Origin of the sequence: Ruegeria meonggei, assembly GCF_900172215.1 — a bacterium.
Classification (GTDB): domain Bacteria; phylum Pseudomonadota; class Alphaproteobacteria; order Rhodobacterales; family Rhodobacteraceae; genus Ruegeria; species Ruegeria meonggei.
Genome location: NZ_FWFP01000001.1, coordinates 281189 through 338385, shown reverse-complemented (window position 1 = coordinate 338385; position 57197 = coordinate 281189). Strand labels below are relative to the sequence as shown.

Genomic DNA, 57197 nt, shown 5'->3' with positions numbered 1-57197 from the left:
GTCAAATTTGCCCGGCGCGCCGTTTTGCGCGCCCCGAATCCTATGGGGACTACCATAATGCAGGTTACCGAGACGCTGAACGAAGGTTTGAAACGCGGCTACAATATCGTCGTATCCGCAGCTGAGCTGGACGACAAAGTTAACGAGAAACTGGTCGAAGCGCAGCCTGAAGTCGAGATGAAGGGTTTCCGCAAAGGTAAGGTGCCGATGGCCCTGCTGAAAAAGCAGTTTGGCCAACGCCTGATGGGCGAAGCGATGCAGGAGAGCATTGACGGCGCCATGAACCAGCATTTCGAGGACAGCGGTGAGCGTCCTGCGCTGCAGCCCGAGGTCAAAATGACCAACGAGGACTGGAAAGAAGGCGACGACGTTGAGGTCGCTATGTCCTACGAGGCCCTGCCGGAGATCCCGGAGGTTGACCTGAAATCGGTTGAGTTGGAAAAGCTGGTTGTCAAAGCAGACGACGCAGCCATCGAAGAGGCACTGACTAACCTGGCCGAAACCGCGCAAGACTTTAAGGCGCGCCGCAAGGGGTCTAAAGCCAAGGATGGCGATCAGGTTGTGATCGACTTCGTTGGTAAAGTGGACGGAGAAGAATTCGAAGGTGGCTCGGCCGAAGACTATCCGCTGGTGCTGGGCTCCAACAGCTTTATCCCTGGCTTTGAAGAGCAACTGGTTGGCGTGAAAGCCGAAGAAGAAAAAGACGTCAGCGTTGCCTTCCCTGAGGAATACGGCGCCGAGCATTTGGCTGGTAAAGATGCTGTGTTCACGTGCACAGTGAAAGAAGTAAAAGAGCCAGTTGCCGCTGAAATCAACGACGAGCTGGCCACCAAGTTTGGTGCCGAAGACCTGGCGGCTCTGAAAGGTCAAATTGCCGAGCGTCTGGAAGCAGAATACTCGGGTGCCTCGCGTGCCGTCATGAAGCGGGCCCTGCTGGACGCTCTGGACGAGAAAGTATCGTTCGACCTGCCGCCGTCGCTGGTTGAGGCCGAAGCCAAGCAAATCGCCCACCAGCTGTGGCACGAGGAAAACCCGGACGTGGAAGGTCACGACCACCCCGAGATCGAGCCTACTGATGAGCACAACAAACTGGCCGAGCGCCGCGTGCGTTTGGGCCTGCTGCTGGCTGAACTGGGCCAGAAGGCCGAGGTTGAAGTAACCGATGCCGAGATGACCCAGGCGATCATGAACCAGGCGCGTCAGTACCCGGGTCAGGAGCGTCAGTTCTTTGAATTTGTGCAGCAGAACGCTCAGATGCAGCAGCAGCTGCGTGCGCCGCTGTTCGAAGACAAGGTCATCGACTACGTGTTTGAGCTGGCTCAGGTTGCAGACAAAGACGTCAGCAAAGACGATCTGCAGAAAGCCGTTGAGGCACTGGAAGAGGAGTAATCCTCTTCCGCCCATCCCCATATGGGCACAAAAAGAACGGAGCCGTCTAAAACAGACGGCTCCGAGTGGGTGGCTTTGTACTTATGAGGTGAGGGGGTCAGGCCTCATTAGCAAAAGCGCGGGGGGTTCGTAGCAGAGCAGTCTTCTGCTCGGGCGTAAACCGGTCCGAAAGCGTTTCGATCAGTCTGAGAACCGCATCTACTTCGTCTTTCGTCGTTGCCGAATTCATCTGTTCGACAAAGTATTTCTCTAACCGGGTCAGCGGCTGGTGGTCGAAATTTGCCACGCCCGGTTTTTCCTGCACCTTGGTGCGGGCACAGAGTTCCAGCGCCTCTTCATCGCTGAGGAAGACATCATGTTCGATGCTCGCATAGTCACGGATGCCCGATATGCGTTCGTCTGAACAATCCATCAGCGCCGCCATTGCCACCACTTTACCCATTGGCTTGGCCGTGCCGAGATAGTCATAGGGGGCATTCCCTGACCGTTGCAGGACGCGGTTCATGACCGGGTCGATTACTGCAATAGAGTCGAGCACGCCGGCTGCTTTGGCGTATTCGAATGATCCGATCATGACCTCGCTGGTCACGTAGGACACCGAGTTTTCACCTCGTCCACGCCCCAGTTTCTTGGTGTCCACGCAAAAGCGCGTTGCTTCCCAAACCTGTGAACTGCGGATCGGCGCATCGCCGTCCAGAATTGAATGAAAGACGTCGGACAACATATGTGGCCCTGTGGTTTGCAGTAGTCTCATGCACCCAACGACGTCCCCCGAGTCGTTGATGCTGACTACATGTGCAGGATGCAGGTCGTCAAAGTGGTCGCGTTCGCGCCCATCCTTGATATTCACGTCCCAACCCAAGCGGTCGCCGAAAACGCGCGCGCGCAGTTTGAACATCTCATCCAGTACGTCTTTGAACTTATCTTGGTTGATACCATCAATTACGATGATCATTTCCATCCCCCTACAGTCTTGTTACCGTAAAGTTGAGGTTAACCAAGATATTGCCTTAGACTATTGGGGGTATCCCGTAGAAAACGGGTTTTTTTCATTAACCAGGGGCAATTAGGCCAAATCCTATGGCCCGTCCAATGGCTTGCGCTGTGGTCAAAGCGCCCAATTTTTCACGGCCCGACCGCATGTGCACTTCGACCGTGCGGTGGGATATCGACAAAATGTCACCAATATCTTGCTGTGATTTGCCCTCGGCTACCCATTGCAGGATCTCTTTTTCGCGTGTGGAAAGCGAGGGAAGATACAAAGCTTTGGCAAGAACGCCCGATTGCATAACAGTGTCATGCGCATGAACGGCCGCCATTTGCAAGTCGCCCATCACGTGCTTTTTCATCTTTTCCCACTCAGCGTCTGAACAATCGCGTGTAACGTTGAGCAGACCACATTCTCCGTACGGACCACGGACCGGAACGGTTAACCCACGAGGGGTAATGCCAAAATCATTGGCGTCGCGGAATACGGCGTTGAATTTCTCGTCGTGATTGAAGCGACCCCAATCGACCGGAGCAATGCTGAGAACAGATTGATAGATAGTTGGATCGAAGTGGTGGAAGCCGTGGCTGCCATAGTGAATTTTCCACTCGTCGGGATAATTTGCATATCCCTGCACGTCACCCTTCATAGGGTTCAATGTGGCATAAGACGCATAGTCGAAGCCAAGCTCGTCGCAGACAGAGTTTATTATGTCAGCCGTCGACCTTTCCTCGTGATCGAGCGCGGCCAAGTCTATGAGTTTCACTTGTCCAACCCTTGTCCGGCTATTCTTCTCCCCAAAGAAAAGCCAAATCTGTCCATGTATCCTATACGCTGCGTCATTTTCCGTGCTTTGTGCAAGCCATTTGTGCAAGGGACACATGCAAAATGCGTATTTCGTGCAACATGGTCGCCCAATGGTGCTTTTTCAATACATAGCTCAAGAAGATCCAATCTCGACCGTTTTCGCATCGGTGCTTAATTTGGCCTCAGCCCGGTCTCGACCAACATTCCGCGGGCTTTTGCTTCGGGGTAGTAGCCCTTGGCGTATAGGAATATCGCGCGTTGCTGATCACCGTCGGATAACAACCAGGCGCCACGAAGGTACTTTCCTGCAAACTCTAGATTCGTGTCTGCGTCTAGCAGGCCCTGCGAGTTGCCAGAGTATCCCATCGACCTGGCGGTGGCGGGCAGGATTTGCAACAGGCCGTAATATGGGCGGTTTACGGCCCAAGGGCGATGGGTACTTTCCCGAATTGCCAGTTTATGAACAAGTTCGCGCGGCAGTTCGTAATGATCCGCCCATGTGTTGATCGATGCGCGCAGCTCGGGCGTTTCGTTGGGGTATAGCGGGGGATCGAACGCGGCCTGGCTAGAAACATCAGGGCCACCGCACGCGGCGAGAGGGGCAACAAGCAACATGGCAAGAACGCCGCGGCGCAAGAGATTGGTCATCTTTGAACTCCGAATTTCAGATCGCGATGATATGGGTTGGTGATCTGGCCGCAAGCGTAGGAATGAATTTTGGCTGAATTTTGCCCGTTTAGCGTGTGCAAAAAAAAGGCCGCACAAAATGTGCGGCCTCTTGGATTTTACTTCAGCCGGATCAGGCTTTGGCTTCGTCTTCTTCAGCCGGAGCTTCTTCGGCAACCAGATCGTCGTCTTCCGAAGCAGCAGACCCGATGTCGTCGAACAGTTCGGCGATTTCGAATTCAGCAGCTGCCTCTTCTTCGGCGGCCAATTCCTGAATCGATTTACCCGACGCCTGCAGTTCCGCTTCTTCTTGCGAACGGGCGACGTTCATATTGATCTTTACCTCGACCTCGGGGTGCAGTTTGACTGCGACCGAGTGCAGACCCAGATCTTTGATCGGTGCGATCAGGATGACCTGTTTCTTGTCGACGGTAAAACCAGCCTCGGTTGCGGCGTCTGCGGCGTCACGCGGGGTGACCGAACCATACAGAGCGCCGGCATCCGATGCCGATCGAATCACGATGAACTGCTGTCCATCCAGCTTTTCAGCCAGCGCTTCAGCTTCTTGCTTGGTTTCCAGGTTGCGGGCCTCAAGCTGTGCTTTCTGGGCTTCGAACGAGGCGATATTGGCCTCGGACGCGCTCAGCGCTTTGCCTTGGGGCAGCAGGAAGTTGCGGGCAAATCCAGGCTTAACGTCAACGACGTCGCCCATTTGGCCCAGTTTCGCAACGCGTTCCAGAAGGATAACTTGCATATCAGTCTCTCCTTACTTCACAGCGTAGGGCAGCAGGGCGAGGAAGCGGGCGCGCTTGATAGCACGGGCCAGTTCACGCTGCTTTTTTGCCGAAACGGCGGTGATGCGCGAGGGAACGATCTTGCCACGCTCAGAGATGTAGCGCTGCAGCAGACGGGTGTCTTTATAGTCGATCTTCGGCGCGTTATCGCCCGAGAACGGGCAGACCTTGCGGCGGCGGAAAAATGGTTTTGCGGCCATGGTTTATGTCCTTTCGTCAGGCGTTGATCAGCGGCGCTCGCGGCGGCCTTCGCGCTCGTCGCGCTTCTGCATCTGGACCGAAGGGCCCTCGTTGTGCTCGTCGACCTTGATGGTCAGAACGCGCATAACATCGTCATGCAGGCGCATCAGGCGCTCCATTTCCTGAACGGCGCCAGCGGGGGCGTCGGTCTTCAGGTAGGAATAGTGACCCTTGCGGTTCTTGTTGATCTTGTAGGCCATCGTCTTGACGCCCCAATACTCGCTGTCGATGACGTTGCCGCCATTGTCAGCCAGAACGGTGCCGAAATGTTCGACGAGGCTTTCTGCCTGCGCGTTGGACAAATCCTGACGCGCGATCATTACATGCTCATACAGCGGCATGTGCACTCCTGTTTCTATCAAGGCGCATTTCATAGGCGGGGCCAGGTGTCCTTCGCGACCCTGCCACGAGAGGCTGCGCGATTCATACGATTAGCGAAGGATGGCCCCATATACACGTTTGCACAGCAGGGGCAAGGCCTGCCACAGATGCCCTTGTGAAGTCGTGCTATTTCCACTGCGTCGCCCAATTCCTGACTCTTTTCGGCTCAAAGTTGTTTTGCATACCGGGGACTAACCGGACTGACCGACCCCAGACGGCAACCTGAGAACAGGGTGAAAGAAATGACGGCGATTAACACGAATTCCTTCGAACGGTCCGCGGCCAACGCGAACTTTGAAAAGTCAGTACCAGTTTTGATCGCCTTTGCGCCGAACTGGAAGGTGAGAATGGTTCTGTCTCGCGTGGTTGGTGCGTTTCTGATCGTCATAGCCTTTTCAATGTGGATCATGCAGGGCTCCGCCATGTCAGCCGAAGTTTGGCCGATCAAACTGGCAGCATCTATGATGTTCCTGATGGTTGGGGTCAGCCTGTTGACTGTCCAACTGCTGGATGCCCGCCCAGACGCTTATTTCGATCCGATCCGCCGCGAAGTACGCGTTCTGCAAAAGAACGAAAACGGACGTCCTCAGACCGTTCTGCGCCGTAGCTATGACACTTTGGGTGGTGCTCGATTTGCGGACAACGAGGTCGAATTGTTTGACGTCGACGGCAGCCTGCTGATGAAGCTGCCACTACAATCGGCGGATGTCAGCCGAGCGCTCAAGGGTCAGTTGAGCGGAAGTGTAACAATCTTCGCCTGATTTTTATTCTGTTCATATAGGAACAGAAGTTGTTAGCGAATATAGGTTGTGTGCCGCCCTTGGGCGGCACATTTTCGTTACCGAGCAACCCAAACGGTTTGCATCCACAAAAATTGCGGAGATTGTCATGAAATCCACCCTTCTTGCAGCTGCTCTGGCCGTTTCGGCCACATCGGCATTCGCCAGTGCCGAGAAGTACGTTCTGGACCCCAGCCACAGCCAGGTCGTTTTCAACTATAACCACCTTGGTTTTTCAACTACCTACGGCATGTTCTCGGGCTTTGAGGGCGAGATCATGTTCGACCAGGAAAACCCTGCTGCCTCAAGCGTTAACGTTTCCATGCCTGTTGTTGAGATGTTTACTGGCTGGAAGCCGCGCGAAGATCACTTTATGACCGAGGATTTTTTCGGCGTGGCCGAAGGCGATATGATCACCTTTGCTTCGACCGGTATCGAAGTCACCGGTGAGAACACCGCAAACATCACCGGCGACCTGACCATGAACGGTGTCACCAAGTCGGTTGTTCTGGACGCGAAGCTGAACCAGGTGGGTGAACACCCGATGGCTGGCAAGCCTTGGGCCGGCTTCGACGCGACGACCACTGTGGTACGCAGCGAGTTTGATCTGGGTCAGTTCGCACCGTTCGTCGGGGACGAAGTCGAAATTCACATTTCGGTGGAAGCTCAGAAAGCTGAATAATTCGGTTTCAGTAGTTTGAAACATAACCGCCGGGGCATTGATCCCCCGGCGGTTCTTTTATTCTGCGCGTTTGGCAGTCAAGTCGATTGAGACAATGACCGTAAAGCCCAGTGACTCTTCGGTGGGTTGCGATGTGCCCACGTCGAAATCCATTCGGTTCAACTCCAACTGGCCCGACATGACAGCGGTGTCGTCCTGTAGGGCGAGCGTAAATGGCAGCACCATATCTACGGATTTGTCACGAATGGTCAGAGTGCCGCGCGCCTCGTAGCCTGCATCGGTCTTGAATAATTCGGCCTTGAACTGAGCGGTTGGGAACTGGGCACTGTTGAAGAAATCGGCGCCCATGGCCTGATCGGTGACTGTTCCCAGGCTTAGCGATGTGATGGCGATGGTGACATCCGCCGATCCGGCAAGTCCGGGCTCGGGCGGGTCTTCAAATGCGATTGCTGCGGTCCAGTCGGCAAAGCTGCCGGTCACGGGGCTGCCCAATTGCGAAATTGTGATCGACAGGGACCCTTCCTGCACCTGCCAGTCCGACTGCACTTCGGTCAGCTCAGTGGTATCGGTTGCGGGTGTGGAATGGTCGGAAAAGACACCAATTGACCAGCCGCCGACCAAAACGGCGCACCAAACCATCAGCGCGGCAAACGCGGGAACCAGCGAATGGTGCTGCTCAGGCGGCTGAGGCGCGTCAGACTGACCGGGCAGCATCCGGCGCAAGGTGCTGTCCTTGTCAATGACGTGGTGCTTGAGCGCTCCGGCGATATGCAGGGCAAGGGATCCGGCCAGAACCCAGATGAACAGCCAATGCAGACCCGCGGTTACCTCTGCCAGAAAGACGGATTTCGGAACAAAGGGCAGGTCTTGTCCAAAGGGCCACAGGATTGGCGCAAACCCTTCGGTGGCAGCGTGGTGTACCCAGCCTGTCAACGGCACCAGTACAAGCGCCGCATACAGCATCCAATGAACGGTTTCGGCAGCAAAGGCCTCGGGTTTGTTCTCAGCATTCAAAAGCCCGGGTTTTGTTTGACTCACCGCCCACAGAATACGCGCCAGGGCGACAAAGAACACGGTCACCCCCACGGTTTTGTGGATCGAGAACAGGAGGGCTGCGCGCGCGATATCCGCTTCGGTGGTGGGGATTGCAGGGTCGTAGATCGCATGGGCCAGATCATTGGCGATCCAGCCCAGTGGCAATGCGGTGAATATCAACAGCGCCGTCAGCCAGTGAAAGGTCTTGGTTACAGTGCCGTAGCTGGAGAAAGTGTTGGTCGTTGGCATCGAGCGCTCCGGGCTGGGTTGGGTGCGATCAACCTATAGCCATGGCGCAGGGACTCAATAGCGACATGTGCACAGCATAGGTGCCAGAGTGCAGAGGTCAGGCAACGCTTGTGCCGCGCCCGCACACGGTTTACACCCCGCTGCAACCTAACGTCATCCAAGAGGTTGCAATGACACGCGCATTTGTTTTCCCGGGGCAGGGCGCCCAGACCATCGGCATGGGCAAAGCTCTGGCTGAGGCATATCCCGCCGCACAGGCCGTTTTCGATGAGGTGGACGCCGCGCTGGGCGAAAAGCTGAGCAGCCTGATCTGGGACGGCGATATCGCGGAACTGACCCTGACTCAGAACGCACAGCCGGCCCTGATGGCAACGTCGATCGCTGCAATGCGTGCGCTTGAGGCTGAAGGGGTTTCAGTGACAGATGCGGCGTTTGTGGCTGGCCACTCTCTTGGAGAGTACTCGGCGCTGGCTGCGGCCGGGGCGTTGACGATTGCCGACACCGCCCACCTGTTGCGGACGCGTGGGGAAGCTATGCAAAGCGCGGTGCCTGTGGGCGAAGGTGCGATGGCAGCAATTCTGGGTCTGGATCTTGAAGCCGTGCGTTCCGTTGCCGAAGCAGCCGCGCAGGGCGAGGTCTGTCAGGCTGCAAATGACAACGATCCGACGCAGGTTGTGGTATCCGGTGCAAAGGCAGCAGTCGAGCGTGCCGCCGGGATCGCCAAGGAAAAAGGCGCGAAACGTGCGGTGATGCTGCCGGTCAGCGCCCCTTTCCATTGCGCGCTGATGCAGCCTGCTGCGGATGTGATGGCCGAAGCCCTGGCAAGCGTTGAAATCAAAGCTCCGGCTGTGCCTCTGATTGCCAATGTGCGGGCCGAAGCGGTCACGGACCCGGACCTGATCCGCCAACTGCTGGTCGAACAGGTTACCGGATCCGTGCGCTGGCGTGAAAGCGTGCAATACATCGCAGCGCAAGGCGTGACAGAAACGTGGGAGATCGGGGCCGGGAAGGCGCTGACCGGGATGATCCGCAAAATCGACCGTGCGATTGCAGGCAAAGCTGTTGGCACACCTGATGACGTGCAGAATGTGACACAGGCCGAATCGTAGAATACACGCGCGCCGCAAGAGACGCGCCAAGAGGGAAATCGAATGTTTGATTTGACAGGTAAGACCGCATTGATCACCGGCGCATCCGGTGGCATCGGCGGTGAGATCGCGCGTGTTCTGCACGGTGCGGGGGCAACGGTTGGGTTGTCGGGCACAAGGGTTGAGCCGCTGCAGACACTGGCCGCTGAACTGGGTGAACGGGCGCATGTCCTGCCGTGTAACCTCAGCGATGCCGAGTCCGTGGCTGCCCTGCCGAAACAGGCCGCCGAGGTGATGGGTTCGGTTGACATTCTGGTCAACAACGCGGGCATCACCCGCGATAACCTGTTCATGCGCATGTCGGATGAAGAATGGCAGAGCGTGATTGACGTCAATCTGACCTCGACCGCGATGCTGTGCAAAGGTGTGTTGCGCGGCATGATGAAGGCGCGCTGGGGGCGGATCATCAACATCTCGTCCGTTGTGGGTGCCACCGGCAATCCTGGTCAGGCCAACTATGCCGCGTCCAAGGCGGGTATGATCGGCATGACCAAATCGCTGGCCTATGAAGTCGCCAGTCGCGGCATCACGGCCAACGCGGTTGCGCCCGGATTCATCACCACGGCCATGACCGACAAGCTGACTGATGATCAGAAGTCCGGCATTTTGCAGCAAGTGCCCGCCGGACGTATGGGTGATGCAGCGGAAATTGCGTCGGCAGTTTTGTACCTTGCCAGTACCGAAGCCGGATATGTTACCGGAACCACCTTGCATGTGAACGGTGGTATGGCCATGTTGTGAGCGCGGATCGAGGCGGGCGCGAAAGCGTTTGCCTTGGGCGTTGTCTGTGCTATAGGCGGCGCATGAATGCAGGGGTCGACCAAAAAGGTCGGCCTTCTACTTTCCCGGTAATCGGGGACCTAAACCGCCCAGACCGGGCAAATCAAAGCCAGCCTGAGCGGGCAAGGGCTGAACCGGGCACTATGCCCTGAAATGGAATGAGGAATAGACATGAGCGACGTCGCAGATCGCGTTAAAAAGATCGTTGTTGAGCACCTGGGTGTTGAAGAAGACAAAGTGACGGAAAACGCGTCCTTCATCGACGATCTGGGCGCAGACAGCCTGGACACTGTTGAGCTGGTAATGGCCTTCGAAGAAGAGTTCGGCATCGAGATTCCGGATGACGCAGCCGAAACCATCCAGACCTTTGGCGACGCCGTCAAATTCATCTCTGAAGCGTCCTAAACGCTGAGAGATCGTCAAAAAGCGGCGCTTCCGGGCAACGGAGGCGCCGTTTTTTTATAATTGTTTACAATTCAGGCTTGTCAGGCCGCCCTTTCGTTCGCAACGTTTCGCCTGAGGCGCAATTTTTCAGAGCGGGCAGGGCATGATACGATCCACCCCAATGATAAACACGGCACGCTTGACGCTCTGCGCCATGCGACCCGAGGATTTCAACCGGTTCGCCGAGATTTGGCGGAACCCTTGCATCGTGCGGCATGTCGGTGGGCAACCACGGTCGCGGGGCGAAGCATGGGATTCTTTTCTGCGGAATGCAGGGCACTGGCAAATGGCCGGATTCGGGCAATGGGCAGTTGTCCAGCAATCGAATCGGCAAATGATCGGCCAGTCTGGATTTTTCTACGCAAACCGCGAAATGGGCGAAGACTTTGACAACTTCCCCGAGGCGGGCTGGATACTTGTTCCCGAAGCGCAAGGACAGGGGCTGGGTCTGGAAGCGGCTCAGGCTGCGCATGAGTGGTTTGACCGAATTATGCCTGGCCCTTTGGTCGCGATGATCGACGCCACTAACGTAACCTCGCAAAAACTGGCGGAAAAACTTGGTTATGTCTCGATGCGTGAATGCGACTACAGAGACACCCCAGTTCATCTGTTCAAAAGAAACGGGCCGCCGGCGCGCAACTGATACGCAGAATTGTGCCGATGCCGCAAAACGTCCGTAGTTTGCCGATACTGGTAAAAGCCAAGGACATCTTGGTGTGTATGTTATAGTGGATTTGAAAACGATTGAGCGGAGGAACAGGCTCATGAGGATTTACCCCACTATGGAACTGCAGAACGGCCGGTGCGTGACACTGGACAAGGGCCGTTTGGACGATGCCATGATTTGGCACGTGAATCCCGTTGAAACAGCGCGCAGCTGGGCCGCTGAAGGTGCGGAATGGATGCACCTGACCGACTTCGATGCGATCGAAGGGCGCGACACAAACGCTGAACTGGTCGAAGAGATCATTCGCTCGGCCGAGATCCCTGTCCAGCTGGCTGGTGGTATGCGCACGCGTGAACAGGTTGAACACTGGATCGGCAAGGGCGCAGGGCGGATTGTAATCGGCACTTTGGCGGCGTGGGATCCGAACCTGGTGAAAGAGCTGGCCAAGCTGTACCCGGATCAAATCGTTCTGGCAGTGGATGTTTGGCAAGGCCAGGTCATGACTGAAGGCTGGCGCAGTCAAAGTGCGTTTACGCCCGATGCGTTTATCGAAGCGTTTGCTGGCACTCCATTTGCAGCGATTCTTGTCACTGATATCGACAGCGATGTTGAAGATGTTGAGGCTCAGCTGGGGCTGATTTCCGGCCTGGCCGAGAAATCCCGCACACCAGTGATTGCCAGCGGCGTTGTGCGCACCGTCGATGATATCTCACGCTTGGCGTATATTCACAACATATCCGGGGCAATTGTCGGACGCGCGCTTTTCCGCAAGTCTCTGATGCTTGCCGATGTTCTTGAAGTGGCCAAAACGGCCCGGGAACCTGTGGCGCAGTTCCAGTAAACTATAGGGAAAGCAAAAAAGCCGCCTCTCGCCGGTTCGTGCAAGGGGCGGTTTTTCTTTTCTGTCGGCATCTCGTTGCGTTGGCCCGAAATTGCCATCACTGGCGGGTTGATGCCGGAACACTGTACACCGTTGCTCTTGCCCCCGGACCCCGGGCCGGGGTATGAGCGGTTCTCATAACAGGAAGCAGGCAAGAGGCACTTCATGCGCAGAGTCGTTGTAACTGGTCTGGGATTGGTCACTCCTTTAGCCAGCGGGGTCGAGGAATCTTGGTCGCGGCTGTTGGACGGGGAATCCGGTGCAGGTCCGATCACTCAGTTCGATGCAGAGGCAAGCGGGGTCACCACGACCTATGCCTGCGAAGTCCCGCGCGGAGACGGGACCAATGGGACATTTAATCCCGACGATTGGTTGCCGCCAAAAGAGCAGCGCAAGATCGAAGATTTTATTCTGTATTCCATCGCGGCGGCCGATATGGCCTGTCAGGATGCGGATTGGCTGCCCGAGGACGAAGAGGCGCGCCTGCGTACTGGTGTTCTGATTGGTTCCGGGATTGGTGGCCTTGGGTCCATTGCCGAAACGGCCAACCTGATCCGCGACAAAGGTCCACGCAGGGTGTCCCCGTTCTTTATTCCCGGGGCGCTGATCAATCTGGCGTCCGGTCAGGTTTCGATCCGTCACGGGTTCAAGGGGCCGAACCACTCGGTTGTAACTGCGTGTTCGACCGGGGCGCACGCCATTGGTGACGCCAGCCGGATTATCCGTGCGGGTGATGCGGATGTGATGGTTGCAGGCGGCGGCGAAGGCTGCATCTGTGAAATTGGCATTGCGGGCTTTAACGCCTGCAAGGCGCTGTCGACCAAGTATGCCGACAACCCCAAAGCGGCCAGCCGTCCCTATGATCAGGATCGCGACGGGTTTGTCATGGGCGAAGGCTCTGGCATTGTGGTTCTGGAAGAATACGAGCACGCCAAAGCACGGGGTGCGAAGATCTATGCCGAGGTTCTGGGCTATGGCATGTCCGGTGATGCCTATCACATCACCGCGCCGTCCGAGGATGGCGACGGTGCCGAACGCTCAATGCGGGCCGCGCTGCGCAGCGCCGGGCTGGAGCCTACGGATCTGGATTACATCAATGCTCACGGCACCTCGACCATGGCGGACACGATTGAGCTGGGTGCGGTAGAACGCCTGCTGGGTGACCATGCCAGCAGTGCCACCATGACCTCGACCAAATCGGCGACGGGTCACCTTTTGGGGGCTGCCGGTGCGATTGAGGCGATCTTCTCGATCCTCGCGATCCGTGATCAGGTTGCGCCACCGACTATCAATCTGGACAACCCAGCCGTTGAAACCCCAATTGACCTTGCCCCGAATGCTAAGCGCGAACGTGAGATCAACGTGGCGCTGTCGAACTCGTTCGGGTTTGGTGGCACCAACGCCAGCGTGATTTTCGGAAAGGTCAGCTAGATGTGGCGGGCTCTTGCGTCAAATGCGCTGACCGTTTTGGTGGTCGGTTTGTTTATGGTGGGTGGCCTTATCCTGTGGGGTCAGTCGCGTTACAAAGATGCGGGCCCGCTGGAAACTGCCATTTGTCTGCAGGTCATAGGCGGCTCAAACATGGGGGACGTCAGTCGCGAGCTTGAAGATCAGGGAGCTATCAGCAGCGCGATGATCTTCAGGATGGCGGCGGATTACACGGACAAAGCTGCGCAACTGAAAGCAGGCAGTTTTCTGGTCCGCGAGGGTGCCTCGATGGAACACATAATCGACGAGATCACCAGCAGCGGTGCCAGCACTTGCGGATCCGAGATTGAATACCGCATTGGCGTCACACGAATTCAGACCCGGGTGCGGGAACTGGACCCGGCGACACTGGATTTCGTTGAAATCGCCAGCTTCGATGCTGCCGAGGACGAAGCCCCTGCCACTTATACCGAAAAGCGGGAGGATGCAGATACACGGTACCGTGTCTCAGTGGCCGAAGGCGTGACCTCGTGGCAGGTGGCCGAAGCGTTGAAGGGCATTGATGCATTGACGGGTGAGGTGAGCGCAATCCCGACCGAAGGCATGTTGGCCCCCGACAGCTATGATCTGACAGCAGGCGATGATCGCAACGCAGTTCTGCAAAAGATGCAGGACAGACAGCAGCTGCGGATTAACGCGGTTTGGGAAAGCCGTCAGGACGGTCTGCCGATCAACAGCCCAGAAGAGATGTTGATCCTCGCCTCGATCATCGAAAAGGAAACCGGTGTCCCGCAAGAACGTGGCCAGGTTGCCAGCGTCTTTGTGAACCGGCTGGAGCAGGGCATGAAGCTGCAAACGGACCCGACGGTGATCTATGGTGTCACCAAAGGTCAGGGTACTTTGGGGCGTGGCCTGCGCCGGAGTGAGCTGCGCCGGGCAACGCCCTGGAATACCTATGTGATTGACGGTTTGCCGCCGACACCAATTGCCAACCCTGGTCTCGCCAGTCTTGAGGCAGCAGTTGCTCCGGAACAGACTGATTATGTCTTCTTTGTTGCTGATGGCACAGGAGGGCACGCATTTGCCGAAACGCTGCAAGAGCACAACCGCAACGTAGCCAAATGGCGCGAGATTGAGGCCGAGCGTCAGAGCTCGGGCAACTAAAGAAAAACGAGCTGCCTATTGGGCAGCTCGCTGAACTCACACCTTACGCAGCAGGACGCCGACGTGGGCGACGCCGCTTTGACGGTGCCGGCTTTGAACCTGTGTTGGCCCCATGTGGCTTGGAGCCGCGCCCCCGGAATCCGCCACGTTTGCTGGGCTTCTTCGCCTCGGCGAATTCCGGCATCTTGCCACTGGCGACCGGTATTTCGATCTTCATCACTTTCTGGATCTGGAGCAGTTGGTCCAGCTCATCAGGTGCGCAAAAGGCGATGGCTTCACCGTCACGACCGGCACGCGCCGTACGACCGATGCGGTGGACATAGTTGTCAGGCACATCGGGCAGATCGTAGTTGACCACATAGGCGACGCCGGGGATATCAATCCCTCGTGCGGCCACGTCCGTGGCAACCAGAACGTTGATTTCCCCAGCCCGGAACGCCTTGATGGCCCTGTCGCGCTGACCTTGGCTTTTGTTGCCGTGGATCGAGGCCGCGTTGAAGCCATCAGCCACAAGGCCTTTCATCAGCTTTTCGGCACCATGTTTCGTGCGTGCAAAGACTAGCGTGAGGGCGTCCAGATCCCGAGATAGAATTTCGCGCAGTTTCTTTGGCTTTTCAGGTTTGCTGACGAAGTGCACCGATTGCATGACTTTGTCAGCCGCTTTACCCGGAGGCGAGACCTGAACCCGCTGTGGGTTGGTCAGATAGGCTTGGCTTAGTTCTTCCATTTGTTTCGGCATCGTGGCTGAAAACAGCATAGTCTGACGCGGGGTGCCCAGTCGCGGTGCGATTTTGCGAAGGGCGTGAATAAAGCCCATATCCAGCATCTGATCCGCCTCATCCAGCACAAGATGCCGAACCGAGCTAAGGTCAACGGCGCGGCGCTCCATCAGGTCGATCAGGCGACCCGGAGTGGCGACGAGAATGTCGGTACCACGTGCCAGGAACGAGATTTGCCTGCTGATGGACTGCCCGCCGACAACGGTTGCGACGCGCAGTTTTGTGGTTTTCGTCAGGTTGCGCAGGCTGTCGGCGATCTGGTTAACCAGTTCGCGGGTCGGCGCCAGGATCAGTGCCTTGGCCATTTTCGGGGCCGGTTTGCCGGGCTGAGCCAAAAGGTGATCGATCAGCGGCAGGCCAAAAGCTAAAGTCTTGCCTGTGCCGGTTTGAGCCAGGCCAAGAATATCGTGGCCTTTCATGGCCAGCGGGATCGCTTGGTTCTGGATCGGGGTAGGTTGCGTAAACTTGGCGCTTTTCAGCGCGTCATTCAGAGCCGGGGCAAGGCCCAGCATGTCGAAGTCGAACAAATAACATTCCTTTGTAATCCGCGCTGACAGATCAGCGCGGACAAGAGAGACTGGCCACGCGAAGAGCGCGACCGGGCAGGGGCTTTGCAAGGCCTCGGGACGCACAGGCGAATCCTGCAGTGTCTGGCCATCGCATCAAGAACCCTGCGTGAATGGGAACCGGAGAAAAGTTTTGCGCTGTGGGGGCCGAACAGGGGCCACCGATGCTCACGCTTCAGCGCTGTCTTGTGGGGCACATGAAGGTTTGGGGAAGAAATGTCAAGTCGAGGGTCAGCTCAGCCCGCGCGTTAGTATCACAGCCCGCATCCGATCAATTGTTCTGCGCACCTCTGGAAGACTGCGGTCATCCTGATGTGTGACAAGCCACTGGTCGTGTGAGAGTTCGGGAATGATGTTGCCGACTTGGGTCAGCTCAGGGAATTTCTCACCAATAAATGTGGGTAGCAAAGCATGCCCTACGCCAGAAAGAGCTAAGTCCAGGCTGTCCCGCGGTGACTTGACTTCACACACCGCATCGGCGCCGGTTCTTTTGTCCAACCACCGTGCAGATGGCGTGTCCGCCAGCACTTTGATCCATTGCTCGGGGGCATTGGAAGTTCCGTACGGAGCGAACTGCACCTGATTCAGCTTTTGGCCAGCTAGCCCGTCTTCAGTGGGTCGTCGGTTTCGGAACCCAATCACGATCTGACGCTGAAGAATGCTCAAGTCCTGCTCGCTGGACAGGAACCTTAGACGGATGTCAGGTGGTTCACCGACAATTTCTCGAAGGTGAGAGAGCAACAAATGTGTTGTCCAGGTTCCAGCCGACACTTTGACCAGAGGTTTTTGCGTCTGGGAGGTCGATGCCAATACCCGTAATATCTGTGGTTCAATCGAAGAAAGGTCTGAAAGCAAACGCTCGCCGTCGCGCGTTAACTCATACCCTCTGTCGTGTCGATGAAAGAGATCACACCCTAAACTGCGCTCTATGGCAAACATGCGCCGACCCAATGTAGCAGCACTGCTACCTGTTGCGCGGGCCGCTGCCGACAGCCCACCCTCACGCGCTACAGCAAGGAAAAGGCGGAGGTCATCCCAATTTCCATTCTTTTCAATAATGAAATGAACCCTTCAATACGTCTCGTTTCATGATCGATTTTTGACTGTTAGACCGGTCGTAGTCAATTGGATTTGCGCTGTTCACCGTCAACAGGCAGCCACTTTTTGATAGGAAAAAAGATGGGTTCCAAGCCTTGCAGTTTTAACAACCCTGATACTCCGTTCCCCAAAGCAAAGAGGTCGAAGGCTCTTTGCGAAGAGGATGAATTTATGGAAGAGCATGGCGGGATCGGGGCGAGAATAACTTTCCTGATTGTGGAAGGTGTTGCCGAGATCGTTTCCTTTCCTTTGAGGGTTCTAAGGATGCGGAGGTTGCATATTCGTACAAGGCGCTTTTATTTGAGGAAGGATTTCGAGTAGTGCACGGCCCAAAGTGTAAAAAATAATCGACTTTACAGTGCGTTGGATGTTGCACTGCTGTTGCGCGAAATCTTGACTTTGCGCGCTTACTATCGTATAAGTTGTGTCATGCTAGAAGAGGTGGGCAACGGCCCCGGGGTAACTCGGTGGCCGTTTTTCGTTTCTCTCGTGCGGAAACACTCACGCATGAGGTCACAGGCAAACATGACTTTGATTACCCCGGAAGGGCGTATGTCCCAGACGGCGGAACTTTTGCAGTCGCTTGAGACATCCATTCGCGGTCTGCGCCAAGCAGCGGAAGAATTGCGCAGGCAGATCGGAACCGGGGAGGATGCAGATCTTGCTGGTACAGGCAAGCAACTTGGGCAGTTAGAGGGGCTGATCCGAAGTTGCCAGAAAGTGGAGACAAGCTTTGTCGAACAACATCACAGACAGGCCGGAATTGCCCAAGGTGGATACGCAATCGACCTTGAGCGCGCTCGATTTGAGGTCGGGTGCAGGTTGGCTCGCCTCCGCCGATGCTGCGGTTCGGGACAGATTTCTGAGTGAGATCGGGGAGGGGGGGCTGTGCGCCCTTCCTTTCCTGTTCGAGTTCTGGGCGCTGCCGCATCAGGTGCCGCCCGAAGGCGACTGGCGGTCCTGGGTCATTATGGGCGGGCGCGGTGCAGGCAAGACGCGGGCCGGGGCTGAATGGGTGCGACATGTGGTTGAAGGCCCGAAACCTCTTGATAAAGGGGTGGCCAGTCGGGTGGCGCTGCTGGGCGAGACCTTCGATCAGGTGCGCGATGTAATGATCTTTGGGGTCAGCGGGATATTGCAATGCTCTCCGCCGGATCATCTGACGTGGATTCGACGTACACGGCTGGATGGCGACGATTGGGCCGGTCTTGAGGTACCGCTTGCGGAAGAGAGCGAATCCTACATCGTACAAGTCTGGGCCAATGGGGCACAGGTTCGGGAACAGATCGTGACTGAGCCAATCTGGCTATATACAGCGGCAATGAAGACGACTGATGGTGTGAGCGGTACCTACGACGTTCAGGTGGCGCAGGTCTCGGCCAGCTATGGGCCTGGCTTGTTCGCCCACCTGACAGTCAGGTGACCCTCTAGCATGCGTCCGATCCTTCACGGCGATGTCACTGCGGCGGCGCGAGTCTTGTTGATCGCGCCGCGAGAGGATCGCGATCGCCTATGCGCCCGCATGATCTGCGAAGCTGAACTGGCCGACAAACATGTCGGTCAGACGGGGCGGTTGCATCCTTTGTTCGGCAATGGGTCCCTGATGGCTGCAGCCCGCAATCGGCAGTTGGCGGAGGAACCCAGTTTCGACAATCTGCAATATTGCCAGTGCTTTGAGTTGGTTCTGCGGCATTTGATCGAGCGTCAGCTTACCCGGACGCACAGCTGACACATTTGGTCGCAGCAAGATCCAGGTTTAACCGGCCAGCCGGTATCTCATCGCCGCAATCTTCGCAGTATCCAAACTCACCTTCTTGAATTCGGCTCAGCGCGATCTGCAACCGATGCGTTTCAAGGTCGCGATTGGCTTGTTGGGCCTTGGCCATGGCCTGGCTTTGAAGGGCGTCCATTCTGCTCAACCTGCCAACGGCTTGCTGGTCCAGTTCGACAACGGCCTGAGCCTTTTTTCCAGAAACGGATTGCTCGGCCAATGCTGACAATCGTGCCTTTATTCGCGCCTTGAATTCTGCCAACACAGTGTCATTCATTTTCGTTACCCTGCAGTTCACGGGTTTGCGTTTGGTGTTTTTGTAACTAAATGGCATTCTAGGCGCAGCAAAGGATCAAAAGCCATGTTGGAAAAGCGCAGTCAGGTTACCTCTGTCGACCCGGTCTGGAACCGCATAGCGACCGAAGCTCAGGCGGCCGTCGAAGACGAGCCACTGATGGGTGGGCTGGTCCATGCCTGTATTCTGCACCACCGCAGCCTTGAGAGGGCTTTGTCCTATCGGGTCGCAGCCAAGCTGTGCTCGAACGAAATGTCGATGATGGTGTTGCGTGAAATCGTCGATGAGGCTTATGCCGACGATCCGAAACTGCTAGAGGCGGCACGCGCCGATCTGATGGCAGTTTACGAGCGCGACCCAGCGTGCCACCGCCTGCTGCAGCCGATCCTGTACTTCAAGGGCTATCAGGCGATGCAGGCCTATCGCGTTGCCCACTGGCTGTGGAACAAGGGGCGACATGACCTTGCATATTTCTTCCAGATGCGCTCGTCCGAGATTTTTGGCATCGACATTCACCCGGCCGCCAAAATCGGCAAGGGCATCATGATCGACCACGCACATTCGATTGTGATCGGTGAAACAGCTATCGTTGGCGACAACGTTTCGATGCTGCATTCGGTCACTCTGGGTGGAACTGGCAAAGAAGAAGAGCAGCGTCATCCGACGATCGGTGATGGCGTGCTGATCGGGGCTGGTGCCAAGGTGTTGGGCAATATCGAAGTGGGGCCTTGCAGCCGCATCGCAGCTGGCTCTGTTGTGTTGCAAGAGGTTCCAGCCTGCAAAACCGTTGCCGGAATTCCCGCCAAGATTGTCGGTGAGGCCGGGTGCGACCAGCCCTCGATCTCGATGGATCATATGTTGGGCAAGGACCAGTAAGCCTGAACCAACAGACAAAAAAAGGCCGCCTCATTGTGTGAAGCGGCCTTTTGTATTGATCAGATTCCGTATCAGGCCAGCATGACCATCGGGTTTTCCAGATTGTCGACAATCGCCTGCAGCAACTGCGCACCAAGAGCACCGTCAATAACACGGTGATCGACCGACATGGTGACGGACATGACAGTTGCAACGGTCAGTTCTCCGTCATCGCCCACAACCGGCTTTTTCACACCTGTTCCGACGGCCAGAATGCCCGAATGGGGCGGGTTCACGATGGCGTCGAAATTGTCGATGCCGAACATGCCCAGGTTCGAAACAGCGAAGGTGCCGCCCTGGTATTCATGCGGTGCCAGTTTACGTTCGCGTGCACGCCCGGCGAGGTCCTTCATTTCGGTCGACAGCGCGGACAGAGATTTGGTGTCGGCATCCTGAAGCACTGGGGTGAACAGCCCGCCTTCGATGGCGACCGCAACGGCCACATCGGACGGTTTCAATTGCAGTACCCGGTCGCCCGCCCAGACAGCATTACAGGCGGGAACCTGTTGCAACGCGTTGGCGACGGCTTTGATGATGAAGTCGTTGACACTCAGCTTTACGCCGCGCGCTTCCAGCTGTTTGTTTAGCTGGCTGCGGAATTTCAGCAGGGCATCCAGCTTGATGTCGCGGCGCAGATAGAAATGCGGGATGGTCTGCTTGGCCTCGGACAGGCGCGCAGCAATGATCTTGCGCATACCGTCCAGCTTGATTTCTTCGTATTCACGCCCTTCATACATCCGCGCGACGGCATCCGCCGAAGGTCCAGCCGGAACTGGGGCAGCGGGCGCTGCGGCAGCAACGGCAGGTGCCGCAACCGGAGCCGTGGCAGTTGCACCTTCGACATCGACTTTCACAATACGCCCATGCGGGCCGGAACCGATGATCTGCCCCAGATCGAGACCTTTCTGTGCAGCAATCCTACGGGCCAGAGGTGACGCAAAAACACGTCCACCATCCGCCTTGATTGGAGAGGCCGGGGCTGGTGCAGGCGCCTCGGGGGCCGCTGGCGCGGCCGCCTCGTTGCCCGCGGCGGCAGGTGCCGCTTCGGGCGTCGTGGCGGGAGTTGTCGCGATATCACCAGCGCTTTCGCCATCTTCCAGCAGAACCGCAATGATGGTGTTAACCTTGACCCCTTCGGTTCCCTCAGCGATCAGGATCTTGCCAATGGTGCCTTCGTCCACGGCCTCGAACTCCATCGTGGCCTTGTCGGTTTCGATCTCGGCCAGCAGGTCGCCAGAGGAGACGGTGTCGCCTTCCTTAACCAGCCATTTGGCAAGCGTGCCTTCCTCCATCGTCGGTGAAAGGGCGGGCATCAGAATTTCTGTGGGCATCTGTGTCGCTCCTTACCGGTAAGTCACTTGCTTGACGGCGGCGATCACCTCATCGGTGGTCACCAGCGCCAGTTTTTCGAGGTTCGCGGCATAGGGCATGGGCACGTCCTTGCCGGTGCAGTTGATGACGGGCGCGTCGAGGTAGTCGAACGCTTCCTGCATCACCACGGATGAGATGTAGCTGCCGACCGAGCCCTGCGGCCAACCTTCTTCGACGGTCACCAAACGGTTGGTTTTCATCACCGAATTGATGATCGCACCGGTGTCCATCGGGCGGATGGTGCGCAAGTCGATCACCTCGGCACTGATGCCGTCTTCGGCTAGCTTGTCCGCGGCTTCCAGCGCGAACTGCATGCCGATGCCAAAGCTGACGATTGTCACGTCCGAGCCTTCGCGCCAAATGCGGGCCTTGCCCAGCGGGATGGTCAGGTCATCCACCTTTGGCATGTCGAAGGATCGACCGTAGAGGATTTCGTTTTCCAGAAAGACCACCGGGTTGGGATCGCGAATGGCGGATTTCAGCAGGCCTTTGGCATCTGCTGCCGAATAGGGTGCGACCACTTTCAGCCCAGGCACCTGCATGTACCATGCCGTGTAATCCTGAGAGTGCTGGGCTGCGACGCGCGCTGCAGCACCGTTAGGACCCCGGAACACGATTGGACATCCCATCTGACCGCCGGACATGTAAAGTGTCTTGGCAGCCGAGTTGATGATCTGGTCCATCGCTTGCATCGCGAAGTTGAAGGTCATGAACTCGACAATTGGCTTCAATCCAGCCATGGCGGACCCAACCGCAATACCGGTGAACCCGTGTTCAGTGATTGGCGTGTCGATCACGCGTTTGCCGCCGAATTCGTCCAGCAGCCCTTGCGAGATTTTGTACGCGCCCTGATATTCGGCGACTTCTTCGCCCATCAGGAAAACATCTTCGTCGTCGCGCATTTCCTCGGCCATTGCATCACGCAAAGCCTCGCGCACGGTCACTTGCGTCATCTCGGCATCTGCGGGCCAGTCGGGCGAGTGGTCCACCACCGGTGCGGCGGGGGCCGACGCAGAAGCAGCGGCCTCAACCGTCGCAGGGGCGGCCTCGGTCACGACGGCTGCGGGCGCAGCCACGGGCAGGGCGGAGGCGTCTTCGCCTTCTTCGATCAAAACCGCGATGGGGGTGTTTACCTTGACCCCCTCGGTGCCTTCAGCGATCAGGATCTTACCAACGATGCCTTCATCGACGGCTTCGAACTCCATCGTCGCCTTGTCGGTTTCAATCTCGGCCATGATGTCACCGCTTGATACGGTGTCGCCTTCTTTGACCAGCCATTTGGCCAATGTGCCTTCTTCCATCGTTGGTGAAAGGGCGGGCATGAGAATTTCGGTTGCCATGTCTTATTCGTCCTCTCAGGCGTAAATATCTGTCCAGAGCTCGTCCAGCGACGGCTCGGGGCTTTCTTTCGAGAATTCTGCGGCCTGATTGACGATCTCTTTGATCTCTTTGTCGATCGCCTTCAGGTCATCCTCGCTTGCGTGTTTGCCGGACAGCAGCAGCTCGCGCACATGTTCGATGGGGTCGCTTTGTTCGCGGACTTTCTGAACCTCTTCGCGGGTACGGTACTTGGCCGGGTCGGACATCGAATGGCCGCGATAGCGGTAGGTTTTGATTTCTAGAATGTAGGGGCCCTTACCAGCACGGCAGTGGGCCACAGCCTTTTCACCGGCTTCTTTGACCGCCAGAACATCCATGCCGTTGACGATCTCACCCGGGATGCCAAAGGCCTCGCCGCGATGGTAGATGTCCTTGGTCGAGGTCGAGCGCGCCTGAGAGGTGCCCATAGCGTATTGGTTGTTCTCGATCACAAACACAACGGGCAGGTCCCAAAGTGCAGCCATGTTAAAGGTTTCATAAACCTGACCCTGGTTCGCCGCACCGTCGCCGAAATAGGCAAAGGTCACACGTCCATTACCCTTGTACTTATCGGCAAAGGCAAGACCAGCACCCAGAGGTACCTGGGCAGCAACGATGCCATGACCACCGTAGAAGTTCTTCTCTTTCGAGAACATGTGCATAGAGCCGCCTTTGCCCTTGGACAATCCACCCTCGCGTCCGGTCAGTTCGGCCATCACGCCGCCGGGTTCCATTCCGCAGGCCAGCATGTGGCCGTGATCGCGGTAAGAGGTGATCCGCTTGTCACCTTCTTCGGCCGCAGCCTCCAGGCCGACAACAACGGCTTCTTGCCCGATATAAAGGTGACAGAAGCCGCCAATCAGACCCATGCCATACAGCTGGCCTGCCTTTTCCTCGAATCGGCGGATCAGCAGCATCTCGCGATAAAAGGTGGTCAGTTCTTCCGCAGAAACATTTGGTTTCTTTGTGGTTTTTCGCGCAGCCATAGTGGCGATCTCCCCCTCTCGGCAAGATAGTTTAGCGTTAAACTATTTCATAAAGCATTTCGGGCATTCTGGCGAGGGGAAATGTGACGCAGCGACAGCGCCCGCGCAGCCTATCTGTTGCAGTATGTGAGGATCAGCGGATTACGATCTCATCCGAGCGGATCATGCCCAGAACCGAGCGCGCCTGTTGATCCAGAAGGTCCAGATCCAGATAGGTGTCAGACAGGCGGCGCGTCAGGTTTTCCATCTCGGTGATCTCGCCGTCAAGCTTGGCAAGATCGCGCGACAGAGCGTCCCGTTCCGCTGCAATCTCGACCCGTCGGAACAGGCCATAGTCGCCCTGCACGGCAGCAAAGGTGAAATACACACCCAGCATAAACGCTACCATGAAGAAAACGACTGCGCCCAAACCGGGCCGATGGGAACGGGACACTCTGTTTACCGCCGTATGAAGTCTGCCTCAAAAACGTGCCCTTTGCGGGCATCTGTTTGCACTATGTCACAGGTGATTCGGCTTGTGAATCCCCTGATTCGACAAAATGTGGTGTGGCGGTCTTTTTCAGCCTTCCAGTGCCGCAACCCCGGGCAATGCCTTGCCTTCCATCCATTCAAGGAACGCACCACCCGCGGTTGAAATATAAGAGAAATCCTTGGCCGCACCCGATGCGTTCAGCGCCGCGACCGTGTCCCCGCCACCAGCAACCGCAATCAGCTGCCCAGATCGCGTAAGTGCTGCGGCTTTCAGGGCGGCTGCGTTGGTGGCGGCATCAAAAGGTTCAATCTCGAACGCGCCAAGCGGGCCATTCCAGATCAGGGTCTGGCTTTTGGCGAAAATCTCGGTGATGGCGGCAACGCTTTCCGGCCCGGCATCCAGGATCATGCCGTCATCGGTACATTGATCAGCGGGCAGAACCTGATGCGGTGCGTTGGCTTCGAACTTTTCAGCGACCACAATGTCGACAGGCAGGACTATCGTGCACCCAGAGCTTTTGGCCTTGGCCAAAATCTCGACAGCCATGTCTTTCATTGCGGTTTCGGCCAGAGACTTGCCGACGTTCAGGCCCTTGGCGACCAGAAAGGTGTTGGCCATGCCACCGCCAATCACCAGATAGTCTACTTTGTCGACAAGATTGCCCAGAAGTTCCAGCTTGGTCGAAACCTTCGCCCCCCCAACAACTGCAGTAACGGGCCGTTTGGGTGCTCCAAGAGCACCTTCAAGTGCTTCCAGCTCGGCCTGCATCAAGCGTCCGGCGCAGGCCGGCAGCAGGCGCGCAATGGCTTCGGTCGAGCTGTGCGCGCGGTGCGCGGCCGAGAACGCGTCGTTGCAGTAGGCCTCGCCCAGTTTGGCCATTCCCGCCGCAAGATCAGAGTTGTTTTTGGTTTCTGCGGCGTGAAAGCGGGTGTTTTCCAACAGCAGGACCTGACCGGGTTGCAGTTGTTCAGCGGCCAGTTCAGCCTCGGTGCCGACGCAATCGGCGGCAAACAGAACCTCGACGCCGAAAGCTGCTTCAAGCGTCGGGACCAGCTGTTTCAGCGACAGGTTCTCGCGCCGTTCACCGCCCGGACGTCCGAAATGAGCAAGCAGGATCGGTTTGCCGCCAGCCGAAAGGATGTCTTTGACCGATGGCACGATACGTTGAATGCGCGTAGCATCGGTTACAACCCCGTCCACAACCGGAACATTGATATCAACGCGCACCAGCACGCGTTTGCCGTTCAGGTCCATATCGTCCAGTGTCTTCCAGCTCATGGTGCAATCCTCGGAAATGTGAATAGGGTTTAGGCGGTTCTTTTCCTGCATTTTGCCTTCAGGTCAATGCGTCACTTGGCTTTCACGCGCCCGGGGAATAGGTATTTGCCCAAGACTAATGACAGGAGGGCCACATGGCCGAGATCAAGGATCCCGAAAACACAATCATCGTCGAACTGACGGGCGGCAACGTCGTCATCGAGCTGCTGCCGGATGTTGCTCCGCAGCACAGCGCCCGGATGAAAGAACTGGCACGCGGTGGTGAATATGACAACGTGGCTTTTCACCGTGTGATCGACGGCTTCATGGCCCAGACCGGTGATGTGCAGCACGGCGATATGGAAGATGGGTTCAACCTGCGCATGGCAGGCACGGGCGGTTCTTCGCTGCCGAATGTACCGGCTGAGTTCTCGAAGCTGCCGCATGATCGTGGCACCCTGGGCGCGGCACGGTCGCAGAACCCGGATTCGGCAAACTCGCAGTTCTTCATCAATTTCAAGGACAATCACTTCCTGAACGGTCAGTACACAGTTTATGGCCGCGTGATTGATGGGATGGAGCATGTGGACGCCATCACCAAAGGTGAACCGCCTGCGAACCCGGATCGCATGATCAGCGTCAAGGTCGCGGCAGATGTATAAACTGGCTGCCGTATTTGCCCTGATGGCCAGCCCCGCGCTGGCCACAGGCCTTGAGATCGAGATCGAGGGCGAAGGGGCCAACGGCACCATCACCGTCGATCTGTTCGAGGACATAGCCCCCAAACATGTCGAGCAGATTTCGACACTGGCTGGCGAAGGCAAGTATGACGGGGTCGTCTTTCATCGGGTCATCGACGGTTTTATGGCCCAGACCGGCGATGTCGAGCACGGCAAGCTGGGTGGTGACATGCGCCGTGCGGGGACCGGAGGGTCCGACCGGCCCGATCTGCCGGCCGAGTTTTCGGATATCACCTTTGATCGCGGTGTGATCGGCATGGCACGGGCTCAGGATCCCAACAGCGCCAATTCACAATTCTTCATCATGTTTGCTCCGGGCCCGTTTCTGGATGGTCAATACACCGTTGTGGGTGAGGTGACTGGCGGAATGGAGGTTGTGGATGCGATCAAGCGGGGCGATGGCCCAAATGGCGCGGTCATCGGTCAGCCTGATGTGATGAAAAGCGTGAAGCCAATCGAATAAAAAAAGGCCCCGAAACATATATCACTTCGGGGCCTTTTTTCTGACGTGGACGGTTAATCTTCGCCCATAGCCTTCCAGATCAGCGCACCGATTGCGCCGCCGATCAGGGGAGCCACCCAGAACAGCCACAGTTGCGCAAGCGCTGGGCCATCGGCGAACAGGGCAACCCCTGTGGACCGTGCCGGGTTCACGGACGTGTTTGTCACCGGGATCGAGATCAGGTGGATCAGCGTCAGGCCCAACCCGATGGCAATCGGGGCAAAGCCTGCGGGTGCTCTTTCAGATGTGGCGCCTAGAATGATCATGATGAAGAACGCGGTCAGGACGATCTCGATCACAAGCGCGGACATCAACGAATAGCCCTCGGGTGACGCGGCCCCATACCCGTTCGAGGCAAATCCGCCGACACCTTCGAACCCGGGCGCGCCGCTGACGATCACATACAGCACTGTTGCCGCCAAGATTGCTCCGATCACCTGCGCGATCCAATAGGGCAGCAGGTCTTTGGCCGGGAACCTGCCTCCGATCATCAAGCCCAGACTGACCGCCGGGTTGAAATGCCCGCCAGAGATGTGACCGACCGCATAGGCCATGGTCAGGACGGTCAGGCCAAAGGCAAAGGAAACACCCAGCCAGCCGATACCGACATCCGCAACGCCTGCCGCCAGTACAGCGCTTCCGCAACCACCCAGCACCAGCCAGAACGTACCGAAGAATTCGGCCATGAGTTTTGATGACATGAAAAGCCCTCCTGAAAACAATAGGTTTCAGGGTAACTCAAAAAGTTGTTTTCGCGAAATTGCCTGCAATCAAGGCTGTGTGGCAGGGGCTCAGCGCCAGGTGACGGGGTCCAGCCGGAACAGTTTGGACAGCTGCTCGTACACTTCTGGGACGGCCCTTTTCAGTTGCTGGGGCTGTTCAAAGAACACCTCGACCGAGACGGCAAAGAACTCTTCGTGGCCCGTCGCACCATAGGGGTCGATGACTGTCGGCTGGCCATGCTCGACGGCGCGGACATGGGCGTCATAGGCAGTCAGGAACACGCTTTCCCATTCGGCAAAGCTCTGCCCGTTGCTCAGGATCGGGACACCGTTGGTGCCGCCGGACAGGTCATCAATCTGATGGGCAAACTCGTGCAGCACGACATTCTGGCCGTCCCGGTCATCCAACGCCCCTTGCGCGCTATGAGACCAAGACAGGATCACCGGCCCACGGTCCCAGCTTTCGCCGGTACGCACGATCTCTTTTTCGCTGACGACATAGCCGTCCTGCCTGCGCTGTCGGGACTTAAAGGCGCTGGGATAGATCAGGATGGTGGTCAGATGGTCGTACCACAGGTCGCTGTTGACGATCAGCAGGCAGGCCTGCGCGGCAATGGCTAGCTGCATCTCTTCGGTAACGTCCAGCCCGTCACAGCCAAAAAAGCTGACCTGGTCCAGAAACAGGTTGACCTTGCCATCCAGATTGGCCCGCAAATCGGTTGGAAGTCGCCGAACAAGCGGCACCTGCAGGTCGATGATGGCGCGTTGATGGTCTGTCAGGGGGGTGGCCAAAAGCTGATGGCGGGCCTGGGATTTGGACCAATGGCGATACAAAAAAAAGCCTGCGACCATCAGCAGAAGGGCAAAAAAGATCAACATGTCAGAACTCTATACGGACCATTCTGGGCTTGGAACCGGAATTTATGATCAAGTCAGCCCGTTAAATGAAAAACGCCGCAGGCTAGGCTGCGGCGCTTTGCTCGTCTGATATCGCTTGGCGTTACTGCTTGACTTCAGCCGCCGGGTTGGCACCCGATTTGCCGCTGCGGCCCGGGTTCAGCGGGTCGTCCTGACGTTGTACGGAGCCTTCGAAATGCGCGCCGCTTTCGATTGCGATGGTCTTGTGGATGATGTCGCCTTCGACCCGTGCGGTCGAGGTCAGGCGCACCTTCAGGCCACGGACGCGGCCTACGATGCGGCCATTTATGACTACGTCATCGGCAGTGACTTCGCCTTTGATCGTCGCGGTTTCGCCGATGGTCAGCAGATGTGCGCGGATATCGCCTTCGACCGTGCCTTCGACCTGAATGTCACCCGACGTCTTCAGGTTGCCGGTGATGTGCAGGTCAGAGGACAAAACCGACGCCGGAGGCTTGGGCTTGGGCGCGGTGCTGGCCTTGGTTTCCGCCGGTGCGGGGGTTGCCGGTGTGGCCGGAGCGGCAGGCTTGGCTGCCTCGGGGGCGTTGGTTCCGGGCTCGTTGATTTTGCTCTTAGAAAACATTTCTCGCAGCCTTGATGTAAGTCATTGGGTTAACTGGTTTTCCGTTTGCACGCACCTCATAGTGCAGATGCGTGCCGGTAGACCGTCCGGTGCTACCCATATCAGCAATATGATCCCCGCGCGAGACCCTTTGACCAACCTTGACCCGTATCTTGGTGTTATGGGCGTAAAGTGTCTCAATTCCAAACGCGTGCCTGATTTTTACCAGACGTCCGAAACCGGACTGCCAGCCCGCGTGCGTCACCACTCCATCGGCGGTTGCAAAGATGTCCGTTCCTGTTGCTCCGGCGAAGTCCACACCGTTATGCATGCGGCGGCCACCGGTTTTGGGATCACGCCGGGTGCCAAAACCGCTGGTGAACCGCACGACGGAATTCACGGGGCTGGCAAAAGGCGCTTTTTCGGCTGCAATACGGTACAGGTTCAGCTGATCCATCTGTTGCAGCAGAGTGTTTGCGCGGATCTCGTCGGGGGTCAGGTCCTCACCGCGCGTGCTGAAGGATAAAGGGGTCAGCGGGCCGCCCATACCGCTGTATCCGCGCCGCACTTCTTCGATGATGCGGTCGGTGGGCATACCGGCCTGGCGGAACATCTTGTCCAGCGGTTCGACCGAGATCACCATGGCCTCTTCCAGCTGGCGGAAAATCTCATCGCTGCGTTCCTGCATCAGCTGGATTTCCAGCTCAAGCTCGTCTCGCTGGTCCAGCGCGTTCTGGGCATTGGCGGCGATCTGATCGCGTTCTTCGGCAGTACGGACCAAAGCCTCGGTCATGAAACCCATCTGCTGGGGGGCTGCGGCCGAAGCCATATACATGTCGCTGTCACCGCCATCCTGCTGCATTTTGGCCAGCTCGGTCCGGGCATCTTCGCGCTGTTTCATGGTGGCGCGCAGGGTCGTCTGGATGACTTCGATTCCGGTTTCCAACTCGCGGCGGCGATTTTCCGATGCCAACAGTTCCGATTGCATCGCCGAGATCTGCTCCAGCGCCGCATTAAAGCGGTCTTGTGCTGCCAGAGCTTCATGGGCGCGCGAGTCGCGCTCTGTCGATAGGATATTCAGGCGGTCTTGATAGGTCGCCTGATCGCGTTTTGCCTGTTCCCGGAAATTGCCTGATCCGATGCTATCCATCAGCAGGATTGCCGTTGCAACCGTGGTCCAGCCAACGATCACTGCAACCCCGGCGACAGCAAATAACTGAGTTTCCGAACTGAGTCGGATGAACCGTGTGTCATTGTCAGATTTCAGAAAGACCCGGCGTTCCGGGAAATGCCGCTCGAGCAGCGAGTGTAATTTGATTGCAAGACGGGTTCGCACGCGTCCTTACCTCTCATCCCCAAGATCGGGACCGGTCGTGAGCGATAGCCGTCCCTTGGGCGAAGTGCATAGAGGTCCCGTTTGATTTGGGCAAGTTTGTTAACCAGTTCACACAACAAAGGGTGTTATTCCAGCCAATTCTCGGCGGGAAATTGCCGATAACGTCAACTTGAGCGTGTTTATTACGCTTGGCCGGGCGGCGGCAGGTCTTCGGTCAGGGGCCAGTAGAAATCAGGCGGTAGCCCGGCCTCCGCGCGTTTTTCCTCGTTGAAAGGTGGTTTCAGCACCCCGTGGAAATAGCGCCGGACCAGTTTGTGGAATACTTCTTTGGGGTCGGCATTCTCGCGTCCGCACAGAAAGTGGAACCATTTTGAACCATAGGCGACATGGGCGACCTCTTCGGCATAAATCACTTCTAGCGCGGCAATAGCTTGATCGGCCTTTGCCTTGCGAAAGATGTCGATCATGCCGGGCGTTACGTCCAGCCCGCGCGCTTCCAGCACCATGGGCACAACCGCCAGCCGACCCATCAGGTCTTGGGTGGTGTCTTCGGCGGCCCGCCACATACCGGCATGGGCGGGCAGGGCGCCGTAATGGCTGTCCATCTGTTCCAAACAGTCGCAGACCATCTCGAAATGGCGTGATTCTTCTTCGGCGCATTTGACCCAGTCATCGTAGAAACCAATGGGCATCGGGACGTGACCGAACCGAGCGATGATGTCCCAATGCAGGTCAACGGCGTTCAATTCGATATGAGCAACCGCGTGCAGCAGGGCGACGCGGCCAGCAGGAGTGCCGGGTTTGCGTTTTGGAACTTCGCGGGGGGACAGCAGCTCGGGCTGATCCGGACGGGCGGGTTGCAGTGGAGGGGTGGCTGTTCCGACCTCAATTGCGGGGGCCTCACCCTTTCGGGACGCAAACCACGCGGCGGCATGGCGTTTGGACAGGGCGGTTTTTTCCCGCCCGTTCGCCGTGTTCAGAACTTCGGTCGCCATCTGGGTCAGGGTTTTGGGCACCAGCACTCTCCGATTACTTGGATGCGCGGGTCATAAACCGGATGGCGACCGTGGTCGAGAGGGTCACAGGGCGCGCACGGCCTCCAGAACCTCATCAACATGGCCGGGCACTTTCACCTTGCGCCAGGCATGGGCGATCTTACCGTCGCTGCCAATCACAAAGGTCGACCGCTCGATCCCCATCGACTTGCGACCATACATGTTCTTTTCGACCCACACGCCATAGTCCTCACAGACCGAAGACCCCTCGTCCGACAGAAGCGGCGTGGTCAGGCTGTGTTTGGCGACAAACTTGTCATGCTTGGCGACACTATCGCGCGAGATGCCGAAAACTTGAGCGCCCACATCCGCAAAGGCTTGAAGTTGTTCCGAGAAACCGATGGATTCCTTGGTGCAGCCCGGCGTATCATCGCGGGGATAGAAGAACAGAACGACGGTGCCGCCGCGCAGGTCTGACAGCGTCACCTCGCCGCCTCCGTCGCGGGGTAATGTGAAATCAGGGGCGATGTCTGTAACGTCGGGCATTGGAAACTCCGCTAAAGTTTTTTATGGGCTGCCCGACATCATAGGGCGGTGTCGGCGGGTTGAAAGGCGTGGATAGAAAATTGGTGCAGCACAAAGACAGCAGTGCGACGCAGCCGGAGAAACCTCCGCGCCGCCGGTCGCGCCGTCGAAAGGCTGCGCATTGGTCGCTTGGGACCACTCTGTCCGTTGGTCTATTGGTCCTCGCAGGTTGGTTCTTTCTGTTTGGACAGAACTTGCACGCGCCGGAATGGGTCAAGAAAAAGGTCGAGCAACGGCTCGAGCACAGCCTCGGCGGGCTGCAGTTTCGTTTTGGCGACGCCAGTTTCATCGTGAACGAAGATTGGCGCCCCCGGATCAGGCTGACCGATGTGACAATCAGCGATGCCGCGGGTCAGCAGATTGCCCAGGTGGCGGATATGCGCACACGCCTGTCCATGCGCGGGTTGCTGAGGGGGCAGATCCGACCACGGCGCATCATCCTGAGGGATGCGCAGATCGCACTGACGCGCGGGGTGGATGGGGCGCTGTCGCTGACGGTTGGATCGGGCAGTGCCCCGGTGCAGCAGGCACCTGACCTGGCGCAGCTTATCGAGGCCTCGGATGACGTTTTCCTGTCTCCCATCCTGTCGGGTCTTAGATCGGTTGAGCTGGAATCGTTGACGCTGGACTATCAGGACCTGCGGCTGGGGCGGGCCTGGGTTTTTGACGGCGGCCACATCACGATGACCCGCAGCGGAGATGAAATGCGGCTCGCCACCGGGTTTTCCATTTTGACCGGCCGTGACTATGCCAGTTCGATCGAGGCCAACTATACCAGCGTTCTGGGTACGCCGCAGGCACAGTTCGGGTTTACCATCACCGACCTGCCGGCCGAGGACCTTGCCAGCCAAAGCCTTGCGCTGTCCTGGCTGCAGGTTCTCAAAGCGCCAATTTCCGGGGCCCTGCGCGGTAGTATCGACGGCAACGCCGCGCTTGGGCCGTTGTTCGCAACACTTAACCTTGGGTCGGGTGCGGTGCAGCCGACACAGGAAACACGGCCCATACCATTCGATTCAGCCCGGACCTACTTTACCTATAATCCCGTTCAGCAAGAGCTGGATTTTAACGAAGTGTCTGTGGTCTCTGCCTGGGGATCAATAAAAGCAGAGGGCAAAGCGTTCCTGCAGGGCATAGAAAACGGTGCGTTGGACAGCCTGACGTCGCAACTGCGGCTCAGCAGCATTAACATCAACCCCGCTGGCCTGTTCCCGGAACCGCTGAAACTGGCGCGCGCGGATCTGGATATCCAGATGAAGCTGAACCCGTTCGAGATGCGGCTCGGGCAGATGACGGTTGAAGATGCCGATCACAGATTGTTTGCCACAGGGCAATTGATTGGCAAGCCAGAGGGCTGGGCGGCCAAACTTGACGCTCATCTCGACAATATGGATTCGGATCAGTTAATGAATTACTGGCCCGAGCTGTTGGCGCCAAAGCCAAGGCTTTGGGTGACCGAGAACGTGTATAAAGGGCAATTATCGGACGTTGATTTTGCGTTGCGTCTGCAACCGGGTAACAAGCCAGACATCTATCTGGACTTTGGTTTCGATGAGGCGACGATCCGCTTTGCCAAAACCTTGCCGCCGATTCAGAACGCACAAGGTCAGGCCAGTCTGATCAACCGCCGGTTTACCGCCACTGCCGAATCTGGCGAAGTCATCGCTGATGAAGGCGGTGCCATCGATGCCTCCGGCACGTCGTTCATAATCCCGGATACCGGTATCAAGAAGCTGTCGCCATCAATCACACGGATCAGTGCTGTTGGCAGCACGACGGCTGCATTGTCGCTGCTGGACCGGCCCCCGCTGGAACTGCTGAGCAAGGCCGGCCTGCCGGTAGATCTGGCATCGGGTCAAGTCAGCCTGACCGGCACCCTGTCATTGCCGATGAAAAAGGGACTGAAATTCGAAGAGACCGAGTTTCACTTTCTGGGCGAAATCGGTGACGTGCAAAGTGACCGTCTGGTGCCGGGCTTTTCGGTCAGCGCGGACCGGCTGAAGCTGACTGGCGATCAAACCGCAGTGGAAGTTGCCGGGCAGGGGCTGTTTGGCGACGTACCTATGCAAGCTACCTGGCGGCAACCGATCGGAGGCACCGAACCTCAGCGCAGCGAACTGACCGGTCAGATCGAACTGTCCCCTCGGCTGATGACCGAGATCAAGGCTGGCCTGCCGCGGGGTATGCTGACCGGCAGGGGCAGCGCCGAGCTTACGCTGGGCATCGGCGCGGGCGAGCCGCCGAAACTGACGGCCACATCCGACCTGTCAGGTGTCGCACTGGCCATTCCTGAACTGGGCTGGCGCAAAGGGCCAGGCACAAAAGGAACCATGACAGTTGCGGCGACCTTGGGCGATGCGTTGCGTGTGGACGAACTGAAACTTGACGCCGCGGGACTGCGTACAACAGCATCGATTTCCTTTGCAGCCGGAAACTTCGAGCGCGTTGAGTTCAGCTCGTTCGAGGTGGGAAACTGGCTGGCGGTCCCGGCTGAACTGGTCGGCCGTGGCACTGCCGTTCCCGATATCCGCGTTCTGGGCGGCGTCATTAACTTGGGGCTGGCAACGTTTGGCGATGGTGGCGGTGGCGGCGGAGGAGGCTCGGGTAACGGGCCTAAGCTGGACGTTGTACTGGATCGCTTGCAGGTAACTGAATCCGTGGCGCTGACCGGCTTTACCGGCGCGTTTCAAACCACTGGAGGAATTACGGGTGCTTTTTCCGCCAGCGTCAACGGCGGTGCCCCCGTGCGCGGGCAGGTTACCCCGCGTGCAGGCCGCAGCGCTGTTAACCTGACCTCGGGCGATGCGGGCGCCGTGTTGCGATCAGCCGGTTTGATCACCCAGGCGCGCGGCGGGTCTCTGGACCTGCAACTGGAACCAGTGGCAGGCCCGGGAACCTATGACGTCATCCTGAAAATTACCAACACGCGGATCACGGACGCCCCGGCCATGGCTGCACTGCTGAACGCCATCAGCCTTGTTGGGTTGATAGATGAAATGGCGGGGCAAGGTATCTTTTTCTCAACCATCGAAAGCCGTATGCGGATCACCCCGACCGAGATCAAAGTCCTCAGCGGCAGCGCTGTAGGCCCATCGATGGGGCTGTCCTTTGACGGCACGATCGATACGGTGGCCGGACTGCTGAACCTGCGCGGCGCGATTTCTCCGATCTATCTGGTGAACGCGATCGGCAGCGTCTTTACCAAAAAGGGCGAGGGTGTGATTGGCTTTAACTACACCCTGACAGGCCCGCTGACCCAGCCGAAAGTTGCAGTGAATCCGCTATCCGGTCTGGCCCCGCTGTTCCTGCGCAATCTGCTGAGGAAACCGGCGCCCACGGTCACTGACGGGCCAAATGCTCAACGCCCGAAACCGGACAAGCCGAAACGGACGTATGGGGCCCCTGAATCGGAGCGCTGAACGGGGATGTGGCCGAATCTCATAAGTCCCTGTATGGCGCGCCCATGAAACTCAGCGATTTCGATTTCCACCTGCCCGAAGACCTGATTGCCACGCGGCCCGCCAGCCCGCGCTCCTCAGCGCGTCTGCTGGCCGCCAAAGGGGACGCGATTGCGGATGCGCATGTCTATGACTTGCCCGATTGGCTGCGTTCGGGGGATCGGCTGGTCCTGAACGACACCCGCGTGATCCCGGCACGTCTGAACGGGCGGCGTCACCGCAACAGCGCACAGGGCCCGGTGTCCGCCGCGATTGAGGTCACGTTACTGGACCCCCAAGCTGATGGCACCTGGGCGGCACTGATCAAGCCGCTAAAAAAGGTAAAGCTCGGCGAAGAGATCCGGTTCTCGGACGATCTGAGCGCTACGCTGGATCGGGTCGAGGACGTCCAGGCCCATTTGCGTTTCAACCTGACGGGCGAGGATTTCGACGCGGCGCTGGAACAGGCCGGTGCAATGCCTTTGCCGCCTTATATTGCGGCCAAACGCCCGGCGGATGAACAGGACAAGTTCGACTACCAGACAATATGGGCGCGCTATTCCGGAGCGGTTGCCGCGCCCACGGCCTCTCTACACTTCGACGCTGCATTGATGCAGGCACTGTCGGCGCGCGGGATCACGTTCAGCCATGTCACCCTACATGTCGGCGCAGGCACCTTTCTGCCGGTCAAGGTCGAGGACGTGACCACTCACAAGATGCACGCCGAATGGGGTAGGGTCAGCGCCACCGCAGCAGAGGAAATCCGCGCCACCAAGGCCGCTGGAGGGCGCGTGATACCCGTCGGCACCACCGCGCTGCGCCTGATCGAAAGCGCTGCGCGCTCGGGTCAGATCGAACCGTGGGAAGGTGAGACCGACATTTTCATCTATCCTGGGTTTCAGTTCCATGTCACCGATGCGCTGATGACCAATTTTCATTTACCGAAATCTACGTTGTTGATGCTGGTTTCTGCCCTGATGGGGCAAGACCGAATGCGTGATGTCTATGCGCACGCAATCGCGCAGAAATACCGTTTCTTTTCTTATGGCGATGCGTCGCTTTTGATCCCGTAAGGGGCGTGTTGTCGGGATCGGATCGTGGCAATGTCGTAGACAAGCGGGCTCAGAGCCGTTTTTCATATCAAAACGAATCCAGAGTTTAGTCGGCATTTCACGGAGGCCCCAATGATTCAGGTCCTGTCCAGCGCGTGGGCGCTTCTTCTTGGTATGGGTCTGCTGATGGTCGGCAATGGCCTGCAGGGCACTATCCTCGGCGTCCGGGGTGAGATCGAGGGGTTTTCGACCCTGCAGATGTCTTTTGTGATGTCGGCCTATTTCCTGGGCTTTCTGGGCGGCTCGCGCCTGGCCCCCGAGATGATCCGGCGCGTAGGGCATGTGCGCGTGTTTGCAGCGCTGGCCTCGTTTATCTCAGCGGTGATGATCATGTACCCGCTGCTGACCGATCAGATCGCGTGGATTCTGGGCCGTGTGATCATCGGGTTCTGCTTTTCCGGCGTGTATGTCACGGCTGAAAGCTGGCTGAACAATGCTGCCAGCAATGAAAATCGCGGGCAGGCGCTTTCGCTTTACATGATCGTGCAGATGACGGGAATCATCAGCGCCCAAGGTTTGATGCTCATTGGCGATCCAAATGGGTACGAGACATTCGTAATTGCATCCATTCTGGTTTCAGTGTCATTCGCGCCGATTTTGTTGTCCATTTCACCTACGCCCGCGTTCGACACAACCAAACCAATGACATTGCGTGAGTTGATGGGAAAATCACCGCTGGGCTGTGTTGGGATGTTCCTTCTGGGCGGTGTATTCTCGGCACAATTCGGTATGGCTTCGGTTTACGGCGCGCGTGCTGGTCTGTCGCTGGTCGAAATCTCGACCTTCATTGCGACGTTTTACATTGGGGCGGTGGTGCTGCAATACCCGCTGGGATGGTTCTCGGATCGGATGGATCGGCGTTTCCTGATCATGTTGGCGGCCATCACCGGCGCCTGCGGATCTGTTGCGGGCATGATGTTCGGGGTGAATTTCCCGATCCTGCTTGTCGCGTCTTTTGTGATCGGCGGTATGTCAAACCCGCTTTATTCCTTGCTTATTGCGCATGCCAACGACTTTCTCGAACACGAGGATATGGCCGCGGCGTCGGGTGGGTTGATCTTTATCAACGGCACGGGGGCCATCGCGGGGCCGCTGATCACCGGTTGGCTTATGGGAGATGCGGTGTTCGGGCCAGCAGGGTTCTTCCTGTTCATTGCAACGCTACTCGTCTTGATAGCGTGTTATGCGTTGTATCGCATGACACAGCGCGCGGCGATCCCGGTTGACGAAACCGGAACGATGTCTCCGCTATACCCCACGGCCTCTCCTGTTGCGTTGGAAGTGGCACAGGAAGTCGCCATCGAGGCCGCCGAAGCCGAGCAGGAATCGCAAGATGTTGCCTAGCACACAGAAATATGTCGCAAGTGTTGCAATTTTTTACTGTCACAAATCTGTAAAACGGCATTAAATGACGTTACGTCCCTGGGGAGGGCAACACGACGGAGTTAGGGCAATGGTAGGTCCTGAAGAAGTATTGAGTTTTTGGTTAGATGAGGTCGGTCCCAAGGGTTGGTATCTACAGGACGACGCTTTGGATGCTGAAATTCGCGAACGGTTTTTGACCACCTGGCAAGCCGCGAGTGAAGGCAGGTTTTCTCTCTGGTTAACCTATCCAAGCGGATCATTGGCGTACGTCATTCTGATGGATCAATTCCCACGTAACATGTTCCGTGACAGCGCCAAGGCGTTTTCGTCGGATCGTGCTGCCTTGTCGGCTGCGAAATGCGCTGTGGACAAGGGCTGGGATCTGAAGATCGACGAACCGGCGCGGCAGTTCTTTTATCTGCCGATGATGCACTCGGAAAACCTGTGTGATCAGGAACGCTGTGTGCGCCTGATGTGTCAGAACATTAACGACAGTGATTCAAGCAACCTGTTGCATGCGCGCGCGCATCGAGAAGTGATCCGCCAATTTGGTCGTTTCCCTTATCGCAACGAAGCGCTGTCTCGTCCCATGACCGAGCATGAGGCGGCGTATGTTGACATGGGTGGGTACGGTGTAACGGTGCGAGAACTTCAAGCTGCCGGCTAGGACGCCGGCACACATCCACGAACCGCAGTGATCCGGTCGGCGACCACGTCGGCTGCATTTTCTATGGCTGTGTTAATAAGCAGGCCAGGAGTGTCCATGAGCTCAGCAACCCGCTGCTGCGAGGTCTGCATCTGTTGCTCCAACGCGTCAAGCTTGGTCAGGGTATCGGAAATCCGTTGCGCCGCGGCGCTGTTTTCCGTGATATCCGATACCTGAAGCGCGGCAAGGTCACTGCGCAGCGCTGTAAGTTCTCCGCGTACGCCCTGAATTTCTGTTCGCAGCGGGGCAACGATTTGGACCTTCTCCGCGAAAACTGTGGTCACATCTTCAACGGTCGAGGCAAGTTTCCATCCCAAAAACAAGCACAGTGCTAATAGAATGAGCGTGGCGTTCAGCAGGGCAAGCAGCAAATTCTTAAGCGTTCTGGCCATGGTAAGACTTTCAAATAACTTGGTTTCCACAAATGCCAGGGATGCCCAGCCCCTATCTTCTAGCCATTGAAACCTGCCCGGTATAGGCTGAAAACTGCATGACACTCATGTGTTGACCCGGCGTCCGTTTTGTCGCGGCGGGATAGTATTGATGCGTTTTGCAATTTAGTTTAATGGTAAACTAAATCTTCAACCGACCTGTGCCGAGAGGGAAGCATGGCTGCAAATTCTTTTGATCTGATCGTAATCGGCTCGGGTCCGGGTGGGTACGTTGCCGCCATCCGCGCGGCGCAGTTGGGCCTGAAAACAGTTGTTGTCGAACGAGAGCATCTGGGAGGCATCTGCTTGAACTGGGGTTGTATCCCGACCAAAGCTCTGCTGCGCTCGTCCGAGGTGTTCCACCTGATGGAGCGCGCCAAGGATTTTGGCCTGAAAGCGGACAAGATCGGCTATGATCTCGACGCCGTTGTCAAACGCTCGCGCGGGGTTGCTGCGCAGCTTTCGGGTGGAATTGGACATCTGCTGAAGAAAAACAAAGTCGCCGTTGTGATGGGAGAGGCCACGATTCCCGCCAAGGGCAAGGTTTCTGTCAAAACCGACAAAGGGACCGAGGAACTGACGGCTAAGTCCATTATTCTGGCCACTGGCGCACGCGCCCGTGAATTGCCGGGGTTAGAAGCCGATGGAGATCTGGTCTGGACCTACAAACACGCGCTGCAGCCGCCGCGGATGCCGAAAAAGCTGTTGGTTATCGGCTCGGGCGCGATCGGGATCGAATTCGCCAGTTTCTATAATACACTGGGTGCTGACACGACCGTGGTCGAGGTCATGGACCGTGTGCTGCCGGTCGAGGACGCGGAGATCAGCGCCTTTGCTAAGAAAGCGTTCGCCAAACAAGGCATGACCATCATGGAAAAGGCGATGGTCAAGCAGTTGGATCGTGCCAAGGGCAAGGTTACTGCGCATATCGAAGTTAAAGGGAAGGTCGAGAAACACGAGTTCGACACCGTGATTTCCGCTGTTGGAATTGTCGGCAATGTCGAGAATCTGGGGCTGGAAGCTCTGGGCGTCAAAATCGACCGAACGCATGTGGTGACTGATGAGTACTGTCGCACTGGTGTCGATGGGCTCTATGCCATTGGCGACATCGCGGGCGCACCGTGGCTGGCACATAAGGCAAGCCATGAGGGCGTGATGGTGGCCGAGTTGATCGCGGGCAAGCACGCACATCCGGTAAAGCCCGAGAGCATCGCCGGTTGTACATACTGCCAGCCGCAAGTGGCGTCGGTCGGATACACCGAGGCAAAAGCCAAAGAGCTGGGCTATGACATTAAGGTCGGCCGCTTTCCGTTTATCGGCAACGGCAAGGCCATCGCCTTGGGTGAGCCCGAAGGCATGATCAAGACCATCTTTGACGCCAAAACCGGAGAGCTTTTGGGCGCCCATATGATCGGCGCTGAAGTGACGGAACTGATCCAGGGTTATGTGGTCGGGCGCCAATTGGAGACAACGGAGGAAGATCTGATGAACACAGTCTTCCCGCACCCGACATTGTCGGAAATGATGCATGAAAGCGTGCTGGATGCCTATGGCCGCGTAATTCACATGTGATCAATGCAGGGACGGGGGCTCTGCCCCCGCCGCGCTGCGCGCGACTCCCCCGGGATACTTGAGGCCAGATGAAGCGGCGGATCCGAACTTCATCTGGCGATAAATATCACGGAGCGCGAGGCAGAGCCTCGCAAATGATGCTTAGGTGGTCAGTGCGTCCAGAATACGGGCCCAGGACCGAATGCCTTTGTGAAAGCTCTTCACGTCGTACTTTTCATTCGGTGAGTGAATGGCGTCGTCGTCATTGGCGAAGCCGACCAGCATCGAATCCAACCCAAGTTCCGTGTTGAAATATCCAACAACGGGAATTGAGCCGCCCATCCCAGTGAATACAGCCTCGCGGCCCCATTCGTCAGACAGCGCGCCGCGCGCGGCCTCGAATTCGGGGCGATCCAGATTCATTCCCGACGCAGGGGCGCCCTCAAGATCATTGTCCCATTCAACTTTCGCATCGGGTGAGAGGTTCTGTTGCACATGCGCTCGGATTTTGTCGCGCAGCGCGTCCGGGTCCATATCGCCCACCAGGCGGCAGGTAATCTTGCAATGCGCCTGCGACGGGATCACCGTTTTGGATCCTGCTCCGTTATAGCCGCCCCACAGGCCGTTCACTTCCAGCGTTGGACGGGCCCATTGTTGCTCGAGGGTCGAGTACTCTTTTTCACCATGAGGCTGCGTGTATCCAACCGAGCTAAGGTAGTCGGCCTCATCAAACCCGCAGCCTTGCCATTGACGCAGTTGTTCTGCCGGGACCTCGTGGACACCGTCATAGAAGCCTTCGACAGCGACGCGGCCTGTTTCGTCGTCGTAGAATGAGGCCACGATTTTGGACAGTTCCCTCAGGGGGTTCAGGCCTGGACCGCCGTAATGGCCGGAATGAAGATCAATACGCGGGCCGATGATAGTGAACTCGTCCTTTAGCATGCCGCGCAGCTGTGATGCGATCGACGGAACGCCGCGCGATACCATCGACGTATCGCAAACCAATGCCAGATCGGCCTTCAGCTCGGCCGCGTTTTCGCGCAAGAACGGAACCAGAGAAGGAGACCCCGATTCCTCTTCGCCTTCGAAGAAAAAAGTGATGCGGCAGGGCAGAGCGCCGTGAACGACCTTCCAGGCGCGGCAGGCCTCGACAAAGGTCATCAGCTGCCCCTTGTCGTCTGACGATCCGCGCCCACGGATCACGGGGCCGTTTTCGGTGTCTTCAATGGCAGGGTCGAACGGATCGCGATTCCACTGGTCCAGCGGGTCGACCGGCTGCACGTCGTAATGTCCGTAAAACAGGATATGAGGGGTATCGTTGTCCTCTCCGACATGGCCAACCACCATGGGATGGCCCGTCGTTTCACGCTTTTCTGCTGCGATTCCAATACTTTTCAGATCAGCCACCAGCCAGTCAGCGGCCTGGCTGACCTGAGTGTCATAGGCCGGATCAGTCGAAATAGAGGGAATGCGCAACAGCTCCATCAGGCGGTCGATCGAGGTTTGAAGATCAGCATCAATGCGGTTCAAAACAGCGTCCAGAGACATTGGGGGCTCCTGCTTGGGTATGGTTTGGCCGAACCCTATCAGCGCCACCGGCGTCGTCCAGTGCGCTTTACCGCAAATATGGTATAATATCGGAAACATAGTGCAGGTGCCTGCGTCGTTTCCTCACGTCGCAAAGCCGTAACTATACTTGTCGACTAGGTTCCAAACCGGTATTTGATGCAAATCAATAATGTGGTTTGCTTGTCGTCTATAAGTTGGCGGTACAAGGAAGCGCGTTGGTGTCAGGATGGATTCGTCCGTGCTGTTACTGCGGGAGACGCCTGGTCGGTGCGAATAGGGCTGGGCACGTAAGGAGACATCGGTGGACTATACTGCTCAGCTCGATACTGCGATTGCCAGGCTGCATGACGAAGGTCGCTACCGGACCTTCATCGACATCGAACGCCGGAATGGTCACTTTCCGCATGCCGTTCGAACACGGTCGGACGGGTCACAGCAGAATATCACCGTTTGGTGTGGCAATGATTATCTGGGCATGGGCCAAAACCCTGTTGTTCTGAACGCCATGCACGAGGCCGTTGATGCCGCCGGTGCCGGGTCGGGCGGCACGCGCAACATCTCGGGCACCACGGTCTATCACAAACAGCTTGAGGCCGAACTGGCTGATCTGCACGGCAAAGAGGCCGCACTGCTTTTCACCTCTGCCTACATTGCCAATGACGCCACGCTGAGCACATTGTCGAAACTGTTTCCCGGCCTGATCATCTATTCCGATGCACTGAACCACGCGTCGATGATCGAAGGCGTGCGTCGCAATGGCGGGTCCAAACGTATCTTCCGCCACAATGACGTCGCCCATCTGCGGGAACTGCTTGAGGCAGACGATCCGGCGGCACCCAAACTGATCGCGTTTGAATCGGTCTACTCGATGGATGGCGACTTTGGCCCTGTCGAAGCACTGTGTGATCTGGCGGACGAATTTGGCGCGCTGACCTATATCGACGAAGTCCACGCGGTTGGTATGTACGGCCCCCGCGGGGGCGGCGTGACCGAACGTGATCGGCTGGCGCATCGCATCGACATCATCAACGGCACGCTGGCCAAGGCGTTTGGCGTCATGGGCGGCTATATTGCAGCCAGCGCCAAGATGTGTGACGCCGTGCGGTCGTACGCGCCGGGCTTTATCTTTACGACTTCGCTGCCGCCGGCGGTTGCGGCGGGCGCGGCGGCTTCGGTTGCGTATCTTAAACATGCGCCCGAGCTGCGCGAGCAACATCAGACCCAGGCCAAGATCCTCAAGCTGCGACTAAAGGGGTTGGGGATGCCACTGATCGATCATGGCAGCCACATTGTGCCGGTTATGGTCGGCAACCCAGTGCACACCAAAAAGCTGAGCGATATGCTGCTGGATGATCACGGCATTTACGTTCAGCCGATCAATTTTCCCACCGTGCCCCGCGGGACTGAACGCCTGCGATTCACCCCGTCACCGGTGCACGGACCCGACGAAATGAACCGTTTGGTGCACGCGATGGACGAACTTTGGTCACATTGTGCGCTAAATCGCGCCGAACTTGCCGGATAACCTCACGCCAAAGTGTGCAACGAGAATGTCGCGTGTTAAGCTTACGCTAACAAAAGTATCGGGCGAATCGTTAAAAGGATGATTCGCCGTTAGCGTGAAACACGCACAGGCAGAATGGGGCAGCAGGGATGATTGGGCGCAGATCTCAGCGCGATTCCGAAGACGACACCGAAGTCAGGCCAAAGGGCTTTGACGATTATGAGGTGCGTCTGGGCGACAGGATGCGCGGCGAACGCGCGACCATGGGCAAATCGCTGCTGGATGTTCAGCGAGAGTTGAGGATCAAAGCCAACTACATCGCAGCCATCGAAGATGCCGATCCTGACGCATTCGATACACCCGGCTTCATCGCCGGGTATGTGCGTTCTTATGCGCGTTATCTTGGCATGAATCCCGACGACACATTTGCAACATTCTGCAAGGAAAGCGGGTTCGAGGTTGCGCATGGCATGTCCGCCGAAGCTTCGGTTGTTCGTAAATCGGCCGGTGGCCTGCCAGCGCGCGGACCGATGGGGCGGGATCCGTTTATCTCTCCCAACACGCCCTACATTCCGGGCAGGGAATCTTTGGTTAGCCAGATAGAACCACGTGCGATCGGTTCGTCGTTGGTTCTGATGGCCGTGATCTGTGGCATCGGCTACGGTGGCTGGGCAGTGCTGAACAAAATTCAGCAGGTTCAGGTCAGCCCGGTCGAACAGGCACCTGTGGTTCTGTCGGACCTCGATCCGCTGGACGCCGTACGCAATACGGACAACAGCGATGTTGCCGCCGTCGAAACCCCAAGTGCCGAGGCATTGGATCGGTTGTACCGCCCTCAGGCTCTGGACGTTCCGGTTCTGGTGGCCCGCGATGCACCAATTTCAACTCTGGACCCGCGTACGGTAGGGACATTCCAGCCGCAGGAACTGCCTCAGGTTCAGATCGCTGAAATTCACACTGTTGAACGTCCGGCGCTGCCCCAGGTGGTTGAACAAGTCGATACAACGCTGAAAATTGTTGCCGTTGATCCCGCCTGGATGCGCGTCACCGCAGCGGATGGCAGCATTATTTTCGAAGGCACTTTGGGCACCGTCGAACAGGGCAGCGTGTTTGAGGTTCCTCTGACAGAAGAACCGCCACTGCTGCGCGCTGGTGCGTCAGGGTCGGTCTATTTCTCGATGAACGGCAATCACTTTGGCCCGGCAGGCGCGCCAGGCACAGTGGCCAAAGGCGTTGTTCTGTCCAAGGATGCTGTCTCTGACATTTATGCGGTTGCGGATCTTGAGGCAGACCAAAACAGTGCGCTCAAGCAACTGGTGGCTGAACTTCAGGCGCAGGTCGAAGAAACCCCGGCCGAGTGATCTAGCCATTGCGATGCCCCGGTAGGCGGACTATCTAAAGACGCAACTCAGCCTGTCTTGGACCTGTTCCCATGTCGCTCAATCACGTTCGTCCGTGGCGCAATATCTATCGCCGCAAATCCCGTCAGATCATGGTCGGAGACGTTCCCGTCGGGGGGGACGCACCCATTGCCGTTCAGACAATGACCAATACTCTGACCACGGATGTGGCGGCGACAGTTGCGCAGGTGCAGGTCGCTGCCGAAGCGGGCGCAGACATCGTGCGGGTTTCTGTCCCGGATGAGGCGTCTTCGAAGGCCCTGAAGGACATCGTGCGCGAAAGCCCGGTGCCGATTGTCGCCGATATCCATTTTCATTACCGCCGCGGGATCGAGGCAGCCGAAGCCGGAGCGGCTTGTTTGCGTATCAACCCGGGCAATATCGGTGATGAAAAACGCGTCAAAGAGGTTATCAACGCCGCAAAGGACCACAATTGCTCGATCCGGATCGGAGTGAATGCTGGCAGCCTGGAAAAGCACCTGCTTGAGAAATATGGCGAACCTTGCCCCGATGCGATGGTCGAAAGCGGGCTGGAACATATCCGCATTCTACAAGATAACGACTTTCACAACTTCAAGATCAGCGTGAAGGCCAGCGATGTCTTTTTGTCTGCGGCTGCCTATCAGGGCATTGCCGAGGCCACGGATGCGCCAATCCATCTAGGTATCACCGAGGCCGGCGGGCTCGTGTCCGGCACGATCAAGTCAGCCATCGGATTGGGCAATCTGTTGTGGATGGGCATCGGCGATACGATCCGCGTCAGCCTGTCAGCCGACCCGGTCGAAGAGGTCAAGGTCGGCTTTGAAATCCTGAAATCCCTGGGCCTGCGCCATCGCGGCGTGAACATCATCTCATGCCCATCCTGCGCGCGTCAGGGGTTCGACGTGATCAAGACCGTCGAGGCGTTGGAGCACCGGTTGGAGCACATCAAAACACCGATGAGCCTGTCTATCATCGGCTGCGTCGTAAATGGCCCCGGTGAGGCGCTGATGACCGATGTGGGCTTTACCGGCGGTGGGGCGGGATCGGGTATGGTGTATCTGGCAGGCAAAGCCAGCCATAAGATGTCCAACGATCAGATGATCGACCATATCGTCGAAGAGGTCGAGAAAAAGGCAGCAGAGCTGGATGCCGTGCAAGAGGCGGCGGAGTAGGTCTTAACCCGGGGTTCTGCTTCACAGAGAGCTGCGCCATGATGCGGCCTGAATTGCGGCTACAAGTGGCAGCAACGAACCCAATTCCCGGAGCAGTGAACGTTGAAACTCAATACAATTTGCGCGGGGCTGCTGGTCGCCGCGTTGGCTGCCTGCAGCAGCCCGTCAAATGACTATGACAAGCGTCCAAGCTTTATTCATGTCCCGGTGCCTCCGACGCAGGGAACGCAGCTTGGATATTTGTCCGTCAACGTCACGGGGTGGAGCCAGAATGGGACCACAACACGAACCGATGTGCGGATCAGCCCGGGTGGCAAAGGTAAACCAAAAGGTAGTCTGACGCCGGTTATGACAGTTGATCCACAACTGACTTCTCGGGTTGCATTGTCATTGCGCGACGGTAAAGACGCGAATGCAGCTTTTGCTTTCGCGCAACAGATTGCGCGCGCGACCTATTGTCCGTCGGGTCCGATCACCGAAAATACCGGGATCCGTAAATACTCCGACCCCCAGGATTTGCAGGTGATTCTAGCTGAAAGTCAGCGGCAGGGCCGTGATGTCATTCCAGCTGGGATCAAGGGTGAAACAATTCCCGCGACCCACTTCAGAACGGATGGCTCTCCGACGTGGGTCGTGTCGATGAAATGTGACGCGCCTTACCCTTACGATTAAAGTGTGAAGGGGGCGGTCGTCGGTCCGCCCCCTTCATTTAGCCTTGTTCGGCGCGGACGCCGTCGACGATTTGCAGCATTTGGTCGGCGGGCAAGAAGCCGCGCAGCATCTCGGTGCCCAGTACAAAGGACGGTGTCCCTGAGATGTTCATCCGCTGCGCCAGCTCGCGGGTCTGGGTGATCTCATCCGTCACCTGATCGCTGTCCATCGCCGCCAGTATGGCATCGCTGTCCAGCCCCAGCCCGTCCGAGATACGGCGTAGGGTCACCTCAGAAGGCTCTCCGCTGAACTCCAACAGCGCGTCATGCACCTGTTTATAGGCGTCATCGCCCGCCACGTGCTTGGTGGCAACAGCGAACCGAGAGGACAGGACCGACGCATCCCCCAGAATGGGCAGTTCTTTGATTACCAGACGGATATTGCCGTCCTCTGACAACAGGTTGGCCACTTCGGGGACCGCGCGGCGGCAATAGCCACAACGATAGTCCATGAACTCTACCAGGGTGATATCACCGTCCGGATTGCCACCAACCCAGCTATAGCCGTCGTTGAACAGGGCATCCGCGTGGGCCGCGACCAGCTCCTTGTCGGCAACCGCCTCGGCCTCGGCGTTGCGTTGCTCGAGGATGTTGATCGCCTCGATAATCACCTCGGGGTTTTCCAGCAGGTAATCGCGAACCTGTTCGCCAAACTCTGCACGTTCCGCATCGCTCATGGCATTCAGGTCCAGGGCCTGCACAGGGCCCGTGATCAAGGAAAGCCCCAGAAGGGCCGGCACAGCGTGTCTGAGGATCATTTCCGTTTCCTTTTCTTTTTCTTGGCGTTTTCAGAGGCAATGAACACATCCTGCGCCCTTTGCCAACCAGGTGAGCCTTCGGGCAACTGCCCCATGGCGCGTTTTGCGTGGATACCTGCATCTTCTAGCCGGCCTTGCAAGGCATACCGTTCTGCGGTGACAGCTGACGCCATACCGGTGTTCCCGACCTTGGCGTAGGCCATACCCAGGTCCTGCATTAGGCGCACGTCTCGGTAGTCTCGAGCACGGGCTTTTTCAAGCACTTGCAGGGCGTTCTTTGTGTTTCCCTGCGCCAGCAGCGCCCGGCCATATCCCGCCAGGATCAGGGCATCGTTTGGCGCCATGTCCACGGCCTGGCCATAGGCTGTAACTGCGTCTTGTACATGCCTGTTTTCCAGCAGTATTTGACCTTTGAGTTCGTAATAGAACGGATCATCCGGGCGAATGGCCAACGCCTGGTCAATTGCCGCGCGGGCTTTTGCAAGGTTGCGGTTCTGGTGGTGGGCCGCGGCCTCGCGCATCAGGCGAATATCTTGCGCGTTTTCCTCTTTGGAACGCCGCAAGGTCCAATTGGGCGACCTGAGGAATGCAGACAGTTTCCCTTTGACCCGGGAAAACCAGTAATCTGAGTTTTGATTAGCAACAGCCCAATCTTCGAACTCGGCCATAAACGCCTCGGCTGCGCGCAGACGCTCGCGGCTGGTGGGGTGGGACCGCATATACGGGTCCTGATTGGCATAATTCAGCAATTCCTGCCCTGCAAACTTGCGATGCAGCGCGACCATCCCGCTGGGTGAGATTCCCGCCAGCCTGAGATAGCTGGCAGCGCTTCGATCGGCCGAGGATTCCTCGGCCCTTGTATGGCCCAGAAAACTGCGCAGCGCGGCCGAGGATGTTCCTGCGGCTATACCCGCGGCGGCTTCACCGCCGCCAGCGGCTGCGGCGACAAGGGCCAGTGCGGTGCCCAATCTTGCTTTGCGCTGCGCCGCCCTGAGGTTTTCAACCCGCCTGGCAAGGTGACCGTTGGCGATATGGGCGGCTTCATGCGCGATGACAGCTTGTAACATCTCGGGGCTTTCGACGGTCAGGATCAGGCCGTAATTCAGGTAGATCGCGTTGTAATCTATGACAAAAGCGTTGAACGTGCTGTCATTGACGACCAGAATACGCACCCGGTTGGTGTTCAGACCAGCAGCGCGCAGAACGGGAAAGGCCAGTTCGCGCAGCCCGTATTCGATATCGGCGTCCCGGATCAGGCCTTGCGCCGCGCTTTGAACAGCGCCGGTCATCCATGTCACTGCAACCAGCAACAAGGCCGGGATTGACGCCAGCCTGGATACACGTTCAAAAGCCATGGCTGCAACATGGGAGATGGGCATGAGAAACTCAACCCGGTCCGGGGTCGATCCCTTTATCGTGATGGACGTGATGGAGGCTGCGCGACAGGCCGAAGAGGCCGGGCGCCACATCATTCATATGGAGGTCGGCCAGCCAGGAACCGGCGCCCCCAAAAGGGCGGTAGCGGCCCTTTCCAAAGCGATGGAGCAAGGCCCGCTGGGTTACACGGTGGCCTTGGGCCTGCCAGCGCTGCGCCAGCGGATCGCGCGCCTGTATGGCGAGTGGTACAATGTCGATCTAAATCCCGAACGTGTGGTGATCACGCCGGGCTCGTCTGGCGGGTTTCTGCTGGCGTTCACTGCGCTGTTCGACAGCGGGGATCGCGTGGGCATCGGTGCGCCGGGATACCCCTCGTACCGGCAGATTCTCAAGGCGCTGGGTCTGGTGCCGGTTGATTTGCCAACCGCGCCCGGCAACCGCCTGCAACCGGTACCTGCGGACTTCACTGGTCAGAACCTGCAGGGCCTCATGGTTGCATCCCCGGCAAACCCAACCGGAACCATGTTGAACCGCGCCTCGATGGGCGCACTGATCGAGGCGGCGCACGGGCAGGGTGCCTCGTTCATCAGTGATGAGATTTACCACGGCCTGGAATACGAGGCCAAAGCCGTCACGGCACTGGAGCTGACGGACGAATGCTATGTGATCAACTCGTTCTCCAAGTATTTCTCGATGACAGGGTGGCGCGTTGGCTGGATGGTGGTGCCCGAGGATCAGGTACGTGTGGTCGAGCGGATCGCCCAAAACATGTTCATCTGTGCCCCTCATGCCAGTCAGGTGGCGGCGCTGGCAGCGATGGATTGCGACACAGAGTTGCAGGCCAATCTGGACGTGTATCGGCGCAACCGGTTGTTGATGCTTGAGGGGCTGCCCAAGGCGGGATTCACTAATATCGCACCGCCTGACGGGGCGTTTTACGTCTATGCGGATGTCTCCGACCTGACCGATGACAGCCGCACCTTTGCCGCTGAAATACTAGACAAAGCTGGGGTGGCCGTCACGCCGGGGCTGGATTTTGATCCGGACCGGGGGCATCGGACATTGCGGTTCTCGTATGCGCGATCCACGGCGGATATTGAGGAAGGGCTACTCAGACTACGCCGATTCATGGCCCAGCGGTCTGCGATCACGGAACAGGTCTGACCCGTTCACAAAACTGCCGGTATGCGATAGGCTGCCGACCAAACGATCTCGGGAAAACTTGAGGCCATGAGCAGAATTTTCTATGCTATCGCGCTGATCTGGGCGCTGACCGGTGCTGCCTTCGCGCATGATTTCAGCGCATTGGCACGGGTTTTGCCGGACGAAAGCCGCATTACTGATGAGGGCCGCGCCGGAGTACGGCTGGACCTTGGCCTTAGCCAGGGCGTGCCGTACCGGGTGTTCACCCTGCGTGATCCCTACCGCATGGTTCTGGACTTCCAAGAGGTCGACTGGACCGGTCTGGACAGCGAGGCCTTCCTGCAGACCGACCGTATCAGCGGCGTGCAATTCGGAGCTTATGTCCCGGGATGGTCGCGCATGGTACTGGAACTTGGGGCCCCTCTGGCCGTTGGCGCGGCTGATCTGAGGGTGGATCAGGACACTGGCGCGGCGCGGCTGTCCCTGCGATTGCAGGGAACGGATTTTGACACGTTCGCGGCCAGCGCAGGTGCCCCACGTCAGCCGGATTGGGATCTGCCCGAACCTGCGGTCACGCCCATCATGCCCGGTACAAATAGCACGAGCGTGCTGCGCGTTATGCTTGATCCAGGCCATGGCGGGATCGATCCGGGGGCCGAGGTTGATGGCACGGACGAAAAAACCCTGATGCTGACATTTGCCCGCGAACTGCGCGAATTGCTGCTGCGCACGGGCGGGTATCAGGTGGTGATGACCCGGGTCGATGATCAGTTCGTCTCGCTGGAACGCCGCATCGCGCTGGCGCACCGGGCCGGGGCGGATATCTTTATCTCACTGCACGCGGATATCCTGTCCGAAGGGCGCGCGCATGGGGCGGCGGTTTATACGCTGTCGGATGAGGCTTCGGACGTCGCCAGCCACAAACTGGCCGAGCGTCACGACCGGGGCGATCTGATTTCCGGCGTCGATCTGAGCGGCGCAGACGATCAGGTGGCTGATGTTTTGCTGGATATCGCCCGACAAGAAACCAAACCACGCACCGATGCGCTGGCGCGGGCGCTGGCCGATGGGATGACCCAGCAGGGTGGGCCGATGAATAACCGTCCGATCCGTACGGCTTCATTTTCGGTACTAAAAGCGGCGGATATCCCGTCGGTTTTGGTTGAACTTGGGTTTCTGTCCAGCCCCAGAGATCTGAAAAATATACGAAATCCAGAATGGCGTGCAGGAATGGCGCGCGGACTTGTCAGTGGTTTGGAAAATTGGCGACGCGAAGATCTGGTCAAACGATCCCTGATTGGACAGTGACCCCACGGCGCAAACAGGCTATTATTGGCCATCGTGTTTTGACCCTGTGCCGCGGCGACACTATATAGGCGGCAGCGCGAGTAAAAGGCAGTAACGTGATCCGTTTCATTCTTTCGATTTTCGGGGCGATCTTCAGCCTCGTGACCTTGGGTATTTTTATGGCTGCGCTGGTGGTTGGCGCAGTGTTCTGGATGTATGGCCGTGACTTGCCAAGCCATGAGTCGCTGGCGCAATACAAGCCGCCGACGATCAGCCGGATTTACTCTGGTGAGGGGCAGCTGATCGACGAATTTGCGCAGGAACGCCGCCTGTTCACCCCGTCCGAGGACATTCCCGATCTGGTGAAACAGGCCTTTATCTCGGCCGAAGACAAGAATTTCTACACCCATCAGGGCTATGATCCGCGCGGCATTATCGCAGCAGGGGTTGATGCTGTCCGATCCAAAGGGGAAACCGTTCGGGGTGCCTCGACCATCACCCAGCAGGTGATGAAGAACTTCCTGCTGTCGGGGGATCGCCGGGCTGAACGCAAGATCAAAGAGATCATCCTCGCCACCCGGCTTGAGGATACGCTGGACAAGGAACAGATTCTCGAACTTTACATGAACGAGATTTTTCTTGGCCAGAACTCTTACGGGGTGACCGCCGCTGCGCAGACCTATTTCAACAAAACGTTGCAGGAACTGGCCCCGCATGAGGCCGCAACTCTGGCGGCTATGCCCAAAGCCCCGTCGGATTATCATCCAGTGCGGCAACGCGAGCGGCTGCTGGCGCGGCGGGATTATGTTCTGCGCGAGATGAACCAGAACGGTTACATCGATCAGGCCACTTATGAGGCCGAAGTCGAGATGCCTCTCCGCTCGGTTCAGAATGGTGATTTTGAAAGCTTCCGCACCGCGCTGCCGCCACGTGACTATTTCACCGACGAAATCCGCCGCCAGCTGAGCGAAGATTTCGGCGAGGGTGAGTTCTTTACTGGCGGCTTTACCGTCCGCGCCTCGGTCGATGAGGAAATGCAGGTCGAAGCGGCCCGTGCGCTGCGAGAAGCCTTGCAGAAATATGACCGCTCTCGCGGCAAATGGCGCGGCACCGGAGAGGTAATCCCCGAAGAGAAGCTGGGCGATGAATCGCAGTGGCGCGAGGCACTGGCGATTATGGAAATCCCCCGCGACGTGATTCTTCCGACGCTGTGGTATCCAGCCGTGGTTCTGAACGTGTCAGAGCAGTCTCTGACCGTCGGGATCGAGGACGGTCCGGCAAATGGCGTCATCCCCCGGTCTGACATCAAGTGGATGCAGGGCGATTTCGGTGCCAATTTCAAACGCGGCGATGTCATTCTGGCGTTGGCTGCGGAAGAGGGGCAGTGGTCTGCGCGTCAAATCCCCGAAGTGCAGGGTGGTTTCGTTGCAATGGACGTGAACTCGGGCCGGGTTCTGGCCATGCAGGGCGGGTTTTCATATCAGGACACGGTTTTCAACCGCGCCACGCAGGCGCAGCGCCAGCCGGGTTCCAGTTTTAAGCCTTTCGTTTACGCAGCTGCACTGGACAGTGGCTATAGCCCCGCGACCATCGTAGTCGACGCCCCGATCGAGGTGGACACACCGCAGGGCCTGTGGCGGCCCAAGAACTCGTCAAACAAGTTCTATGGCCCCACACCGCTGCGCACCGGGATCGAACAGTCGCGGAACTTGATGACCATCCGACTGGCACAAGAGGTCACGATGCCCGTTGTGGCCGGTTATGCCGAACGGTTCGGAGTGTATGACAGGATGGGCGCATTCCTGGCGAACTCGCTGGGATCCGAAGAGACCACGCTGTACAAAATGGTCGCTGCCTATGCGATGTTCGCCAATGGCGGCGAGCGGGTTGAACCCACCTTGGTCGACCGCATTCAGGACCGGTTTGGCAAGACGATTTATCGTCATGATGACCGCCAGTGCCTGGATTGTAATTCGACTTGGCTGGAGCCGGACGAGTCGCCAACCATCGAGACCAACCGCAGCCAGGTAATGGACGCGATCACCGCGTATCAGCTGACGTCGATGATGAAGGGCGTCGTGGATCGCGGCACAGCATCCCGCGTGGTCAACCTGCCTGTGCCCACTGCGGGCAAGACCGGCACCACCAACGAATCCAAGGACGCGTGGTTCATCGGATTCACATCGAACATCGTTGCGGGCTGTTACATCGGCTACGACCGCCCCCGTCCGATGGGTCGGGGGGCCTATGGCGGTACCCTGTGCGGACCGGTGTTCCAGAGCTTTATGGAACAGGCGGTCGAGAAATACGGCGGTGGCCCATTTGAAGTGCCGGAAGGTGGCCATTTTATAAAGATCGACCGTTTCAGCGGCGCCCGCCTGCCAGCTGATGCCAGCGGAGATTACGTTGTCGCCGAATACTTCCGCGACGGCGTCGATGGCTTTATCGACCGTATCTATGACGGAGGCTTTGCTGTCGGCTCGGAACTGCCGCTGTTCGAAGAGGTGCAAAGTTCAGGCCGGCAGGTCCAGACCTCGACTGGCAACACCGTCACGGTTGGACCGAACGCCAATCAGGGTGACCTGCAAGGCGGCGGCCTTTACTGATCAGACAACCGGGTTTCGGGTCTCCGCTGTCTTGTGGTGACGGGAACCTCTTGCTATCACGCAGACCTGATTGAGCAATTTGGGACCTGAACATGCGCGCCGAAACCCAGAATACCGTGGCGGAAATTGAAAAGTCGCTGGAGCTGCTGGCGCAGCGTATGGACTATGAAACCGCCCCGCATCGCCTTGAGGAATTCAACGCGCGTGTCGAGGACCCCAACCTGTGGGACAGCCCCGAGAAAGCGCAAAAACTGATGCGCGAACGGCAGATGCTGGTCGACGCGATTGAAATCTACGAGTCCATCAAGACCGATCTGAGCGACAATATCGAACTGATCGAACTGGGTGAGATGGAAGAGGACGAAGAGGTCGTCACCGACGCCGAGGATGCCATCAAAAAACTGGGTGCCAAAGCCGCCAAGAAAGAGCTTGAAGCCTTGTTGGATGGTGAAGCCGACAGCAACGATACCTTCCTCGAGATCAACTCGGGCGCAGGTGGGACTGAAAGCTGTGACTGGGCCTCGATACTGGCGCGTATGTATGTGCGCTGGGCCGAGAAAAAGGGCTATACGGTCGAGCTGCAATCCGAGACCTCGGGCGAAGAGGCGGGGATCAAATCAGCCGCCTATAAGATTTCGGGTCACAACGCCTATGGCTGGCTGAAATCCGAAAGCGGCGTGCATCGGTTGGTGCGGATTTCGCCCTTTGACTCGGCGGCCAAGCGGCATACCTCGTTCAGTTCGGTCTGGGTGTATCCCGTGGTCGATGACAATATCGAGATTGAGGTCAACCCGGCGGATATCCGCATCGATACTTATCGGTCGTCGGGCGCGGGCGGTCAGCACGTGAACACGACGGATTCAGCAGTACGGATCACACATATTCCGACCGGAATCGTCGTGACCAGCTCGGTCAAGTCGCAGCACCAAAACCGCGATATCGCCATGAAGGCGCTGAAATCACGCCTGTACCAGCAAGAGCTGGATCGCCGCCACGCCGACATCAACGCGGCGCATGAGGCCAAGGGCGATGCGGGTTGGGGCAACCAAATCCGGTCTTATGTCTTGCAGCCGTATCAGATGGTCAAAGACTTGCGTACCAATCACGAGACCTCGGACACAAAGGGCGTTCTGGATGGTGATCTGGACGAATTCATGGCGGCCACGCTGGCCTTGAACGTATCGGGCAAAAGCCGCTCTGAGGCACAGGGCGAAGTCTGATAGCAGTTTCGCGCGTACCCTTGCTGAACCTGATCAAAGGCCATTGGCAGCTCATTGCGATTGTTGTGCTGGTGTTCTTATTCTGGCCCACAAGGATTGTGCTACCGCTGAAGATACTAGTTGTTTTTATGCATGAGTTGTCGCACGCAATCGCGATTGTTCTGACCGGCGGGTCGGTGGAAAGCTTCACGATATCTCCGCAACAGGGCGGTCTTGTCATTGGTCGCGGCGGAAACAGGTTTCTGAGCTTGTCTGCCGGTTATCTCGGATCACTGGCGCTTGGGATAGGTCTTTTAGTCATAGCTTTGCGTACGCACTGGGATCGCGCGGTACTTGGCGGTTTTGGTGGCATCATGCTGTTGGTGACATTACTTTACGTCCGTGACCTTTTTGCGATGACGTTTTGTGTGGGCGTTGGTGCGGCTATGCTTGCCATGGCGTGGTTTCTGGGCCGCCCCTTGTGCGATCTGGTTTTGCGGGTCATTGGGCTGACCAGTATGATTTACGTTCCTTACGATATATTCGACGACACGATCCGGCGCTCGGGCATACGTTCGGACGCCTATATGCTGGCCGAGGAATTCGGCGGAGCGACCATGCTGTGGGGCGGTGCGTGGCTGGTGCTGAGCATCCTTTCGATCTTTCTGTGCCTGAGGTTTTTTCTTGGGCGCAACAGCAACTTGCGATTTGACTTCAACGCAAAGTGACGCCGGACGAAACTGGCACAAAGATGTATTCACACTGTAGGTTTAAATGGCGATGAGCCCCGGTTAGGCTGCGCGTAAAAGACTGACACACCAGCTGATGGAACGCGTATGGATCTGAGCCAGACAACCGCAAGTGATTTGTTGAACGCGATGTCCGACGGGCGTCTCTCGGCGGTCGAGCTGATGCAAATGACCCTTGATCGGATTGATGCGGTCAACGGTGCGCTGAACGCCGTTGTTGCATTGCGCGACAGGGACGCGTTAATGGCCGAAGCACGCGCCTTGGATGCCGGGCCGAAGGTTGGTCCCTTGCATGGTTTGCCTATTGCCGTGAAGGATTTGGTAAATGTCGCGGGCATCGTATCGTCGCAAGGTTCGCCGATCTTTCAGGATAACGTGCCGCAACAAGACGATCTGATTGCGCAGCGGATGCGGGCCGCTGGCGCGATTCTGATTGGCAAAACCAATACGCCCGAATTCGGGCTGGGTTCACATACGTTCAACCCGGTCTATGGCACGACCTGTAACCCGTACGATCCGGAGCGGACATGTGGCGGGTCATCCGGCGGGGCGGCGGTGGCGCTGGCGACCGGCATGGTTGCCCTGGCCGACGGGTCCGACATGATGGGCAGCCTGCGCAATCCGGCTGCCTGGAACAATGTCTACGGGTTTCGTCCCAGCTGGGGGCGGGTTCCGTCCGAGCCTGATGGCGATGGCTACCTGCATCAACTCAGCACGCTTGGCCCAATGGCGCGGAGCCCGGAAGATTTGGGCCTTTTGCTGGATGTGATGTCGGGGCCTGATCCAAGGCACCCTCACGGGGTGCCATACGCGCCGGTTACGCCCGTTCAACCTGCCGAGATGCGGGGATTGCGGATCGGCTGGCTGGATGACTGGGGCGGGGCCTTTCCTTTCGAGGATGGAATACGCGACCTGTGTCGGGATGCGTTGTCTGTGTTCACCGAACTTGGGGCTGAGGTTGATCACCTCGCGCCGCCGTTTGAGGCCGAGCGGATGTGGGACAGTTGGGTTACCCTGCGATCATGGAGCATTGCTGCAAACCTCGTCCCGTTGAGCGAGCATCGGTCGGCGCTGAAAGATACCGCACAATGGGAGCTGGATCGCGGCCTGGCCTTGACGGCTATGCAAGTCCATCGCGCAAGTGTTGAAAGATCCCAGTGGTTTCGGCGCGCGGTTGAAGTGTTCGAAGAGTATGACGCCCTGATCCTGCCGTCAGCACAGGTTTGGCCGTTTGAAATCGAAACGCCGTACCCAACTGAAATCGCAGGCAAAAGAATGGATACTTACCATCGTTGGATGCAGGTCGTTGTTCCAGCCAGTCTGATCGGTTTGCCCAGTTTGTCGGTTCCCGTTGGATTCGGGGCCTATGGCCTTCCGATGGGCATGCAGGTT

General features: G+C 57.7%; 54 protein-coding genes and 1 pseudogene (1 of these 55 cut by a window edge). 30 read left to right on the top strand and 25 right to left on the bottom strand.

What is annotated here, in order from left to right; genetic code table 11:
* Positions 1-57: 57 nt before the first annotated feature.
* Positions 58-1389, top strand: a complete 1332-nt coding sequence (tig, locus tag RUM8411_RS01670; protein ID WP_085820886.1) for a trigger factor — start codon at positions 58-60, stop codon at positions 1387-1389.
* 97 nt (positions 1390-1486) lie between these two features.
* Here tig and RUM8411_RS01665 read toward each other — a convergent pair whose 3' ends face one another.
* The 6 genes from RUM8411_RS01665 to rpsF all read right to left on the bottom strand — a co-directional run bounded on the left by RUM8411_RS01665 (position 1487) and on the right by rpsF (position 5225).
* Complete coding sequence (locus RUM8411_RS01665) at positions 1487-2344, bottom strand: acyl-homoserine-lactone synthase (RefSeq protein WP_085821085.1); 858 nt, start codon at positions 2342-2344, stop codon at positions 1487-1489.
* Positions 2345-2441: 97 nt separating this feature from the next.
* The gene (locus RUM8411_RS01660) at positions 2442-3143 is read right to left on the bottom strand and encodes a helix-turn-helix transcriptional regulator (RefSeq protein WP_085821084.1); all 702 of its coding nucleotides are present in this window, start codon (positions 3141-3143) and stop codon (positions 2442-2444) included.
* A gap of 212 nt (positions 3144-3355) precedes the next feature.
* Positions 3356-3832, bottom strand: coding sequence for a lytic transglycosylase domain-containing protein (locus RUM8411_RS01655; protein WP_085820885.1), 477 nt, complete (start codon positions 3830-3832; stop codon positions 3356-3358).
* A 151-nt stretch (positions 3833-3983) separates the two neighbouring features.
* Entirely contained in the window at positions 3984-4604 is a 621-nt protein-coding gene (gene rplI / locus RUM8411_RS01650) for a 50S ribosomal protein L9 (protein ID WP_085820884.1), read from the bottom strand.
* 12 nt (positions 4605-4616) lie between these two features.
* Complete coding sequence (rpsR, locus tag RUM8411_RS01645; RefSeq protein WP_005982441.1) at positions 4617-4844, bottom strand: 30S ribosomal protein S18; 228 nt, start codon at positions 4842-4844, stop codon at positions 4617-4619.
* Between the two features lie 27 nt (positions 4845-4871).
* A complete protein-coding gene (gene rpsF, locus RUM8411_RS01640; protein ID WP_085820883.1) occupies positions 4872-5225 on the bottom strand; it encodes a 30S ribosomal protein S6 in 354 nt (117 codons plus the stop codon).
* 282 nt (positions 5226-5507) lie between these two features.
* Here rpsF and RUM8411_RS01635 point away from each other — a divergent pair, with 282 nt between their 5' ends.
* Entirely contained in the window at positions 5508-6026 is a 519-nt protein-coding gene (locus RUM8411_RS01635) for a hypothetical protein (RefSeq protein ID WP_085821083.1), read from the top strand.
* A 127-nt stretch (positions 6027-6153) separates the two neighbouring features.
* Positions 6154-6726, top strand: coding sequence for a YceI family protein (locus RUM8411_RS01630; protein WP_085821082.1), 573 nt, complete (start codon positions 6154-6156; stop codon positions 6724-6726).
* Positions 6727-6783: 57 nt separating this feature from the next.
* Here the strand turns inward: RUM8411_RS01630 and RUM8411_RS01625 are convergent, their stop codons facing one another.
* The gene (locus tag RUM8411_RS01625; protein ID WP_085820882.1) at positions 6784-8010 is read right to left on the bottom strand and encodes a cytochrome b/b6 domain-containing protein; all 1227 of its coding nucleotides are present in this window, start codon (positions 8008-8010) and stop codon (positions 6784-6786) included.
* A 170-nt stretch (positions 8011-8180) separates the two neighbouring features.
* Here RUM8411_RS01625 and fabD point away from each other — a divergent pair, with 170 nt between their 5' ends.
* From fabD to mltG, 7 genes are all read left to right on the top strand, one after another.
* Positions 8181-9119 (top strand): ACP S-malonyltransferase, encoded by a 939-nt coding sequence (fabD, locus tag RUM8411_RS01620; protein ID WP_085821081.1) that lies wholly within the window; start codon positions 8181-8183, stop codon positions 9117-9119.
* A gap of 42 nt (positions 9120-9161) precedes the next feature.
* Positions 9162-9899: a 3-oxoacyl-[acyl-carrier-protein] reductase gene (fabG, locus tag RUM8411_RS01615; RefSeq protein WP_085820881.1), complete on the top strand. Its 738-nt coding sequence runs from the start codon at positions 9162-9164 to the stop codon at positions 9897-9899.
* A 210-nt stretch (positions 9900-10109) separates the two neighbouring features.
* Positions 10110-10343, top strand: coding sequence for an acyl carrier protein (locus tag RUM8411_RS01610; protein ID WP_005982462.1), 234 nt, complete (start codon positions 10110-10112; stop codon positions 10341-10343).
* A gap of 142 nt (positions 10344-10485) precedes the next feature.
* Positions 10486-11025, top strand: coding sequence for a GNAT family N-acetyltransferase (locus tag RUM8411_RS01605; protein ID WP_085820880.1), 540 nt, complete (start codon positions 10486-10488; stop codon positions 11023-11025).
* Between the two features lie 121 nt (positions 11026-11146).
* Positions 11147-11890, top strand: a complete 744-nt coding sequence (locus RUM8411_RS01600) for a 1-(5-phosphoribosyl)-5-[(5-phosphoribosylamino)methylideneamino]imidazole-4-carboxamide isomerase (RefSeq protein ID WP_085820879.1) — start codon at positions 11147-11149, stop codon at positions 11888-11890.
* A gap of 204 nt (positions 11891-12094) precedes the next feature.
* Positions 12095-13360 (top strand): beta-ketoacyl-ACP synthase II, encoded by a 1266-nt coding sequence (gene fabF / locus RUM8411_RS01595; RefSeq protein WP_085820878.1) that lies wholly within the window; start codon positions 12095-12097, stop codon positions 13358-13360.
* Entirely contained in the window at positions 13361-14521 is a 1161-nt protein-coding gene (gene mltG / locus RUM8411_RS01590) for an endolytic transglycosylase MltG (protein ID WP_085820877.1), read from the top strand. It abuts the gene before it with no gap.
* A gap of 43 nt (positions 14522-14564) precedes the next feature.
* On the opposite strand, the gene RUM8411_RS01585 is transcribed toward mltG, so the two are convergent.
* Both RUM8411_RS01585 and RUM8411_RS01580 read right to left on the bottom strand, forming a co-directional pair.
* A complete protein-coding gene (locus RUM8411_RS01585; protein WP_085821080.1) occupies positions 14565-15827 on the bottom strand; it encodes a DEAD/DEAH box helicase in 1263 nt (420 codons plus the stop codon).
* Between the two features lie 270 nt (positions 15828-16097).
* Positions 16098-16922, bottom strand: coding sequence for a LysR family transcriptional regulator (locus tag RUM8411_RS01580; RefSeq protein WP_234995116.1), 825 nt, complete (start codon positions 16920-16922; stop codon positions 16098-16100).
* Positions 16923-17769: 847 nt separating this feature from the next.
* On the opposite strand from RUM8411_RS01580, the pseudogene RUM8411_RS01565 reads away from it, so the two are divergent.
* Both RUM8411_RS01565 and RUM8411_RS01560 read left to right on the top strand, forming a co-directional pair.
* Positions 17770-18264, top strand: a pseudogene (locus RUM8411_RS01565) (terminase large subunit domain-containing protein); the annotation flags it as partial.
* A gap of 132 nt (positions 18265-18396) precedes the next feature.
* A complete protein-coding gene (locus RUM8411_RS01560; RefSeq protein WP_085820874.1) occupies positions 18397-18693 on the top strand; it encodes a DUF7742 family protein in 297 nt (98 codons plus the stop codon).
* On the opposite strand, the gene RUM8411_RS01555 is transcribed toward RUM8411_RS01560, so the two are convergent.
* Complete coding sequence (locus RUM8411_RS01555) at positions 18674-19012, bottom strand: TraR/DksA family transcriptional regulator (RefSeq protein ID WP_085820873.1); 339 nt, start codon at positions 19010-19012, stop codon at positions 18674-18676. The two genes, RUM8411_RS01560 and RUM8411_RS01555, sit on opposite strands and share 20 nt — an antisense overlap.
* Before the next feature lie 84 nt (positions 19013-19096).
* On the opposite strand from RUM8411_RS01555, the gene cysE reads away from it, so the two are divergent.
* The gene (cysE, locus tag RUM8411_RS01550) at positions 19097-19906 is read left to right on the top strand and encodes a serine O-acetyltransferase (protein WP_085820872.1); all 810 of its coding nucleotides are present in this window, start codon (positions 19097-19099) and stop codon (positions 19904-19906) included.
* Positions 19907-19977: 71 nt separating this feature from the next.
* Here cysE and RUM8411_RS01545 read toward each other — a convergent pair whose 3' ends face one another.
* The 5 genes from RUM8411_RS01545 to RUM8411_RS01525 form a co-directional block, all read right to left on the bottom strand.
* Positions 19978-21276 (bottom strand): pyruvate dehydrogenase complex dihydrolipoamide acetyltransferase, encoded by a 1299-nt coding sequence (locus RUM8411_RS01545; protein ID WP_085820871.1) that lies wholly within the window; start codon positions 21274-21276, stop codon positions 19978-19980.
* A gap of 12 nt (positions 21277-21288) precedes the next feature.
* A complete protein-coding gene (locus RUM8411_RS01540; RefSeq protein WP_085820870.1) occupies positions 21289-22656 on the bottom strand; it encodes a pyruvate dehydrogenase complex E1 component subunit beta in 1368 nt (455 codons plus the stop codon).
* Between the two features lie 15 nt (positions 22657-22671).
* Complete coding sequence (gene pdhA / locus RUM8411_RS01535) at positions 22672-23661, bottom strand: pyruvate dehydrogenase (acetyl-transferring) E1 component subunit alpha (RefSeq protein ID WP_085820869.1); 990 nt, start codon at positions 23659-23661, stop codon at positions 22672-22674.
* 133 nt (positions 23662-23794) lie between these two features.
* Positions 23795-24094, bottom strand: coding sequence for an FtsB family cell division protein (locus RUM8411_RS01530; protein ID WP_200818521.1), 300 nt, complete (start codon positions 24092-24094; stop codon positions 23795-23797).
* 126 nt (positions 24095-24220) lie between these two features.
* Positions 24221-25411: a phosphoglycerate kinase gene (locus tag RUM8411_RS01525; RefSeq protein ID WP_085821078.1), complete on the bottom strand. Its 1191-nt coding sequence runs from the start codon at positions 25409-25411 to the stop codon at positions 24221-24223.
* A 134-nt stretch (positions 25412-25545) separates the two neighbouring features.
* Here RUM8411_RS01525 and RUM8411_RS01520 point away from each other — a divergent pair, with 134 nt between their 5' ends.
* Both RUM8411_RS01520 and RUM8411_RS01515 read left to right on the top strand, forming a co-directional pair.
* Positions 25546-26052 (top strand): peptidylprolyl isomerase, encoded by a 507-nt coding sequence (locus RUM8411_RS01520; protein WP_085820867.1) that lies wholly within the window; start codon positions 25546-25548, stop codon positions 26050-26052.
* On the top strand, positions 26045-26593 hold the full coding sequence (locus RUM8411_RS01515; RefSeq protein WP_085820866.1) for a peptidylprolyl isomerase: 549 nt from the start codon (positions 26045-26047) through the stop codon (positions 26591-26593). The genes RUM8411_RS01520 and RUM8411_RS01515 overlap by 8 nt, the downstream gene beginning before the upstream one ends.
* A 53-nt stretch (positions 26594-26646) precedes the next feature.
* Here the strand turns inward: RUM8411_RS01515 and aqpZ are convergent, their stop codons facing one another.
* From aqpZ to RUM8411_RS01485, 6 genes are all read right to left on the bottom strand, one after another.
* A complete protein-coding gene (gene aqpZ, locus RUM8411_RS01510; RefSeq protein WP_085820865.1) occupies positions 26647-27333 on the bottom strand; it encodes an aquaporin Z in 687 nt (228 codons plus the stop codon).
* A 90-nt stretch (positions 27334-27423) separates the two neighbouring features.
* Complete coding sequence (locus tag RUM8411_RS01505; protein ID WP_085820864.1) at positions 27424-28233, bottom strand: M90 family metallopeptidase; 810 nt, start codon at positions 28231-28233, stop codon at positions 27424-27426.
* Positions 28234-28354: 121 nt separating this feature from the next.
* Positions 28355-28855 (bottom strand): bactofilin family protein, encoded by a 501-nt coding sequence (locus tag RUM8411_RS01500; protein WP_085820863.1) that lies wholly within the window; start codon positions 28853-28855, stop codon positions 28355-28357.
* Positions 28845-30170, bottom strand: a complete 1326-nt coding sequence (locus RUM8411_RS01495; RefSeq protein ID WP_085820862.1) for a M23 family metallopeptidase — start codon at positions 30168-30170, stop codon at positions 28845-28847. Before RUM8411_RS01495 ends, RUM8411_RS01500 begins: the two co-directional genes overlap by 11 nt.
* Before the next feature lie 182 nt (positions 30171-30352).
* Positions 30353-31165: a ferritin-like domain-containing protein gene (locus tag RUM8411_RS01490; protein WP_085821077.1), complete on the bottom strand. Its 813-nt coding sequence runs from the start codon at positions 31163-31165 to the stop codon at positions 30353-30355.
* A gap of 84 nt (positions 31166-31249) precedes the next feature.
* Positions 31250-31711 carry a peroxiredoxin gene (locus RUM8411_RS01485; protein WP_085820861.1) on the bottom strand — a complete coding sequence of 154 codons (462 nt, stop codon included), beginning with the start codon at positions 31709-31711 and terminating at the stop codon, positions 31250-31252.
* A gap of 68 nt (positions 31712-31779) precedes the next feature.
* On the opposite strand from RUM8411_RS01485, the gene RUM8411_RS01480 reads away from it, so the two are divergent.
* The 4 genes from RUM8411_RS01480 (at position 31780) to RUM8411_RS01465 (ending at position 38328) form a co-directional block, all read left to right on the top strand.
* Positions 31780-35166, top strand: coding sequence for a YhdP family protein (locus RUM8411_RS01480; RefSeq protein ID WP_234995105.1), 3387 nt, complete (start codon positions 31780-31782; stop codon positions 35164-35166).
* Positions 35167-35210: 44 nt separating this feature from the next.
* On the top strand, positions 35211-36257 hold the full coding sequence (gene queA, locus RUM8411_RS01475; protein ID WP_085820859.1) for a tRNA preQ1(34) S-adenosylmethionine ribosyltransferase-isomerase QueA: 1047 nt from the start codon (positions 35211-35213) through the stop codon (positions 36255-36257).
* Between the two features lie 111 nt (positions 36258-36368).
* Positions 36369-37640 (top strand): MFS transporter, encoded by a 1272-nt coding sequence (locus RUM8411_RS01470; RefSeq protein WP_085820858.1) that lies wholly within the window; start codon positions 36369-36371, stop codon positions 37638-37640.
* Positions 37641-37749: 109 nt separating this feature from the next.
* Entirely contained in the window at positions 37750-38328 is a 579-nt protein-coding gene (locus tag RUM8411_RS01465; protein WP_085820857.1) for a DUF924 family protein, read from the top strand.
* Here RUM8411_RS01465 and RUM8411_RS01460 read toward each other — a convergent pair.
* Positions 38325-38789: a hypothetical protein gene (locus RUM8411_RS01460; protein WP_234995104.1), complete on the bottom strand. Its 465-nt coding sequence runs from the start codon at positions 38787-38789 to the stop codon at positions 38325-38327. The two genes, RUM8411_RS01465 and RUM8411_RS01460, sit on opposite strands and share 4 nt — an antisense overlap.
* 186 nt (positions 38790-38975) lie before the next feature.
* Here RUM8411_RS01460 and lpdA point away from each other — a divergent pair, with 186 nt between their 5' ends.
* A complete protein-coding gene (lpdA, locus tag RUM8411_RS01455; RefSeq protein ID WP_085820855.1) occupies positions 38976-40370 on the top strand; it encodes a dihydrolipoyl dehydrogenase in 1395 nt (464 codons plus the stop codon).
* A 141-nt stretch (positions 40371-40511) separates the two neighbouring features.
* Here the strand turns inward: lpdA and RUM8411_RS01450 are convergent, their stop codons facing one another.
* Complete coding sequence (locus RUM8411_RS01450; protein ID WP_085820854.1) at positions 40512-41897, bottom strand: M20/M25/M40 family metallo-hydrolase; 1386 nt, start codon at positions 41895-41897, stop codon at positions 40512-40514.
* 322 nt (positions 41898-42219) lie between these two features.
* On the opposite strand from RUM8411_RS01450, the gene hemA reads away from it, so the two are divergent.
* The 4 genes from hemA to RUM8411_RS01430 all read left to right on the top strand — a co-directional run bounded on the left by hemA (position 42220) and on the right by RUM8411_RS01430 (position 46648).
* Positions 42220-43443, top strand: coding sequence for a 5-aminolevulinate synthase (hemA, locus tag RUM8411_RS01445; protein WP_085820853.1), 1224 nt, complete (start codon positions 42220-42222; stop codon positions 43441-43443).
* 128 nt (positions 43444-43571) lie between these two features.
* Positions 43572-44783, top strand: a complete 1212-nt coding sequence (locus tag RUM8411_RS01440) for a helix-turn-helix domain-containing protein (RefSeq protein ID WP_085820852.1) — start codon at positions 43572-43574, stop codon at positions 44781-44783.
* A 71-nt stretch (positions 44784-44854) separates the two neighbouring features.
* Complete coding sequence (gene ispG, locus RUM8411_RS01435) at positions 44855-45976, top strand: flavodoxin-dependent (E)-4-hydroxy-3-methylbut-2-enyl-diphosphate synthase (protein WP_085820851.1); 1122 nt, start codon at positions 44855-44857, stop codon at positions 45974-45976.
* 102 nt (positions 45977-46078) lie between these two features.
* Positions 46079-46648 (top strand): hypothetical protein, encoded by a 570-nt coding sequence (locus RUM8411_RS01430; protein ID WP_085820850.1) that lies wholly within the window; start codon positions 46079-46081, stop codon positions 46646-46648.
* Between the two features lie 37 nt (positions 46649-46685).
* Here the strand turns inward: RUM8411_RS01430 and RUM8411_RS01425 are convergent, their stop codons facing one another.
* Positions 46686-47444, bottom strand: coding sequence for a DsbA family protein (locus RUM8411_RS01425; protein ID WP_085820849.1), 759 nt, complete (start codon positions 47442-47444; stop codon positions 46686-46688).
* Complete coding sequence (locus RUM8411_RS01420; RefSeq protein ID WP_085820848.1) at positions 47441-48823, bottom strand: M48 family metalloprotease; 1383 nt, start codon at positions 48821-48823, stop codon at positions 47441-47443. The genes RUM8411_RS01425 and RUM8411_RS01420 overlap by 4 nt, the downstream gene beginning before the upstream one ends.
* Here RUM8411_RS01420 and RUM8411_RS01415 point away from each other — a divergent pair.
* The 6 genes from RUM8411_RS01415 to RUM8411_RS01390 all read left to right on the top strand — a co-directional run.
* The gene (locus RUM8411_RS01415; protein ID WP_085820847.1) at positions 48822-49985 is read left to right on the top strand and encodes a pyridoxal phosphate-dependent aminotransferase; all 1164 of its coding nucleotides are present in this window, start codon (positions 48822-48824) and stop codon (positions 49983-49985) included. The genes RUM8411_RS01420 and RUM8411_RS01415 overlap by 2 nt on opposite strands.
* Positions 49986-50051: 66 nt before the next feature.
* Positions 50052-51272, top strand: coding sequence for an N-acetylmuramoyl-L-alanine amidase (locus RUM8411_RS01410; protein WP_085820846.1), 1221 nt, complete (start codon positions 50052-50054; stop codon positions 51270-51272).
* A gap of 95 nt (positions 51273-51367) precedes the next feature.
* Positions 51368-53857 carry a penicillin-binding protein 1A gene (locus RUM8411_RS01405; protein ID WP_085820845.1) on the top strand — a complete coding sequence of 830 codons (2490 nt, stop codon included), beginning with the start codon at positions 51368-51370 and terminating at the stop codon, positions 53855-53857.
* A gap of 92 nt (positions 53858-53949) precedes the next feature.
* Positions 53950-55077: a peptide chain release factor 2 gene (prfB, locus tag RUM8411_RS01400; RefSeq protein WP_085820844.1), complete on the top strand. Its 1128-nt coding sequence runs from the start codon at positions 53950-53952 to the stop codon at positions 55075-55077.
* A gap of 20 nt (positions 55078-55097) precedes the next feature.
* Positions 55098-55784, top strand: a complete 687-nt coding sequence (locus RUM8411_RS01395) for a M50 family metallopeptidase (RefSeq protein WP_306372811.1) — start codon at positions 55098-55100, stop codon at positions 55782-55784.
* A gap of 108 nt (positions 55785-55892) precedes the next feature.
* Positions 55893-57197, top strand: the 5' portion of a protein-coding gene (locus RUM8411_RS01390) for an amidase (protein WP_085820843.1). 90 nt of this gene lie beyond the right edge of the window; only the first 1305 of its 1395 coding nucleotides appear in the window; its start codon is at positions 55893-55895; its stop codon lies beyond the right edge, outside the window.

Bases quoted from the DNA above. Each gene is read 5' to 3' on its own strand.
- RUM8411_RS01515 (WP_085820866.1), top strand. From the start codon at position 26,045: ATGTATAAACTGGCTGCCGTATTTGCCCTGATGGCCAGCCCCGCGCTG.
- RUM8411_RS01525 (WP_085821078.1), bottom strand. From the start codon at position 25,411: ATGAGCTGGAAGACACTGGACGATATGGACCTGAACGGCAAACGCGTG.
- queA (WP_085820859.1), top strand. From the start codon at position 35,211: ATGAAACTCAGCGATTTCGATTTCCACCTGCCCGAAGACCTGATTGCC.
- RUM8411_RS01600 (WP_085820879.1), top strand. From the start codon at position 11,147: ATGAGGATTTACCCCACTATGGAACTGCAGAACGGCCGGTGCGTGACA.
- RUM8411_RS01630 (WP_085821082.1), top strand. From the start codon at position 6,154: ATGAAATCCACCCTTCTTGCAGCTGCTCTGGCCGTTTCGGCCACATCG.
- RUM8411_RS01665 (WP_085821085.1), bottom strand. From the start codon at position 2,344: ATGATCATCGTAATTGATGGTATCAACCAAGATAAGTTCAAAGACGTA.
- lpdA (WP_085820855.1), top strand. From the start codon at position 38,976: ATGGCTGCAAATTCTTTTGATCTGATCGTAATCGGCTCGGGTCCGGGT.
- RUM8411_RS01520 (WP_085820867.1), top strand. From the start codon at position 25,546: ATGGCCGAGATCAAGGATCCCGAAAACACAATCATCGTCGAACTGACG.
- RUM8411_RS01440 (WP_085820852.1), top strand. From the start codon at position 43,572: ATGATTGGGCGCAGATCTCAGCGCGATTCCGAAGACGACACCGAAGTC.
- RUM8411_RS01555 (WP_085820873.1), bottom strand. From the start codon at position 19,012: ATGAATGACACTGTGTTGGCAGAATTCAAGGCGCGAATAAAGGCACGA.
- RUM8411_RS01485 (WP_085820861.1), bottom strand. From the start codon at position 31,711: ATGCCCGACGTTACAGACATCGCCCCTGATTTCACATTACCCCGCGAC.
- RUM8411_RS01415 (WP_085820847.1), top strand. From the start codon at position 48,822: ATGAGAAACTCAACCCGGTCCGGGGTCGATCCCTTTATCGTGATGGAC.
- fabF (WP_085820878.1), top strand. From the start codon at position 12,095: ATGCGCAGAGTCGTTGTAACTGGTCTGGGATTGGTCACTCCTTTAGCC.
- RUM8411_RS01470 (WP_085820858.1), top strand. From the start codon at position 36,369: ATGATTCAGGTCCTGTCCAGCGCGTGGGCGCTTCTTCTTGGTATGGGT.
- rpsR (WP_005982441.1), bottom strand. From the start codon at position 4,844: ATGGCCGCAAAACCATTTTTCCGCCGCCGCAAGGTCTGCCCGTTCTCG.
- ispG (WP_085820851.1), top strand. From the start codon at position 44,855: ATGTCGCTCAATCACGTTCGTCCGTGGCGCAATATCTATCGCCGCAAA.
- cysE (WP_085820872.1), top strand. From the start codon at position 19,097: ATGTTGGAAAAGCGCAGTCAGGTTACCTCTGTCGACCCGGTCTGGAAC.
- fabG (WP_085820881.1), top strand. From the start codon at position 9,162: ATGTTTGATTTGACAGGTAAGACCGCATTGATCACCGGCGCATCCGGT.
- RUM8411_RS01560 (WP_085820874.1), top strand. From the start codon at position 18,397: ATGCGTCCGATCCTTCACGGCGATGTCACTGCGGCGGCGCGAGTCTTG.
- aqpZ (WP_085820865.1), bottom strand. From the start codon at position 27,333: ATGTCATCAAAACTCATGGCCGAATTCTTCGGTACGTTCTGGCTGGTG.
- RUM8411_RS01605 (WP_085820880.1), top strand. From the start codon at position 10,486: ATGATACGATCCACCCCAATGATAAACACGGCACGCTTGACGCTCTGC.
- RUM8411_RS01465 (WP_085820857.1), top strand. From the start codon at position 37,750: ATGGTAGGTCCTGAAGAAGTATTGAGTTTTTGGTTAGATGAGGTCGGT.
- RUM8411_RS01610 (WP_005982462.1), top strand. From the start codon at position 10,110: ATGAGCGACGTCGCAGATCGCGTTAAAAAGATCGTTGTTGAGCACCTG.
- RUM8411_RS01655 (WP_085820885.1), bottom strand. From the start codon at position 3,832: ATGACCAATCTCTTGCGCCGCGGCGTTCTTGCCATGTTGCTTGTTGCC.
- RUM8411_RS01450 (WP_085820854.1), bottom strand. From the start codon at position 41,897: ATGTCTCTGGACGCTGTTTTGAACCGCATTGATGCTGATCTTCAAACC.
- RUM8411_RS01635 (WP_085821083.1), top strand. From the start codon at position 5,508: ATGACGGCGATTAACACGAATTCCTTCGAACGGTCCGCGGCCAACGCG.
- mltG (WP_085820877.1), top strand. From the start codon at position 13,361: ATGTGGCGGGCTCTTGCGTCAAATGCGCTGACCGTTTTGGTGGTCGGT.
- fabD (WP_085821081.1), top strand. From the start codon at position 8,181: ATGACACGCGCATTTGTTTTCCCGGGGCAGGGCGCCCAGACCATCGGC.
- RUM8411_RS01500 (WP_085820863.1), bottom strand. From the start codon at position 28,855: ATGTTTTCTAAGAGCAAAATCAACGAGCCCGGAACCAACGCCCCCGAG.
- RUM8411_RS01420 (WP_085820848.1), bottom strand. From the start codon at position 48,823: ATGCCCATCTCCCATGTTGCAGCCATGGCTTTTGAACGTGTATCCAGG.
- RUM8411_RS01505 (WP_085820864.1), bottom strand. From the start codon at position 28,233: ATGTTGATCTTTTTTGCCCTTCTGCTGATGGTCGCAGGCTTTTTTTTG.
- RUM8411_RS01410 (WP_085820846.1), top strand. From the start codon at position 50,052: ATGAGCAGAATTTTCTATGCTATCGCGCTGATCTGGGCGCTGACCGGT.
- RUM8411_RS01545 (WP_085820871.1), bottom strand. From the start codon at position 21,276: ATGCCCACAGAAATTCTGATGCCCGCCCTTTCACCGACGATGGAGGAA.
- RUM8411_RS01425 (WP_085820849.1), bottom strand. From the start codon at position 47,444: ATGATCCTCAGACACGCTGTGCCGGCCCTTCTGGGGCTTTCCTTGATC.
- rpsF (WP_085820883.1), bottom strand. From the start codon at position 5,225: ATGCCGCTGTATGAGCATGTAATGATCGCGCGTCAGGATTTGTCCAAC.
- tig (WP_085820886.1), top strand. From the start codon at position 58: ATGCAGGTTACCGAGACGCTGAACGAAGGTTTGAAACGCGGCTACAAT.
- prfB (WP_085820844.1), top strand. From the start codon at position 53,950: ATGCGCGCCGAAACCCAGAATACCGTGGCGGAAATTGAAAAGTCGCTG.
- pdhA (WP_085820869.1), bottom strand. From the start codon at position 23,661: ATGGCTGCGCGAAAAACCACAAAGAAACCAAATGTTTCTGCGGAAGAA.
- RUM8411_RS01625 (WP_085820882.1), bottom strand. From the start codon at position 8,010: ATGCCAACGACCAACACTTTCTCCAGCTACGGCACTGTAACCAAGACC.
- RUM8411_RS01540 (WP_085820870.1), bottom strand. From the start codon at position 22,656: ATGGCAACCGAAATTCTCATGCCCGCCCTTTCACCAACGATGGAAGAA.
- RUM8411_RS01490 (WP_085821077.1), bottom strand. From the start codon at position 31,165: ATGGCGACCGAAGTTCTGAACACGGCGAACGGGCGGGAAAAAACCGCC.
- rplI (WP_085820884.1), bottom strand. From the start codon at position 4,604: ATGCAAGTTATCCTTCTGGAACGCGTTGCGAAACTGGGCCAAATGGGC.